The sequence below is a fragment of the Myxococcus xanthus genome, assembly GCF_013116825.1.
Taxonomy (GTDB): domain Bacteria; phylum Myxococcota; class Myxococcia; order Myxococcales; family Myxococcaceae; genus Myxococcus; species Myxococcus xanthus_B.
On record NZ_JABFNS010000064.1, the window covers coordinates 1 to 49,000 of the forward strand.

Here is a 49,000-nt window from a genome sequence, read left to right on the forward strand (position 1 = left end):
GTACCGCCCCGTCCTACCCGCCACCCGTACTGCCCCGTCACGCTGCTGCATCACTCCATAGCAGGGCGTGTGCCGCCGCCGGTCCAAGCCCCGAGGCCAGCATTTCCAAGCACTTGGGGACATCTCCCCGGGCCAACGGGGCCAGAACCCTTTCCATCCCGGTAAGAAATCCGGTCCACCGCGGATGAAATACCGTCCCTCCGGTTCAGGGGAAGTCCGGCGCCAGCCGAGTCCCTTCAGCATCCGGGAACGGCGGAAGCCGCGGCCGGAGCGGCGGTGAACCTGCACCGTCACGCTCCAGACCGCGGCCGTCCCGTGCGGCGTGGACTACTTGTTCACCTTCTCGATGGAAGACGCCATGTTCTCGGTCGTCTTCTCCACGTTGAACTTGGTCCGGACCTGGTCCCCCTCCTTGATTTCACGCCGGAGGTGGCTGTGGATGTCCCGGTGCTTCTCGATGGGCTTCCCATCGATTTGCGTGGAGTGGTTCACGCCCATCGCCACCACCGCGCCGTTCTCATCCTTGATGAAGACCTTGTCCTTCCGCAGAGCCACCACGGAGCCGCTCAGCTCCTGCTGGCCCTGCATCTGGCTGCCTTGCATGCCGCCGGACGTCTGCGAGCCGCTGCTGGGTGGATGCTGCATCGATGGGTCCTGCGGCATCGACGGCTCTTGCGAGCCCTGCGCCAGAGCCGCGCCACCCCACGCCAGACCCGCGACCATCCCCATCACCTTGAGCTTCATGACCGACCCCTTTCGTCCTGGAGGGCGCACCTCGCCTCCGAAGCCAACCGTGACCATGCCCGGCGGCATTGCCATCCGGTGCCACGGTGCGACCCGCCCCCTGGAACGCGCCTCCAAGCTCGTCCGCCCCTCCTCGCGGAACGATGACCGCCGCGCCCGTCGAAACGCAGCGGCCCCGGACACATGCTCAGTCCGCCCCGAGCACCACCGCGGGGGGTGACACATGCGGCCCGGCTCGCGGGTGCGCTGCAACACCGCGCAGGCCACGACGTCATCGAGGCCCACCGCCGACAGCACCATCGTTCCGCGTTGACCAGCGCCGCGCGCCCACCCGCGCCCGGGTCCGCCGCCGAGCTTCCCCGGCCCTGAAGCCCCTTCACGCCGCCAGCGTCCCCGCCACGACCAGCGTGAAGATGGGATTGTCACGGAGCCGGCGCAGCGTGAAGCGGAGGCCCTGGCCAAGGGTCATCGTCAAGTCCAGGACGCCCGAGCACGCCGCGTGCCCCCGGCATACAGGCCATCTGGACGAAGCGAGAAGCCCAGTTGCACGGGAACGGGAATCGGCGCCTCGCTTCCGGGCATCCCGCGCGCTTCCGCGTGTCATTTCCTCCACCCCGTCCAGTGTCCGCGGTTATCCCTTCGCCATTCCCGACCGAAGGAGCCGCGATGAGCCCGCACCGAACAAACGAAGCCCTCCAGAAGCTGGGCATTCAACACCCCATCATCCAGGGCCCCTTCGGAGGCGGGCTCTCCACCGAACGACTCGCGGCGGCGGTATCAAATCTCGGAGGGCTGGGCTCGTATGGGGCGTATCAGCTCCCGCCCGAGGAGCTTGGCCGCGTGGCGGACCGGATTCGGGCGCTGACGGACAAGCCCTTCGCGCTGAACCTCTGGGTCTCCGACCATGACGCGGGAGGAGACGCGCTCAGCCCTGAGGAGTTCGACCGCGCCTACCGCCTCTTCGAGCCGTACTACCGCGAGCTCGGCGTGGAGAAGCCCGCCATGCCCGAGCGCTTCCACCACCGCTTCGAGGAGCAGGTAGAGGCGCTGCTCGAAGCCCGTCCCCCCATCTTCAGCTTCGTGTTCGGCGTGCCCTCCGCGTCCATCCTGGCGGAGTGCCGGCGCAAGGGCATCCTCACCTCCGGCGCGGCCACCACGCTGGCCGAAGCCGAGGCCCTGGACGCGGCGGGCGTCGACCTCATCGTGGCCACGGGCTTCGAGGCGGGCGGACACCGTCCTTCCTTCCTCGCGCGCGCCGAGGACTCGCTGATGGGGACGCTGGCCCTCACGCCGCTCGTCGCCGACCGCGTGAAGGTGCCCGTCATCGCGGCGGGCGGCATCGCGGATGGCCGAGGCATTCGCGCCGCGCTCACCCTGGGCGCCCAGGCCGCGCAACTGGGAACGGCGTTCCTTGCCTGCGAGGAATCGGGAACAACAGACGCCCACCGCGAGCTGCTCTTCAGCGACCGCGCGAGGCACACGACCTTGACGAGGTCCTTCACGGGCCGGCTGGCGCGCGGCATGCGCAATCGTTGGACAGAGGAGGTGGCCCATCAGTTGTCAGCGCTCGCGCCCTTCCCCATCCAGGGTTGGTTCCTGTCGAAGCTCAAGCCCGCGGCCGTCAAGGCGGGCCGCACGGACCTCGTGTCGCTCTGGGCAGGACAGGCCACGCCCAACCTGCGGCACCGGACCGTGCCCGCCCTGATGGAATCCCTCATCAAGGAACTCTCGGCTTCGTGAAGCGGCGCGCCCTCCATCCATACAAGCGCGCGGCAACGGCCCGCCCGCCCGGCTGGAGTCCAGGAGGACCGGCGCCACTGCATCCCGTGCCCGCACGGGCATGGCCAACGTGAGGAGTTGTCCCCCGCGGGGGACTTCAAGGAGCCTCGCCCATGGCCCAATCGGACACGCCAGTCCGCCTCGACGTCTGGAGCGATTACGTCTGCCCCTTCTGCTACCTCGAGCTCCCCGTCCTCGAGCAGTTACATGCCCGGCTGGGCTCGGCGCTCGACATCCACTGGCGCGCGTTCGAGCTGCGTCCGGTGCCCGCGCGGCCGCTCGCCCCGGTGACGGAGCCCCCGCGGTCGGCCTGGGCCCGCACCGTCTACCCGTTGGCCGAGCAGCGGGGCCTGACGATGAAGCCCCCGCCGGTCCAACCGAAGAGCCGGCTGGCGCTCGAAGCCGCCGAGTTCGCCAAGGACGCCGGCGCCTTCTCCCCGTTCCATGAGGCCCTCTTCCGCGCCTTCTTCGCGGACGGCCGGGACATCGGGGACCTGTGCGTGCTGGGGGCGCTGGCGGAGGAAGCAGGCATGGACCGCGAGTCCCTGACACGCGCACTGGAGGCGGGCCGGTACACCGCGCGCGTGCTCGCCGACGAGGAGGAGGCCCAACGGCTGGGCATCCGCGGCGTCCCGGCCATGCGGCTCGCGGGCAATGGGCCCGTGCTCCTGCTGAGCGGCGCCCAGCCGGAAGAAGCCGTTCGCGCCGCCTTCGCGCGCGTCCGGCCGGGCCCCTCCCTGAGTGCCGTGCACTGAGCGCGCGGCCACCGCCGTCCTGGCGGGAGCACTTCGCGCCGAATAGTGTGCCGGCATGGAGCACCGCCCGACCCTTGTCTTCGCTGATGGCGCCTGTTCAGGAAACCCTGGCCCAGGTGGCTGGGGCAGCATCATCGTCACACCCGACGGGCTGGTGACGGAGCTGGGCGGCCACGAGCCGGAGACCACCAACAACCGGATGGAGCTGACGGCCGTGGGCAAGGCCCTGCGCCACCTGGAGCGCGCGCCGGGCCCCATCCACATCCACACGGACTCCACGTATGTGATTCAGGGCGCCACCAAATGGGCGTTCGGCTGGAGCCGGCGCGGGTGGAAGACGGCCGAGGGCGGCGAGGTCGCCAACGCCATCTATTGGAAACGGCTGATGGCGCTCCTGGCGCAGCGCAAGGAGAACCATGCCGCAGAGGCCGCCGCCGTGGCGTGGTTCTACATCCGGGGCCACGTGGGCGTTCCCGGCAACGAGCGCGTGGACGCCATCGCCGTGGCCTATTCCAAGGGGCGTGACGCGAAGCTCTACACCGGCCCGCTCCACGGCTACGGCGTGGCCGTGCACGACCTGCCGGAGGACATGTCACTGCCCCCAGAGAAGCCCAAGGAACAGCGGGAGGCCGCGGCCAAGGCGTACTCCTACCTGAGCCAGGTGGGCAGCTCCGTGAAGCGCCACGCCTCCTGGGCCGCGTGTGAGCGCCGGGTAAGAGGTGTGTCCGGCGCCCGTTTCAAGAAGACAAAGAACGCGTTGGATGAAGCCAAAGTGCTGGAGGACTGGGGCTTCAAGGGGCAGGACGTCCCGTCGGAAGACTGAGGCAGCCCCTCCAAGCCCATTGCCCCGCCGGTCCATTGCGCCTATGGGTCGGTGCCACTCCCCTCCCGCGAGGACGCAGCATGGCTCAAGAGCCTCTCCATATCGCCTCGGAGTTCCCGGCCCCGTCGGTGGAAGACTGGCGCCGGCTCGTGGACAAGGACCTGAAGGGCAAGCCCTTCACCGCGCTCCAGTCACAGTTGGAGGGCGGCCTGTCGCTCCAGCCGCTCTACACACAGCAGGACGCCGCCGTCGCGCCGCCCGAGCCGCCCGGCGTGGCCCCCTACGTGCGCGGCACCCAGGCCCTGGGCCTCACCGAAGGTGGATGGGTGGTGTGCCAGGAGTACAGCGAGCCGGACGTGACGCAGGCCGCCGAGGCCATCCGCACGGACCTGGACCGGGGCGGTTGGGGCGTGTGGCTCCACCTGGGCGACACGCACGGCGTTCGCGTACCGGATGCCGAGGCCCTGCGACGCCTGCTCGCCCACGCGCCACTGGACGCGACGCCCGTCCACCTGGAGCCCGAGTCCGACCCGCTGACCGCCGCCCAGCACCTGCTCCACGTCGCGGAGCAGACGGGCGTGGCCCGCGCGGCGCTGAAGGGCAGCCTCGGCGTGGATCCGCTCGGCATCCTGGCCCGCACGGGCTCGCTGCCCGCGGGGCTGGACGCGACGCTGTCCCAGGCCGCGCCCCTGGTCACCTCGCTGCGTGAAGCCGCGCCCGGCCTCCGGGTGCTGCTCGTGTCCACGCGCGCCTACGCGGACGCGGGCGCCACATCGGTGCACGAGCTGGCCTGGGCCATCGCCACGGGCGTGGCGTACCTGCGCGGACTGGAGCGCGCGGGCGTCTCCCCCGACGTCGCGGCGCGCTCCGTCCAGTTCGCCATGTCCGTGGGGGGACAGTTCTTCCCGGAGATTGCCCGGCTGCGCGCGGCGAGGCTCTTGTGGTCCAAGGCCGTGGCGGCCTGCGGCGGCTCGCCGGAGGCCCAGGCCATGGTGCTGCACGCGCGCACCACGAGCACCACGAAGACGCAGCGGGACCCGTGGGTGAACATCCTCCGCGCCACCGCGGAGTCCTTCGCCGCCGTCGTCGGTGGCGCGGACAGCGTCAGCACCTCGCCGTTCGACGAAGCCCTGGGCACGCCCGACGCGTCCTCCCGCCGGCTGGCGCGCAATACGCAGCTCATCCTGCGCGACGAGTCGAGCCTCAACCGCGTCGCCGACCCCGCGGGCGGCAGCTACTACCTGGAGCAGCTCACGCAGGACATCGCCCGCGCGGCGTGGACCGAGCTGCGGCGCATCGAGGCGCTGGGCGGCATGGAGCAAGCGCTCACGAGCGGCGACGTGGCCCGCGTGCTCGAGGAGACGCGCGCGGCGCGCGACAAGGCCGTGCGCACCCGCCGCCTGCCCATTGTCGGCGTGAGTGAGTTCCCCCACCTGGGCGAAACGCCCGTTCAGCGGGAATCCCGCGCCGACGCGGCCACGGCGCCCGCGACGTCGGGCCCCCTGCCGCTGCGCCCGGCGCGAGCGGCCGAGCCCTTCGAGGCGCTGCGCGACGCGAGCGACCGCTACCTCGCCGCGCACGGCGCGCGCCCCAAGGCCTTCCTCGCCAGCCTGGGCACGGTGGCCGAACACACCACCCGCTCCACGTGGACGGCCAACGTCCTGGCCGCGGGCGGTATCGAGCCGGCGGACCAGCATGGCTTCGCGGACATCGCGGACGCGGCGGCCCGGTTCCAGGCATCTGGCGCGCAGCTCGCCGTCATCTCCGGGCCGGACGCGCTGTATCCAGAATGGGTGCCCGCGTTGACGGCGGCGCTGAAGTCGAAGGGCGCGCGTGCGGTGGCCGTGGCGGGCCGGCCCGGTGACCATGAGGCCGCCTTCCGCGCCGCCGGCGTGGACGTCTTCTTCTACGCGGGAGCGGACCTGTTCTCGCTCCTGTCCTCACTGCACCAGCAGCTCGGAGTGGCCTGATGCGCCCCCACGTACCGGACTTCTCGGGCATCGAATTCGACGCCCCCGAAACGCACTCCGCCGCGCCCACGCGCGACCAGCAACTGCGTCAGGCCGGCGAGGCCACGCGCAACGCCGAGCGCTGGGACACGCCCGAGGGCATCCCCGTCAAGCCGGTGTACACGCGCGAGGACATGGAGGGCGTGGAGCACCTGGGCTCGCTGCCGGGCCTGCCGCCCTTCGTGCGCGGCCCCTACTCCACCATGTACGTGCAGCAGCCGTGGACGGTGCGGCAGTACGCCGGCTTCTCCACGGCCGAGGCATCCAACGCCTTCTACCGCCGCAACCTCGCGGCGGGGCAGAAGGGCCTGTCCATCGCCTTCGACCTCGCGACGCACCGGGGCTACGACAGCGACCATCCCCGCGTGGCGGGTGACGTGGGCATGGCGGGCGTGGCCATCGACTCCATCAAGGACATGCGCATCCTGTTCGACCGGATTCCGCTCGACCAGATGAGCGTGTCCATGACGATGAACGGGGCCGTGCTCCCGGTGCTGGCGCTCTACGTGGTCGCCGCCGAGGAGCAGGGCGTGCGCCCCGAGCAGCTCAGCGGGACCATCCAGAACGACATCCTCAAGGAGTTCATGGTCCGCAACACGTACATCTACCCGCCCGCTCCGTCGATGCGCATCATCGGCGACATCTTTCGCTTCACGGCGGAGAAGATGCCGCGCTTCAACAGCATCAGCATCAGCGGCTACCACATGCAGGAAGCCGGGGCGACGCAGGACCTGGAGCTGGGCTACACGCTGGCGGATGGCGTGGAGTACGTGCGCGCCGGGCTCGCGGCGGGACTGAGCGTGGACGCCTTCGCGCCGCGCCTGTCCTTCTTCTGGGCCATTGGCATGAACTTCTTCATGGAAGTGGCCAAGATGCGCGCCGCCCGCCTGCTCTGGGCGAAGCTCATCAAGGGCTTCTCCCCGAAGACGGACAAGAGCCTGGCGCTGCGCACCCACAGCCAGACGTCTGGATGGAGCCTCACCGCGCAGGACGTCTTCAACAACGTCGTGCGCACCTGCGTGGAGGCCATGGCCGCCACCCAGGGCCACACGCAGAGCCTGCACACCAACTCGCTGGACGAGGCCATCGCGCTGCCCACCGACTTCAGCGCGCGCATCGCCCGCAACACCCAGCTCTATCTCCAGTTGGAGAGCGGCACCACGCGCGTCATCGACCCGTGGGGTGGCAGCTACTACGTGGAGCGCCTCACGCACGAACTGGCGCGCAAGGCGTGGGCCCACATCCAGGAGGTCGAGGCGCTGGGCGGCATGACGAAGGCCATCGAGGCAGGTCTGCCCAAGCTGCGCATCGAGGAGGCGGCGGCGCGCACCCAGGCGCGCATCGACTCCGGCCGCCAGGCCATCATCGGCGTGAACAAGTACCCGCCCGAGCGTGAGGACTCCATCGAGATTCTCAAGGTGGACAACTCGGCGGTGCGCGAGGCGCAGATTGCCCGGCTGCGCGAGCTGCGCGCCGAGCGCAACGCGGAGGACGTCCGCCGCAAGCTGGACGCGCTCACCGAGGCCGGACGGCGCGGCGAGGGCAACCTGCTGGCGCTGGCCATCGACGCGGCCCGCGCCAAGGCGACGGTGGGCGAAATCAGCGACGCGCTCGAGAAGGTGTTCGGGCGCTACGAGGCCACGGTGCGCAGCGTGACGGGTGTGTATTCCAGCGAAGCAGGCAAGGACGCCCAGGGAATCATCGACGCGCGCGAGAAGGCGGACGCGTTCCTCGCGCGCTTCGGCCGCCGGCCGCGCATCCTCATCGCGAAGATGGGGCAGGACGGGCATGACCGCGGCCAGAAGGTCATCGCCACCGCGTTCGCGGACCTGGGCTTCGACGTGGACATCGGTCCCCTGTTCCAGACGCCCGAGGAGTCCGCGCGGCAGGCGGTGGAGAACGACGTGCACGTCGTGGGCGCCAGCTCGCTCGCCGCCGGCCACCTGACGCTGGTGCCGCAGCTCAAGCAGGCCCTCAAGGCGCTGGGCCGTGAGGACATCATGGTCGTCGTGGGCGGCGTCATCCCCGCGCAGGACTACGACGCGCTTCGCGCCGCGGGCGCCGCGGCCATCTTCGGCCCCGGCACGGTCATCTCCAAGGCGGCCATCGAGCTGCTCGACAAGCTGGCCGCGTCGCTGGAGGAAGAGGCGTGAAGCTGCTGTCCGCGGACGCGTATGTGGACGGCGTGCGCGCGGGCGACCGCGCCATGCTCGCGCGCACCATCACCCTGGTGGAGAGCGAGCTGCCGCGCCACGCCGCGCTCGCCCAGGAAGTCCTCACGCGGCTGCTCCCCGCCACGGGTGGCAGCCGGCGCGTGGGCATCAGCGGCGTGCCGGGCGTGGGCAAGAGCACCTTCATCGACGCGCTGGGCATGCACCTGGTGAAGGCCGGCAAGCGCGTGGCGGTGCTGGCCATCGACCCGTCCAGCACCGTGTCCGGCGGCAGCATCCTGGGTGACAAGACGCGCATGGCGCGGCTGTCGCGCGAGGAGGCCGCGTACATCCGCCCCAGTCCCTCCAGCGGCACGTTGGGCGGCGTGGCGCGCAAGACGCGCGAGACGCTGCTCTTGTGCGAAGCGGCGGGCTTCGACGTGGTGCTGGTGGAGACGGTGGGCGTGGGCCAGTCGGAGACGGTGGTGGCCGACCTGGTGGACTTCTACCTGGTGCTCATGCTGGCGGGCGCCGGGGACGAACTGCAGGGCATCAAGCGCGGCATCCTCGAGGTGGCGGACATGCTCGCCATCAACAAGGCGGACGGCGACAACAAGCCGCGCGCCGAAAGGGCCCGCTCCGAGCTACGCGCCGCGTTGCACCTGATGCGGCCGGGCGCCGAGCCGGAAATCACCACCTGCAGCGCCCTGGAGGGCACCGGCATCGAGAAGCTGTGGACATCCGTCGAGACGCAGCTCGGGCGGAGCGCGGCCTCGGGCGCGATGGAGCGCCGCCGCAAGGCGCAGCAGGTGCAGTGGATGTGGTCCATGGTGCAGGACGGCCTCCGAGCGGCCCTCCGTGCGCACCCCGAGGTGTCCACACTGGTGCCCACGCTGGAGGCGGACGTGCGCGAAGGGCGTGCGACACCGACGTCGGCCGCACTGCGGGTGCTGGGCGCGTTCCTCCCTGAAACGAGGGCCTGACAGCCCGCGTTGAGGAGCGGTCAGTCACGCTCCAATCCCTTGCCTCGACACAAACGGCGCTCTTACTGTACGCGCCGTGCGAAACGTCCAGCAGACACCCGTTCCCCAGCCCTACAAGCCTCGTTTCCACGTCCGCATCGTGACGGCCGCCTCCCTGTTCGACGGGCATGACGCCGCCATCAACGTGATGCGCCGCCTCATGCAGTCCTCGGGCGCGGAAATCATCCACCTGGGGCACAACCGCTCGGTGGCTGAGATTGTCGACTGCGCCATCCAGGAGGACGTGCAGGGCATCGCCATCACGTCCTACCAGGGCGGTCACGTCGAGTTCTTCAAGTACATGATTGACCTGCTGCGCGAGCGGAAGGCCAACATCAAGGTCTTCGGCGGCGGTGGCGGCACCATCCTCCCGTCGGAGATTGAAGAGCTCCACCGCTACGGCGTCACGCGCATCTACTCGCCGGACGACGGGCGGGCCATGGGCCTTCAGGGGATGATTGACGACCTCATCTCCCAGTGTGACTTCGAGAAGCGGCCGGCGGACTTCGCGCCCCTGCTCGACGCGCCCTCGATGCGCGAGCCGTCCCGGATTGCCCCGCTCATCACCATCGCGGAGAACTTCGCGTCCCAGGGCGCGGCCCTGCGCGAGGCCATGTCGCATATCCAGGCCAAGGGCCCGCGCGTGCCCATCCTGGGCATCACCGGCACCGGCGGAGCGGGCAAGTCCAGCCTCGTGGATGAGCTGGTGCGCCGCTTCCTCGCCGACTTCCCGGACAAGACGCTCGCCGTGCTGTCCGTGGACCCGTCCAAGCGCAAGTCCGGCGGCGCGCTCCTGGGCGACCGCATCCGGATGAACGCCATCGACAATCCGCGCGTGTACATGCGCTCGATGGCCACCCGCCAGAGCAACCTCGCCCTGTCCAAGCACGTGGGCGACTCCATCGAAATCTGCAAGGCCGCCGGCTTCGACCTCATCGTGGTGGAGACCTCCGGCATCGGCCAGTCCGACACCGAAATCACCGAGCACTCCGACGTGGCGCTCTACGTGATGACGGCGGAGTACGGCGCGGCGACGCAGCTCGAGAAGATCGACATGCTCGACTTCGCGGACGTCATCGCCATCAACAAGTTCGACAAGCGCGGTTCGCTGGACGCGCTGCGCGACGTGCGCAAGCAGTGGAAGCGCAACCACAACGCCTTCACCACCGCGGATGACGCGGTGCCCGTGTACGGCACCATCGCCTCGCAGTTCAACGACCCGGGGATGAACCAGCTCTACCGGGCGCTCATGGACACCATCTCCACGAAGACGGGCGCGCCGCTCAAGTCCGGCTTCGAGCTCACGCCGGGGATGAGCGAGAAGAAGTGGATCATCCCGCCCGAGCGCACGCGCTACCTGGCGGAAATCGTCGAGGCCTGTGAGTCCTATGACGGCTTCGTGAAGGCCCAGGCCGCCATCGCCCGGCGCATGTACCAGCTCCACGGCACCATCGAGGCGCTGCGCACCAACGTGGGCAGGAAGCGCCTGGAAATCGTCGAGCCCAAGGACCCCTCGGACACGGTGCAGGTCACCGAGCGCGTCGAGGGCGAGCCCGCCTACCTGAGCGAGCTGGTGGAGCTGTACAAGGACTTGGAGTCACGGCTCCACGCCGACTGCCGCCGGCTGCTGGCCGAGTGGCCCGCGACGAAGCGCCGCTACGCCGCGTCCAAGTACCAGTTCCAGGTCCGCGACAAGGTCATCGAACTGGACCTGTACGCGGAGACGCTCTCCCACCTGCGCATCCCCAAGATTGCCCTCCCCCGTTACGAAGACTGGGGTGACATCCTCACCTGGCTGCTGCGGGAGAACGCGCCGGGCGCCTTCCCCTTCACCGCGGGCGTCTTCCCGCTCAAGCGCGAGGGCGAGGACCCCGCGCGCATGTTCGCCGGCGAGGGCGGCCCGGAGCGCACCAACAAGCGCTTCCACTACGTGTCGCGGGGCCTGCCCGCCAAGCGCCTGTCCACGGCCTTCGACTCGGTGACGCTGTACGGCGAGGACCCGGACCACCGGCCGGACATCTACGGCAAGGTGGGCAACTCGGGCGTGTCCATCGCCAACGTGGACGACGCGAAGAAGCTCTACTCCGGCTTCGACCTGGCGGACCCGTCCACGTCCGTGTCCATGACCATCAACGGCCCCGCGCCGATGCTGCTCGGGTTCTTCCTCAACGCCGCGGTGGACCAGCAGTGCGAGAAGTGGATTCGCGAGAACGGCAAGGTCGACGAGGTCGAGAAGAAGATGGATGCCCTCTACCGCGAGCGCGGCCTGCCGCGGCCCCGCTACCAGGGCGACCTGCCGCAGGGCAACGACGGGCTGGGCCTGCTGCTGCTCGGCGTCTCCGGCGACGAGGTGCTCCCGCGCGACGTCTACGAGCGCATCCGCGCGAAGACGCTCCAGTCGGTGCGCGGCACCGTGCAGGCGGACATCCTGAAGGAGGACCAGGCGCAGAACACCTGCATCTTCTCCACGGAGTTCGCCCTGCGGGTGATGGGCGACATCCAGCAGTACTTCATCGACCAGAAGGTTCGGAACTTCTACTCGGTGTCGATTTCCGGCTACCACATCGCGGAAGCCGGGGCGAACCCCATCTCCCAGCTGGCCTTCACGCTGGCCAACGGCTTCACCTTCGTCGAGTACTACCTGTCGCGGGGCATGGACATCGACGACTTCGCGCCCAACCTCTCGTTCTTCTTCTCGAACGGAATGGACCCGGAGTACGCCGTGCTGGGCCGCGTGGCGCGCCGCATCTGGGCCAAGGCCATCCGGGACAAGTACGGCGGCAATGACCGCTCGCAGAAGCTGAAGTACCACATCCAGACGTCTGGCCGGAGCCTGCACGCGCAGGAGATTGCCTTCAACGACATCCGGACCACGCTGCAGGCGTTGCTCGCGCTCAACGACAACTGCAACTCGTTGCACACCAACGCCTACGACGAGGCCATCACCACGCCCACCGAGGAGAGCGTGCGCCGCGCGCTCGCCATCCAGCTGGTCATCAACAAGGAGTTCGGCCTCTCCAAGAACGAAAACCCCAGCCAGGGCGCGTTCATCATCGAGGAGCTGACCGACCTGGTGGAGGCGGCGGTGTTGGCGGAGTTCCGCGCCATCTCCGAGCGCGGCGGCGTACTGGGCGCCATGGAGCGCATGTACCAGCGCTCCAAGATTCAGGAAGAGTCCCTCTACTACGAGACGCTGAAGCACGACGGGACGCTGCCCATCGTCGGGGTGAACACGTTCCTGGACCCCAAGGGCTCTCCGACGGTGACGCCGCCCGAGGTCATCCGCGCGACGACGGAGGAGAAGAACTACGCCATCACCTCGCGCGACGCCTTCTGGAAGCGGAACGAGGCGACGGCGCCCAAGGCCCTGGAGGCCGTGCGCCGCGCGGCGCTGGACAACGGCAACATCTTCGCCGCGCTGATGGACGCCTGTAAGGTCTGCACGCTCGGCCAGCTCTCCCGCGCGCTGTACGAGGTGGGCGGGCAGTACCGGCGCAACATGTAAGGCTGACGCCGCGTCCCCATCCGGGCGGACGCGGCGATGAGTCTCACGGGCCGAGGCGCTTGCCGCGCCTCGGCTCCCGCGGGCCTCAGGGCACCACGGCGTCCGCGGGCGCCGGCAACAGAGGCCGGGCCTTCAGTGCGGACAGCCGCTCCAGCACGTAGTCCAACATGCTCCGTGCCAGCGCGTGCTCGCCCATCACCACCCGGTCCACGCCCAGCGACTCCAGGTAGTCCCGCTCCTCGTCGCCATGCGTGCGCACCACCGCGGGGAGGGACGGATTCACGCCTTTCGCCTGCTCCACGATGGCGCGGGCCTGCAGCGCGTCCGGCGTGGCGACGATGAGGATGGACGCCGTATCCAGGTGCGCATGCTCCAGGATGCCGGGCACCGCGGCGTCCCCGTAGATGGCGGGCACGCCCTCCTCACGAAGGCGCGCCACGTACTCGCGGTTCTGCTCCACGACCACGAAGGGAATCTTCTGCTCCGTCAGGCTCTGGCCAATCACGCCGCCCACGCGCCCGTAGCCAATCAACACCGCGTGCTCGCGCAGCTGCACGTCCCCCATGCCAATGGGCAGGTCGGCCAGCTCGTCTTCCTCGGGGTCCATGCGCGCGGCGAACCGTGGGTGACGGCGCAGCCACGCCAGCAGCGGATCAATGGTCTTGAAGACGAGCGGGTTGAGGGTGATGGACAGCAGGGCCCCCGACAACACCAGGCTCTGCCCCTCCTTTGGCAGCAGCCCGAGCGTGACGCCCAGCCCCACCAGGATGAATGAGAACTCCCCAATCTGCGCCAGGCTCGCGGACACCGTGAGGGCGGTGTTCACCGGGTAGCGGAACGCCAACACGATGAAGAAGGCGGCCAGCGACTTGCCCAGGACGATGATGCCCAGCACGGCGAGGACCTCGAGCGGCTGCTTCACCAGCACCATCGGGTCGAAGAGCATGCCCACCGACACGAAGAACAGCACCGAGAACGCGTCCTGGAGCGGCAGCGAATCCTCCGCCACCCGGTGGCTGAGCTCCGACTCACTGACCACCACGCCCGCGAAGAAGGCGCCCAGCGCGAAGGAGACGCCGAAGAGCGCGGCGGCCCCGAACGCAATCCCCAGCGACACCGCCAGCACCGACAACGTGAACAGCTCGCGGGAGCCCGTCTTGGCCACCTGGGTCAACAGCCAGGGCACCAGCCGCGTGCCGGCGACCACCATCAGCGCCACGAAGAGGCAGACCTTCCCCAGCGTCAGGGCCAGGGTCCAGATGAGGCTGCCTCCAGCGGCCTCCGTCGCGGACGTCTGCGCGCCCGCGGAGCCCAGAACGTTGCCCAGCGCGGGGAGGAGGACCAGGGCGAGCACCATCGCCAGGTCCTCCACAATCAGCCACCCCACCGCGATGCGGCCATTCACCGAATCGAGGATGCCCCGCTCCTCCAGGGCGCGCAGCAGCACCACGGTGCTGGCGGTGGACAACGCGAGTCCGAACACCAGCCCCGCGCCCAGGTTCCAACCCCACAAGTGCGAGACCGCGGTCCCCATCACGGTGGCCGCCGCGATCTGCACGACGGCGCCCGGCACCGCGATGTTGCGCACGGCGAGCAGGTCCTTGATGGAGAAGTGAATCCCCACGCCGAACATCAGCAGGATGACGCCAATCTCCGCCAACTGACCGGCAAGGCCCCCGTCCGCGACGAAGCCCGGCGTGAACGGCCCCACGGCCACGCCGGCCAGGAGATAGCCCACCAAAGGTGGCAGCTTCAGCCAGCGAGCGACGAACCCACCTACGAAGGCCAGGCCGAGTCCAACTGCGATGGTGGCGATGAGCGTGGTATCGTGAGGCACGGAGGAGTCTCCCTGGGCGCTACGCGGAAGGGGGTATGAAAAAGCGGCGCCGCGAGGACTCCAGCCCTGGGGGCGGAACCCTCGAACACCTTTCGATCATGGGTGGTCTTGAGCGGACGCTCGTGCTGATGCAGTGAGATTCCGCCGGGCGGGAATCTACTACGGCGCGGGCTTGTTCCCAACCCTGATCCGCACGCGATGAGTGATGTGCCCGCCAGGTATCACTTCGAGTAGGCAACGCGCCATGTCACCCCCTGGGCGGTGCGTGGGCGCGTCCCCAGCTTGAGGAAAGAGCACATCCCCGCGGAGGTCCCCCATGCGTGCTCCCTTGCCCTGCGCCTTGATGTTGGCCCTGGCCCTCGCAGGAACATCCGCCGCCGCCGCGGAGCACTCGGCCCCGGCCCTGGATTCCCTGGCAGACGGCGCGTTGCGGCTCGACGGGCTGGGGACGCACGAACGCAAGGTCACCACGGCCTCACCCCAGGCCCAGGCCTTCTTCAACCAGGGCCTCCGGCTGGCGTATGGCTTCAACCACGACGAGGCCGCGCGCTCGTTCGCCCGAGCCACGCAATTGGACCCCACCTGCGCCATGTGTTTCTGGGGCGTCGCGCTGGTGCTGGGCCCCAACTACAACATGCCCATGCTGGCGGAGAATGCGCCCGCCGCCTGGGACGCCCTCCAGCGCGCCCGGCAGCTCGCCCCCCGTTCGACGCCGGTGGAGCAGGCCCTCATCACCGCGCTGGTCCAGCGCTACCCCGGCCCGGAGGCCCTGCCACCAGAGAAGATGGCTCCCTTCAACGAGGCCTATGCCAGCGCCATGGCGGACGTCGCCGCGCGCTACCCGGAGGACCTGGACGTGCAGACGCTCCATGCCGAGGCCCTCATGGACCGGAATCCCTGGAAGCTGTGGTCACTGGACGGGGCGCCGGCTCCGGGCACGGAGCAGATTGTCGCCACGCTGGAGTCCGTGCTCACCCGGGCCCCCCACCACCTGGGCGCGAACCACTATTACATCCACGCGGTGGAGGCCTCGCCGCACCCGGAGAAGGCCGAGCCTTCCGCGGACCGGCTGGGCGCGCTGGCGCCGAAGGCGGGGCACATCGTCCACATGCCGGCCCACATCTACCAGCGCGTGGGCCGCTACGCGGATGCCTCGGAAAGCAATCGGAAGGCGGCGGCGGCGGACCTCGCCTACCAGAAGCAGGCGAAGCCGCGCGGCCACGTCTACCCCATGTACACGTCCCACAACTTCGGCTTCCTGGCGTACTCCGCGTCGATGGAGGGACGGAAGCAGGAGACGTTGGAGGCGGCCCGGGCCTCGGCGAAGCACTTCCCGCCGGAGCTGCTCACGATGATGCCGGGCATGGACTTCTTCGTGGCCCAGCCGCTGTTCGCCATGGTGCGCTTCGGGGACTGGGAGGGCCTCCTCGCCGAGCCCCGCCCGAACCCGAAGTACCCTGTCCAGACGGGCCTCTGGCTCCACGCGCACGGCATGGCGCTGGCGGCAACGGGGCAGATGCCACAAGCCCGCGCGGAGCTGGCCGAGCTGCGACAACTGGCCCGCACCGTGCCACCGACGATGGCCGCGAACCTCAACACCGCGAAGGACGTGCTGGGCGTCGCGGTGCGCGTGTTGGAGGCCCGCGTGGCCCAGGCCGAGGGCCGGCCCCAGGCCCTGACGCTGTGGCGGGAAGCCGTCGACGCCGCGGACCGGCTCTCCTATGCCGAGCCTGCGGACTGGTTCTACCCGGTGCGCCACTACCAGGGCGCCGCGCTGCTGGAGGCCGGGCGCAGCCAGGAAGCGGAGGCCGTCTACCGCGAGGACCTGCGGCGCAACCCGAAGAATGGATGGGGCCTGTTCGGCTTGACGCAGTCGCTCGAAGCGCAGGGACGCCATGAGGAGGCGGCTCGCACCCGCGCCGCTTTCGAGAAGGCCTGGGCGCGCGCGGACTTTCCGCTCACGACGACCGCGCCCTGATGCCAAGCAACCCCCCCTGACACCCCGCCGCCCCCGGAACGAGGCCCGGGTTGCACGAGGCTCCGCATGGGGATAGGGAAGCAGGCCTCGTATGTCTGCGACCGCGGAGCTGCTCGATGCCGTCCGGGAGGAAGCGCGCTCGGACACCTGGTCTGCCGGCACGACTCTCGCTCGCGCGGGCGCCGTCTCGGTGCAGTCCGTGGATGAGGAAGAGGCCGTGCTGCGAGTGCGCGTGCCCAGCCGGGCCGCCCCCGTGAAGACGGTGCTCTACCTGGATGAAGCCATCTGGGAGTGCGACTGCCGCGGCCGGGTGGACCCCTGTGAGCACGTGGTCGCGGCGGCGCTGATTCTCCACCAGCATGCCACCGCGCGGCGAGCCCCCGCGCAGCGTCCGGCGGCCCCCGCCGCGCGCCCAGGTGCGAACACCGTCACCCGGCCCGGCGCCCCCGCGGCGGGCGCGCCGAAGCCGGAGCGCATGGTGTACCGGTTCAAGCGCGTGGACGGCGGGCTCCAGTTGGAGCGGCTGGTGGTGCGTCCGGACAACACCGCGCGACTGCTGGCGCGCAGCCTGGCCTCGCTGCTCACCAATCCCGTGGAGGCCGCCCGCATCCAGACACAGCCGTGCGACCTGCTCGCGGACAAGCTGCTGCTGAAGCCCACCCGGGGCGCGCTGCCCCCCGAGCGGCTCCACGCGCTGCTGCGCGTCCTGGAGCCCGCGCGCACAGTGCTCTTCGACGGCGCCTTGGTGTCGGTGACGAGCGAGCCCCTCATGCCCCGCGTCACCGTGGAGGACCGCGGTGAGAACACGGTGCTCAAGGTGGAGAAGGACCCGCGCGTCACCGAGGTGGTGAGTCCCGGCCTCGCGCTGTGCAGCGGGACGCTCTGTCCCCTGGGGGAACAGGGCCTCACGGGGCCCTGGCTGGAGAAGCTGCCGCAGGAGCGCGCCTTCGCGCCCCACCAGATGGGAGACCTGACGGGAAAGGTGCTGCCGGACATCGCGCGGCGCATGCCGGTGGATGTGCGTAGCCAACGGCTGCCGCCCATCGACCGCACGCTGAAGCCTCGCATCTCCCTGGAGCTGAACCAGCTCGACACCGGCCTCTCCGTGCTGCCGACGCTGGTGTATGGCTCGCCGCCGACCGTGCGCATCGACAGCGGACGCATGGTGTACCTGAAGGGCGCCGCGCCCGTGCGCGACGAGGCCGCCGAGCAGATGCTCATCCACCAGCTCCGCGACGAGCTGAACATGGCCCCCGGGCGGCGCGTCACGGTGCAGGGGAAGGAAGCCGTCCAGCTCGCCGACAAGCTGCGGCGCTGGCGCGGGGGCCTCACGGGGGATGGCGCGGCGGTGGTGACGAACCCGAACGTGCAACTGCGCCCGGTGCTCAAGGTGGAGACGGGCGCCGTCTCCGAGGGCGTGCCGCACGTGGGCTTCTCCTTCGACTTCCAGGTGGAGGGCGAGGACCGGGAGTCGCCCCGCTCCGTGGATGCCGCGGCGGTCATGCGGGCCTGGGAAGAAGGGCTCGGGCTGGTGCCGCTGGAAGGTGGCGGCTGGGCGCCCCTGCCCGCGGAGTGGCTGAAGTCCCACGGCCAGCGCGTGGCCGACCTGCTGTCCGCGCGAGGCCGGGATGGCCGGCTCGCCAACCACGCCATTCCGCAGCTCACCGGCCTGTGTGAAGCGCTGGAGCACCCCTCCCCTCCGGGCCTGGAGCGGCTGGCGCCCCTGGTGAAGGGCTTCGAGAAGCTCCCCGAGCCTCAGCTGCCGGAAGACCTCACGGCGACGCTGCGCGCGTATCAGCTCCAGGGTGTGAGCTGGCTCACCTTCCTCCGGCAGGCGGGGCTGGGCGGCGTGCTCGCGGACGACATGGGCCTGGGCAAGACGCTGCAGACCATCTGCGCGCTGGGCCCGGGCACCCTGGTGGTGGCGCCCACGAGCGTGCTGCCCAACTGGGAGGCGGAGGTGAAGCGCTTCCGTCCCTCGCTGAAGGTCTCCGTGTACCACGGCCCCGGACGCGCGCTGGATGAGTCGGCCGACGTGACGCTGACGACGTATGCCCTGATGCGCCTGGACGCGGAGGTTCTGGGCGCGAAGCAGTGGAGCACCGTCGTGCTGGACGAGGCCCAGGCCATCAAGAATCCAGACAGCCAGGTGGCGCGAGCCGCATATGGATTGCAGGCGGACTTCAAGCTGGCGCTGAGTGGCACGCCCATCGAGAACCGGCTGGAGGAGCTCTGGAGCCTGATGCACTTCACCAACCAGGGCCTGCTCGGCGGACGGAAGGACTTCGAGGAGCGCTGGGCACGGCCGGTCGCGGACAACCACAAGGGCGCGGCGGAGCGGCTGCGGGCGCGCATCCGGCCCTTCATCCTGCGCAGGCTCAAGCGGGACGTGGCGCCGGAGCTGCCTCCCCGGACGGACGCCGTGCGCCACGTGACGCTCACGGAGCGGGAGCGCGCCGTCTACGACGCCGTCTACGCGGCGACGCGCGAGGAAGTGGTGTCGCAGCTCGAAGCGGGCGGCAGCGTGTTGAAGGCCTTGGAGGCCCTGCTTCGGCTGCGGCAGGCGGCGTGCCACCCTGCCCTCGTGCCGGGCCAGCAGGCGAAGACCTCGTCGAAGGTGCAGGCCCTGGTGGAGGCACTGGGCACGGCGGTAGAGGACGGGCACAAGGCGCTCGTCTTCTCACAGTGGACGTCGATGCTGGACCTCATCGAGCCCGCGCTCCAGGAAGCGGGCATCGGCTTCATCCGGCTGGATGGCAGCACGGCCAACCGGGGCGCGGTGGCGGCGTCCTTCCAGGACCCGAAGGGCCCCCCGGTGATGTTGATTTCCCTCAAGGCGGGAGCGACGGGGCTCAACCTCACGGCGGCGGACCACGTCTTCCTCGTGGACCCATGGTGGAACCCGTCCGTGGAAGCACAGGCCGCGGACCGCGCGCACCGCATCGGTCAGCAGCGGCCCGTCATGGTGTACCGGCTGGTGTCCCAGGGGACGGTCGAGGAGAAGATCCTCACGCTCCAGGCGAAGAAGCGGGAGCTGTTCGAGGCGGCGCTCGGCGGCGGCTCCGGGGCCACCGCGCTGACGCGTGCGGACCTGATGCAACTCCTCGAGTAGCCGCCGTAAGTCCCCCGGATGCCGGCATCCACCGGGGGCGCGACCTTCTCCAACGGTGTCGGCAAACCCGACACCGTTATCCCCGCCTCTCGTTCAACCGCCCGCGGGACGCATCGTGAAGGACACGGCCTCCGTGCCGAGCATGTACTCGTCACCGTCCGAGACCTGCTGCCGTGTGATTCGCTCGTTGTTGAACCAGGTTCCGTTCGAGGAGTTGAGGTCCTCGATGAAGACCTCGTCCCCCACCCGCGTCACGACAGCGTGCTCGCGCGAGACACGCTCCGACTTCACGACGAGGCTGCACCGGGGGCCCCGGCCAATCGTGAAACGCTCCGTGGAGACGGCCACCGGCGCGCCTTGCGCCCACTGGACGAAGACCTCCAGCGGCGCGGGAGCCTTCACGATGTTGGTCGTCTCCGCCGACTGGTCCTCCAGAATCGTCGCGGCCTCGTCAGGTGGCCGGATCTTCGGCACAGGACGCGCCACCAGTGGACGTGCGGCAATCGGCGTCGCGGCGGGTGCCTCCGCGGGCTCATCCTCGAGGCCCAGTGCCGCAAGCTCCGCGGCAATGTCGTCACTGGACACATCCCCCTTCACGCCGCTGCCCGCCGGCACCTCGGCCTCATCGTCCGAAGCGGCTTCTTCGGACTCCGAATCGCCTGCGTCGTCGGCGGACTCCTCGTCCGAGTCGTCCTCCGCGGCATCCTCATCGGACGCATCGTCTTCCGAGTCCTCATCCGACGACTCGTCGGAATCCTCATCGTCGGCGTCGTCAGACTCCTCGTCATCGGAGTCATCGGAGTCGTCGGAATCCGCATCATCGTCGGCGTCGTCAGACTCCTCGTCATCGGAGTCGTCGGAATCCGCATCATCGTCGGCGGCGTCTGATTGCGCGGACAGCCCCTCCGACGGCTGCACGGATGCCTCGACCTCCGCGAGAATCTCCTGCATTCGCGCGAGCACCAGCTCCGTGGAGTTCACCTCCGCCACGGACAGAGGCACGGAGGTGACGCCAGGAGGTTCCGTCGCGGGCTCCTCCGTCGCGTCGTCCGCCGAGAAGGCGCCCACGGGCGGAGCAGCCGTATCCGCCACGCCTGCCGCGACAGACACCGACTCCTGCGCGCCGCCCCCAGGATTGACGGGCGGCACCGCCGCTGCCACCGGTTCGGGAACCGGAGGCACGACCACGCTCGACGCCACCACGACAGGTGCAGCGGCCTGGACCACAGGCTCCGCGGCCGTCACGCCCCCACTGGCCGCCTGCGCCTCCCCGCCCAGCGACACCACGGTGGGGGATACGTAGCCATTCTGGCGCGCGAGCTGGAACAGGGCCTGCGCCACCAGCGCATCCCGGTCCACGCCCATGTCGCGGCTCATCAATTCCAGCGCCCGCCACAGGGGCTCGGAGACTTCAATCGTCTGACGAATCCGCTTCATGACTACCCCCTCAGATTGGCCTGCCACGGAGACACGTGGTTCGCGTCGGTCAGCCAGAAGAACATCGCCTGCGTCTCCGCGTACTGCTCTTCGGCAATCCCCGCCAGATTGGGATGCAGCTCCTGGAGGGCAACGCCCTCGAAATCGAACGTTGGCAGGTCCGGGTCGATGCGACCACGGGCCCGCCGGTTGCGGCACTGCCACAGCCGCTGCGTGGCCTGTCCTGCCGCCTGACCGAAGTCGGCCGGAGGCGTCAGCGCAGCCGGCATCCGAATCGACTCCTCCCCGCACGCCCACAAGAGCCAGGTCAGCGCGCTCCAGTCTCCACGGGCCGCGCGGGACAAGGCGGGAATCCCCATCCCCTTCGTGGACAGCGTCTCGTCGACATCCACCGAGTCACCATCCGCATCCTCGACCTCCGTCTGCTCCAACTCGACGGGCCCGTCAGGCAGCAGGGACGACACATCGGGCGGCAGCCAGGGCACGTTCGTGCCGGGCTTGAAGCGGGAGAGAATCTCCGCGCGCAGCAACTGGAGTCGCGTGGCGTACTTGCGGACCACGGCCTGCACCGCGTCCAGCTCCTTCGTGGGCCCGTCGGGGACCTCATCGAACGTGCAGTGCGCGGGCTCACGTCCCGGCCAGAACTCGAAGCGCGGGAACAGCACCCGCCCGTAGGCGGAGAGGAACTTCCACGAATCCGGCTCCGACGGCGCCAGCGCCTCCGCGTCCTTCCGCATCTGCTCGCCCAGCCCCAGGTTCGCCAGGATGAGGCTCCGGGTGAACAGGTACGCCGAGCGCTCCGGCGCGAGCAGCATCGCGGCCAGGATGAAGTCCAACGCCGCCCGGGGCCGGTCCTGCTGGTCGTGGAGCACCGCGAAGCCCCGAAGCAACATCGCGGCCTCCGCGCCACGCATCATCGCATCCGCCAGCGCCGCCCGCTCATCCCCCGCGCTGTTCATCACGCCTTCGGCATTCTCGCGAGCACTCGCCTCCGTTCGAGGCAGGGTGAGCGACTCCAGCCATGCCTTCAGCGGGCCCACATCCAGCGACACGGCGCTCGCCCGCGCCATGGCCAGCAGCGCCTCCCGGTATCGTCGGCCCGCCCGAGCCTGCTCGGCGAACTCACGCCATTCCGCGGCGCTCCTCGGAAGGTTCGAGAACACCTCCGAGGCCTCCAACGTCTCGTGGTCCTGGACAACGCCCAGGTCTCGGGTGACGACGGCGTTGCCCTCCGCATCCAGCAGCTTCCACGTGCCGCACGCGAAGTCGTCCTCCATCTCCCCTTCGTCGAACCGCACCCGAGTGTCCGTGTACTCGTCCACGGCGCGGGAGTAATAGCGGCCATGCCGGCTGCCTTCGCGGAACTCGCTCTCCCAGAGGAGCTGTCCCTCCCGGTCCCAGAATCGGCACAGCCCGTGCCGCTCGGCCTTCGCGTTCAGCGACACGGACGCCCACTGGTCCTGGTCCTCGCGGTACTCAGCCTTCTCGGGGAGGTTCGCGGGCCGCGTGGGGTACGGCTCTCCGGTGGAGGGCACCACGCGTTCGCCGGCGCCGTTGTAATGCAGCACCTGCGTCACGCGGCCGTGCGCGTAGACCATCACCGTGCGGCGGACCTTCTCGCTGACGCCGTTCTCATGCATCCGCTCGGTGGTGAATTGGTCGGACGCGTACCAGGTGCGAGGGCCGTGCAGGTTGCCCTGCTCGAACGCGCCGTCCTGGGACACCTCCCCGCTCTCGTGGAAGCGCTTGAAGGGGCCGTGGGGCTTGCCGTGGACGAAGATGCACTCGTTGCAGAGGGTTCCATCGGCGCGCCAGTACCTCCAGGGGCCGTGCTTCTCCCCGTCCTCGTCGGTGTCGCCGAAGCACCACTCCTCGTCTCCGGCGTCCCATTCCGCGTGGGGCGGAATGCCAGGCGGCGGCGTCCCCTCTTCCGTCAGCTTGCGGTTCGCCGCCCGCTGCTGCTCGACGGCCAGGTCCACGGAGTCCAGCTTGCTCAGCCAGGTCGCGAACGCCGAGGCCGACATCGCGCCCGAGGCGCGCCGGACCTCGACGCCATCCTTGAAGGCCACCAGCGTGGGAATGGAGCGAATCTCCATCCGGCCGGAGACCTCTTCCTGCGCCTCCGTATCGAGCTTGCCGAAGGTGATGTTCGGGAACGCCTTCGCGGCGGCCTCGAAGGTCGGCGCGAAGCCGCGGCAGGGACCACACCACTCCGCCCAGAAGTCCACCACGCACACCCCGGCCTCCTGGGTGATGCGCTCGAAGTTCTCCTGGGTCAACTCAACGGTCTGTCCTGCCACGGCGACTCCCTTGCGAGATGCGTGGGACGATAGAAATGAGCGTGGGCCCTCACGTCAACGGTGCAGTTCACGAACGGCACACACGACGCTCGAACACCGCCAAGCGCGGGAATCCACACGCGAAATCCGTCTCAGAAAGCGAAAAAGCCCAAACCTTGAGAAGAACGTACCCGCGAAGTCCGGCGTGAGCCGCTCGGAGCGCGGGACACCTCCAGTAGACTCCGTGACTGCAGGCCGCCGACGACGAGCCCTGCGCCCACTTTCCACGTACGCCCCAGGGGCTCACGACGGAGGTCTTCGGGAAGATGCGGCGCCGCTGGCGCGAGGGGGGCTGCCCCACATGGGAGAGGTCACCACGACCCCGGGTGAAACGGCCCCGCGAAACTCCTGAAACAATTACAATACCGGTAGGTCGCTGAGCGAAGGGCCTTCCGCGAATTCAACGGCGGCTGCATCCGTCATCGGGCGGATCGCCGCCAACGTTCTTCATCAGGCTCGGGTATACACGTTGCGTCATGAGTCGCTCATCCTTGGTTGGAACAGTGCTGGGGCAGAAGTATCGGCTGCGCCAGCGGATTGGCGTGGGGGGGATGGGCACCGTCTACGAAGCGGAGCAACTGGACGGAGGGCGAACCGTGGCCGTCAAGGTGCTCCGGCAGCACCTCCTCGGCGAGCCGGCCGTGCACGCACGCTTCCGCCGCGAGGCCCAGGCCACCGCGGGCATGAAGCATCCGAACATCGTCGAGGTGATGGACTTTCACGACGCACCAGATGAACCGCCGTTCCTGGTGATGGAGTTGCTGAAGGGCCAGACGCTGAAGTCGCTGCTGAAGCAGGAAGGCCTCCTGCCCGTGGGACGCGCGGCGGCCATTGCCCACCAGTTGGCGACCGCGCTGGTGGCGGCGCATCACGCCGGCGTCGTCCACCGCGACATCAAGCCCGACAACATCTTCCTGGTCGACACGGGGACCGAAGCCCTCCACGTGAAGCTGCTGGACTTCGGCGTCGCGCGGCTCATGCATGAAGACGACGCCACCGCGCTGGGCACGGAGGCTGGCGCCTGGGTCGGCACGCCGTCGTACATGGCCCCGGAGCAGATCCGCTGCCGCCCTGTCGACGGACGCGCGGACATCTACTCGCTGGGCGCCTGCCTGTATCAGATGGTGACGGGACAACGGCCCATCGACGTGGCGGACAACGTGGCCCTGCTCTCCGCCGTCATGCACCAGGTGCCCGCTCCGCTCAGCGGCGTGCGCACGGACGTGCCGGACGGCTTCTCCCAGGTGGTGGCGCGCACGCTGGAGAAGGACCCGGCCACGCGCTACGCGGACTCCCGCGAGCTGGCCCAGGCGCTCGAGCCATGGATTCACGCCGCCCCCGTGGCAGCCCCTCAGCCTGAAGTCGCAAGCGCCGCCCCCCCAGAGCCCGCGACCACGGCACCGGTGCCCGCAACGCCTGTCGCGGCGGAACACGCCGCCACACCGCACACGCGCTCCCGCCTGCAGACCCTCCTCATGGTCGCCAGCGCGCTGGCGGTGGGCCTCGCCGCAACGGGAGGGCTCGTCTTGACGGCCTCCGGGATGACGCCCCCGGAGGAGCTCGCCCGTCTCCGGGTCGTCGAGCTGCCCCGCCTGACGGAGAACGGCACCGCCGCGCCCGCGCCCCGCGGGTACGCGGATGGCTGGGTCGCCGAGTCCATTGAAGGGCGCCTGCCCGCGCTCGACAGCTGCTACGCGCGGAACGGCGAGGACGCCGCATGCCGGCAGGACACCTACGCCGTGGTCTACTCCCCCGCGGGCATCGTCCTCGGAGCACGCATGCACCCGCCCCAGCACACCCCGCTCGCCCAGTGCATCAACAAGGCGCTCCGGGGGCTCTCCCTGGGCAAGCCACGCGAAGCCATCGCTGGCGCCGCCACGGTCACGCTCACGCGGGAGTAATCCCTCTCAAGGGAATCAGAACCACAACTCCTCGACCTCTCCCGGCGTGAAGCCCGGCTCCTGGAAATAGACGCGCCCCTGCGAATTGAGCGCCTGGTGAAGGAACTCCGTCAGCGAGGCGGCGACGCACACGCCGGTCCGCGACTGAGCGCTTTCCACCCAGTAGATTGGGAGCTTCCCAGGCTGCTGGTGGTTGAAACGGTAGGCCAGGAAGCCGTGTTCACCCACGTCACAGAAACGCGTCCAGCCGTGCGGGTAGCCGCTGGATTGCGAATCAGCCTGATGGGTCTTGTTCCAGCGCGTTCCGTCGTGGAACTCCAGCGCCCCCGACGCCCGGATGCGGTACACGGCCGCGTCCCCCTGGCCGAAGAGCGACGCGCCGTCGCATGCGGCGTAGAACTGGCTGATGTCCGCCGGGATTCCACCGTCGCCCCACAGTCCACGCCACTCGCTGTGACGCTCCTCCGGGAGGGGCTTGGCCATGTGGTGCTCGTCCTCGACGCGCCGGAGCATCGCATCCAGCCCCAGGTCCTCGTGGACCACCCAGCCCGGCACCGGCCGCAGCGCCAGCGTCTCCGCGGACTGGAGCGTCCCCATGAAGCCCGCCGTCAGAGCCATCCGTGCCTTCACCATCCCAGAATCGGTGGCCACCGCGAGCAGGAGCGACACCCGGGACAGCCCGGTGGGCAATCTGTCACTAGACAGGGTTTCGCCCTTCTCCGTGGCGTCGGGCTTGCCCAGCGCCTGAGCCTCCAGCATCGGATTGGGAAAGTCATACGCTCCCGTCAATTGATTGCGAAGGAAGGGGAACAGCTTGCCAATCCAGCCATTGAAGGTATCGCTGCCATAGGCGTGGTGCAGCTTGTAGATGGCTTGCCAGAACTTGCGATCCTCCCGCCCCTCGGAAGCCCGGATGAACTGCTCGCACAGCGGCAGCAGGTGCCGGGCCCAGGTCTCCATGCCGTACCGAGGAAGCTGACCGACCTTGTCCCGCAGCTTGCGCCAGTCCTCCGGTGAGCCCTCGAGCGTGATGGTGGGGATGCCGCAGATGCACATCACCACGTAGTCGAAGTACTCCCGCATCGCATCCATCAGCACGATTTGACTGACCACGCGCTCCACCGGCCCCGTCGTGGAGAAATCGCACACCATCAGGTCGTGGAGCGCCGGCGAGTGCCCTTGAATCATCCCGGAGAAGTCGTCCACGACGCCGGGCCAGAAATCATCCGATGCGAGGTCCGTCCGGGACGCGTCGCGTGTCACCACCAACTGCTTTCGCCCCTGGTGACGCACCAGGTCGAATCGCAGCGCCTCCGCATTGCGGGTGATGTGCAGAGCCAGCCCTTGGGCGATGGTGATCCAGAGGATGTCCGGAGACAACACCAATGGGCGGTGCCCGCTGAAAGCCAGATGCACCGCCGAGAGCAGAGGATGGGTCGCCTCGGGACGCACGAACCGCGCCTCGCGATGGGAGGCCCCGAGCACCTTGGCGTCCAACCGCCCACGCAGGGCCTCGGTGAGTCCGACCTCTTCCAAGGGCAGGACGGCAGGCTTCACGGCATCGACGGCGAACGTCACGCGATGGGGCATGCGCGCATTACATCGCGCGCACTCGGATGGCGGCAAGCGCCCCGTCGAGCGTGAAGACAGACAGCGCTCCGGCTGGAAACCTCCAGCGGCGCGCGGGGACTGGCACCCGCACCACGACGGGGCACGGCGACGACAGACCGATGCGCTACTGTCTCGCAGCCGTGGCATCTGAGACACCGCGCCCATCAACTGAGGGGTTCATGCTCCGTCCAAGAAGGTTGTCCCACTCCATCCTGCTGACAGGCGTCAGCAAGGGCGGAGAGACCATGGTGTTCTATCGCCGGTTCCACCCAGAGGACGTGGACGCGACGGTGGCCTATGTGGCGCCGCTCGTGCGCGGCGAAGATGCGCGTTTCCCCGCCTTCCAAGCCACCGTGGGAGGCTCGGAGTTGGCGTGGTGCCGCGAGCAAATCCACACCTTCCAGCGCGCCGTGCTGAACCGCCGCCAGGAGATGGTGGCGCTGCTGCGCGCCCATGCCGTAAACCAGGGCCTCACCTACAACCAGCTTGGCTTCGAGCGGGCCCTGGAGCACGCCGTCATCGAGACGTACTTCGCCTTCTGGCAGTACTCCCGCCCCCAGTACTGCGACGCGTTCCCCGATGACACGGCGTCGAGTGAATACATGCTGGAGATCATTGACTGGGCGGTGGGCCTTGCCGCGTTCTCCGATAACAGCAGCTCCGGCGTTGCCGCGTACCACCCCTACTACTACCAGGCGAGTCTGGAGCTGGGTTGGCCCAAGCCCTACGAGGCGCACCTGGGAAACCTCATCCAGTACCCCGGAACGAACATCGCGCCGGTGTACTCGGCGCCCGGCGTGCCGGTCGTGTTCCGGCCCCAGGCCATGCAGGACATCGAGGACTGGCTCGTGACGCATGGCGAGCGGGTGATGTTCATCTATGGCGACCTGGCCCCATGGACTGCGGCGGCGTTCCCGCTCGGCAACGCCCAGGACTCCTTCGTGTTCACGGCTCCGGGCGGCAACCAAGGAAGCACCTTCAACTGGCTCCCCACCACCCTTCGGGACCAGGCCCAGGACATCGTGCGGCGCTGGGCAGGCGTCCCCTCACTGAAGCACGCCCCGGTGCCGCTCCCGGAGGCCGACACCGTCGAGTTCGGCCCGCACCTGCCGCCCCGGCGGCTGCAACCGCCCCCGGTCCCGTAGCCCGCGGCGAACGCCCCTCACCGGAGAAGCCGTTCCGGTGAGCGGCTGAATCCATCCAAGCCACCCACGGCCGAGCCCCAGTACCGAGCCGTATCGTAGGCACGCTTCGACGCGGCGCAGTCCAGCTTCACGGCCTGGCCGTCACGCTCGGCGCCCTCGTGCCCTGAGCGTGGCGCCGGCCCGGCGCTGACGTGTCATCCCACCAACTGACGCGTCAGCGCCGCGTGATACACGGCGGCTCGCTCGCCAAATATCGAAAATCACATACATTTAAGCAGCAACAACCGTGGCACGTGTCGTGCTCAAGCCACGAAGCGATGCTGCTCCACAAGCACCTCACCCCTGAGCTGAAATCCCGGCTCGAACGGCTCACGACAAGCAACGGATGGACGCTCCGGAAGGCCATCCAGAGTGGCCTGGACCACGGGGACTCCCAGATGGGTGTCTACGCGGGTGACAGTGAGTCCTACGCGCTCTTCTCCCCGCTGCTGCATCCCATCATCCGGGACCATTCGGGCCACGACCTGAGCGGACACACGAGTGACTTCTCACTCGACGGGCTCCCCCAGGATGACCTGGACCCCACGGGCGAGTTCATCCTCTCCACGCGGGTCCGCGTCGGACGGAACCTGGCCCGGTATGCCTTTCCTCCAGCCATTGGCGCCAGGGACAGGGCCGCGCTGGAAGCCGAGGTCGTCCAGGTCCTCTCCCGTCTGAGGGGGCACCTCGCGGGCGAATACCATCCCCTGGCCAGCCTCTCCGAGGCAGAGCGGCGGGAGCTGGTGCACCACCACGTCTTGTTCCAGCAGTCGGACCGCTTCCTCGACAGCGCGGGCGTCAACCGCGACTGGCCGCGCAACCGCGGCATCTTCCACTCCGCGGACATGCGCTTCATCGTCTGGGTCGGGGAGGAAGACGCCCTGCGCATCATCAGCATGCAGCCCGGCTCGGGGCTGGCGCAGACCTACCTGCGGCTCCAGGCGGCGCTCGAGCAGTTCGACAGACAGCTCGACTTCGCCCGGGACTCACGGCTGGGCTTCCTCACGGCGTGCCCCACCAACCTGGGCACCGCCATGCGAGCCTCCGTGCTCATCCGCCTGCCCCACCTCTCACGGCGGCCGGACTTCCGCGCGCGGTGTGCCCGCCTGGGGCTCGCGGTGAGGGGCCTGCACGGCGAACACTCCGAAGCCCGGGACGGCGTCCATGACGTCTCCAATGCCACCCGTCTGGGCGTCACCGAGCGGGACATCTACGAACAGCTTCGGACGGGCATCCACGCGCTCATGGAGATGGAATCCGCGGCACGAAAGCGTGGACACCCGAAGGCGGCGCCCGGGAACTGAAAGCCCCCGGAGCGCCTCGCATCGCGCTCAGGACTTGGGAATCCAGCCATCCACGAGCGCCTGGTTCTTCTTCACCCACTCCCGGGTGGCCTTCTCCGGCGAGTCCCCGGCCTCGGCGATGGCCCCCATCAGGCCGCCGAGCTGCTGGTCATCCAGCTTGAAGTTGCGCAGCAGCGTCACGACGTCGGGCAGGTCTTTCTCCAGGCCCACGCGGGTGAGCGTGTGGATGGATTCCTTGGCGCCATAGACGCCCTTCGGGTCATCCAGGAACTTCAGGTCCCAGCGCGCGAACTTCCAGTGCGGCTTCCAACCGGTGACCACCACGGGGCGCTTCTTGGCGATGGCGTCCTTGAGCTCCGCGGTCATCGCCGGGCCGCTGGAGGGCACCAGCTTCAGGTCCAGCTTGTACTCCGCGATGGCCTTCTCCGTCGTCGTCATGATGCCCGCGCCGGAATCGATGCCCACGATGGACTGGTTCAGGTCCTTCGCCTTGCCGTTGAGCTGCTCGATGCTGGTGATGTCCAGATCCGCCGGGACGACCAGGCCAATCCGGGCGTCCTCGTAGTTGGTGCCCAGGTCCACCACCTTGCCCTGGAAGCGCTCCATGTAGCTCTGGTGGGTGACGGGCAGCCAGCCATCCAGGAAGGCATCCGCGTCGCCGTTGGCGAGCGAGGCGAACACCGGGGCGACGTCCGCCATGGTGGTCTTCACCTCGTAGCCCATGCGGTCCTCCAGGATGGCCTGGACCAGATGCGTCATGGCCACGCCTTCGGCCCAGTTCACGTACACCAGCCGGACCACGGGCTTCTTCGCGGGGGCGGGCGCCTCGGTGTCACCCGCGGCGGGCGCCTTGTTCTCCTGCTTGCATCCGGGGGCGACGAGCAACCCCGCCACGGCCGTGAGCAGCAGGGGCAGACGATTGAGAGAGGACATGTTCACGAGGCGGGTCTCCTTCATGATGAGCGCGCCCGGGGCTTGCCCAGCGCGTGAGTCAGGCGGTCCAACACGATGGCCAGGATGACCACCGCGATGCCGCTCTCGAAGCCCAGCCCGATGCGGAGCTGGGTGATGCCCTTCAGGACCTGCTCGCCCAGTCCCCCCGCGCCAATCATGGCGGAGATCACCACCATGGACAGCGACAGCATGATGGTCTGGTTCACTCCGGCCAGCAGCGTGGGGACGGCGATGGGGAGCTGGACGTTGAGCAGCGTCTGACGCGGCGTCGCGCCGAACGCGATGGCGGCCTCCACGACTTCGGTGGGCACCTGCCGGATGCCCAGGTTGGTGAGGCGCACCGCGGGCGGCATGGCGAAGATGACGGTGGCCACCACGCCGGGCACCTTCCCCAGCCGGAAGAAGAGCACCGCGGGGATGAGGTAGACGAAGGCGGGCATCGTCTGCATCAGGTCCAGGGCGGGCCGCAGCACCCGCTCCACGACGCGGCTGTATGCGGCCCAGATGCCCAGGGGGATGCCCAGCACCAGCGCCACCATCGCCGAGCAGAGGACCAGCGCCAGCGTCTCCATGGTGGCCTTCCACAGGCCCATGTCCTGGATGAGCAGCATGCCCAGCGCCGTGAAGACGGCCGTGCCCAGGCCGGACAGGCGCCAGGCGAGCACCATCAACACCGTGATGATGGCGTAGCTCGGCGGCAGGAGCAGCGCGCTCTCCAGGCCGTTGATGCAGGCCGTGAGCACCGAACGGATGGCGTCGAACACCGGCGCGCCGCGCGTGCCCAGCCAGTCAATCAGCTCCTCGAAGCCTTCGCCGATTTTCAGTGTGCTCATGTCAGTGCTGCTCCCCCGCGATGCTGGCCAGCAGCGTGGCGCGGCTCACGATGCCCAGGAACGACTGGTCCTCGGCGACGACGGCGATGGGAATCTGAGTCGTGGCCGCCACCGCCACCAGCTTCGCCAGCGGCGTGTCCGGTGACGTGGTGGGCAAGTCGGTGACGAGGGCCCCCTCCAGGCTGTGCTTGTTCTCCGCCATGAGCCGCAGCGTGTCCTCGATGCGCACCAGGCCCACCAGCTTGCGGGCCTGGTTGGTCACAAAGAGCGTGGAGGTGCCCGACTCGCGCATGCGCTTGACGGCCAGGGCGGGCCCGTCCTTCGGGTGCACCACCGACTCCGGCCTCCGCATGATGGCCCGCGCGGTGAGGACCTTGGTGCGGTCCACGTGCTCCACGAAGGCGCGCACGTAGTCGTCCGCGGGGCTCCTGAGGATTTCCTCCGGCGTGCCGAGCTGCGCGATGCACCCGTCCTTCATGATGACGATGCGCCCCCCCAGCTTCAGCGCCTCATCCAGGTCATGGGTGATGAACACGATGGTCTTGTTCATCCGGGACTGGAGCTCCAGCAGCTCGTCCTGCATCTGCCGGCGGATGAGCGGGTCCAGCGCGCTGAAGGCCTCGTCCATGAGCAGGATTTCCGCGTCGGTGGCAATGGCCCGCGCCAGCCCCACGCGCTGCTGCATCCCGCCGCTGAGCTCGCGAGGCAGCTTCTCCTCGTAGCCCTTCAGGCCCACCAGTTCGAGCGCCTGCATCGCCTTGGGCCGCGACTCCCGCCGCTCCAGGCCCTGCATCTCCAGCCCGTACTCCACGTTCCGGATGATGCTGCGGTGGGGCAGCAGGCCGAAGTTCTGGAACACCATGGCCATCTTCCGGCGCCGGACGTCCAGCAGGCCCGCCCTGTCCGCCCGGGTGACGTCCACGCCGTCCACGTGCACGCTGCCGGCGGAGGGCTCGATGAGGCGGTTGAGGCAGCGGAGCACCGTGGACTTGCCGCTGCCGGACAGGCCCATGATGACGAAGATTTCGCCGGCCTTCACATCGAACGAAGCCTCCTGGATGGCGACGGTGCACCCCGTCTCCTCCAGGATCTGCTGCTTGCTCTGCCCCTTCTCCAGCAGGGCAATGGCCCGCTCCGGGTTGCCGCCGTAGATCTTCCGCAAGCCACGGACTTCAATCTTCTCCATGGGGCCTCTCAGAAGTAGTAGCCGACGTTGATGTTGAAGCGCGTCTCCCACGGGGCATTCGGATCGCCCTCCGCGAGCGCGTGGCCATAAGCAGGCCCCAGCCAGGGCTGGTTCTTCCCGCTGGCCACGTCCACGTAGGTGTAGACGGGCCCCGCGGTGACGAGCATGCCGAGCACGTTCTGCATCGACGTCTCGAACGCGGCGTTGGCTTTGTCGAAGAGGCTGAAGTCGTCGTAGAAGGTCAGCTTCGTGATGGGGCCCCACGACACGGGCACGTCGTACGAAAGGCCCGCCGCGTAGACGGTGCCCCGGGCGGCCATCTTGTAGGGCGCGTCATAGGCCCCCATCGTCACGATGGAGTCGTCGTGCCCCTCGGGGTTCTTCAAGTCATAGCCGTAGCTGAGGACCTCCATGCGCAGGTTGAACGGGCCGTAGTAGCCGTCCAGGTGCACCGCGCCAGCCCAGTTCAGGCCATTGCGCCGGGTGACGCTGTTGTAGATCTGCCCGGTCTGCGCGGAGACGCCGACTTCCGTGCGGCCCAGGTCCCCGTGCTGGAAGGTGTACGCCGCGCGTGCATTGAGCTTGTTGCTCTCGTGGTTCGCGCTCTCCACGCCCAGGTACGCCTCACCCGGGTTGGAGCTGTTCACCTGCACCACGTCATACGAGTAGCGCGCGCTGTCCGTGCTCCGGCCGGTGAAGCTGCCCTCGTCGTTCTTGTAGAAGGCGACCTGCAGGTCCCATGGCCCCTGCGTGTGGACCAGCTTCAGACCCAGGTCGTAGTCGTCCTCCATGCCCATGTAGTAGGGCAGGGAGAAGAACCAGTTATGTGAGGCATAGGGCAGCACGCCGAAGGGCACGCGGTGCACGCCGAACTGGAGCTGGGTCGCCTTCGTGAACTCATAGCCCACCCAGCCGTGGTGGAGCATGGAGTACCCCGAATAGAGGCGGTACTCGGCGGACAGCAACACCTTGGAGAGTCTGGCGTCGACGTTGAGCCGGAATGTATCGAACGCCACGTCGCCACCGCGGTTGCGGTTGTCTTCTTCTCCAGGCCACGTCTTGAAGAAGGCGTTGAGGCGCAGCGCACCACCGACCTTGAGCATGTCCGGGTCTTCCACCACCTCCTCTTCGGCGCGTGCTTCGGGCGCGAGCAGGCAGGTCAATCCAGACAGGAAAAGCGCATGCGAGAAACGGGTAAGACGGGTGGACAACCGCAACTCCTGGCAATGGACGACAGGCGCGAGCGGACCAGAACAGGCCACACTCGTCCTGAGCGCCAGACGTGGCACAAGGGGCGGCCCTCTCCCGATCCACACTCAGCGAGGACGCTGGCGCGCGAAACAGTCCACCCAGGGAACAGTGCAGTCAGTCGTTAACAGGTCAGACGGAGCACGTCCATACTTTTGAGCTCAAACGATGTGGATACTGGGCGCTGCCCGCTTGCTCGCGGGGCACGAGCGGCGCGCCCGCCAACCCACACGGGCGGCTCAAGGCGCCCGTGTCACCGTCACGGGATAGCCCATACCGGCAGCATGGCACGGCGACTTGCCCATGGATTGACAATCTCCATCCCGCGCCGCCGTGCTGGACATAGCCATCACCAGACAACCATCCGGGAGCCGGGGCCCCCAGACCTCGAACTCAATCTCTGTGGCGACGAAGGAAGACGACGCTCCTAGTCTTGCCCCCTCTCCCTATCGGGCCTGCCAAGCGCCACGTCCTCGTCCCTCCACCAACGCGTGCCTGGGCGCCCCCTCCCGCCCACCTGCCGTGAACGCGCCTTCGCGCTCGCCGACCGTCCCTAGCTTGGCTGTAGGGGCCTTTCCCATCACGGCCCCACGGAGGAGAAAGCCATGCCCCTGGACCCTCGAAGTGAGCCTGCGCGAACAGGCGAAGGACGACCGCCCGGACTGCCCTCAGACCGGGTCGAGCAGCTACGGGCTCGCTTGCGCGGCCGGCTCGTACGCCCCGGGGACGCGGACTACGAGGAGCACTGCCGCGTCTACAACGCCATGATTCACAAGCGGCCGGCGTTGATTGCCCGATGCGCCGACGTGGCGGACGTCCTCGCGGCGGTGGAGTTCGCGCGCGAGCAGGGCCTCATGCTCGCGGTCCGTGGGGGTGGACACAACGGTGCCGGCCTGGGCACATGCGACGGGGGGCTCGTCGTCGACCTGTCGCCCATGCACGGCGTCCGGGTCGCCCCCGAATCGGGCACCGTGCGTGTCGCGGGAGGAAGTGTCTGGGGCGAAGTGGACCATGCCACGCATGCGTTCGGGCTCGCCGTTCCCTCGGGAATCATCTCCACCACGGGCGTGGGGGGCCTCACCCTGGGCGGTGGCCTGGGCCATCTCTCGCGTCGCTATGGACTCACCATCGACAGCCTGCTCGCCGTGGACATGGTGCTGGCGGACGGGCGCTTCGTCACCGCGAACGCCCAGCAGCACCCGGACCTGTTCTGGGCCGTGCGCGGCGGTGGCGGCAACTTCGGCGTCGTCACGTCCTTCCTCTTCCAGGCCCACCCGGTGGACACCATCCTGGGAGGGCCGACGCTCTGGCCCCTGGAACGCGCCGAGGAGGTGATGCGGTGGTACCGCGAGTTCATCGCCACCGCGCCCGAGACACTCACCGGCTTCTTCGCCTTCCTGGCCGTCCCGCCCGCGGCGCCCTTCCCGCCCCACCTGCACTTGCAGAAGATGTGTGCGGTGGTGTGGTGCTACACCGGAGACCCGGCTCAAGCCGAGGCGCTCTTCGCGCCCGTGCGCGCCATGGCCCCCGCGCTCGACGGCGTGCAGACCATGCCCTACCCCGCGCTGCAAACGATGTTCGATGCGCTCTATCCGCCGGGCCTCCAATGGTACTGGCGCGCGGACTTCGTACGGGAGCTGGGGGACGAAGCCATCTCCCGACACGTGGCGTTCGCCCACCGCCTGCCCACGATGCACTCCACCATGCACCTCTACCCCATCGACGGAGCGGCGCACCGGACGGCACCAGGCGACACCGCCTTCAGCTTCCGGGATGCGCGGTGGGCAGAGGTCATCGTCGGAGTGGACCCCTCTCCTGACAAGGCCAGGGACATCACCACCTGGACGAAAGACTATTGGGATGCCCTGCATCCCTATTCCGCGGGCGGCGCCTACGTGAACTTCCTCATGGACGAGGGCCAGGAGCGCGTCCAGGCGACGTACCAGGACAACTACGCAAGGCTGGTGGAAGTAAAGGACCGCTACGACCCGACCAATCTTTTCCGAGTGAACCAGAACATCCGCCCCAGCACCGGCACGCCGCTTCGCCATTAAGCAACCATTCGCACGCGCCATTGCTCGCCCGGAGCGGCCTCCGTTGGTACCTTCCTTGCCCGCAGTTCGCTCCACCACCAACGGCGAGGAGACAGAGGCATGGCGACGGGCTTCGAGGCTTACAGGATGGAGGACCCCGCGCTCCTGGCGAATGTGCGCGAGGCCCTGCTGCAATCCTACTTCGCGGACTTCGATGCGGGCTTCCTGAAGTCGCCGGCCGGCCAGTCGGACATCGTGGACCATGTGAATGGCCGCTACAACCGGTGCGTCGACCACGTACTGCCCTGGCTCGCGCGATACACGAAGCTGGGCAAGGCGAACGTCGTCGAGCTGGGCTGTGGCACGGGCTCCAGCACGGCGGCCTTTGCCCAGGTTGTCAGCCACGTCACGGGGTACGACATCCACGCGCCCTCCGTGCGCGCGGCGGAAAGCCGCGTGAAGGCCCTGGGATTGCGCAACGTCGCCATGAGCGTCGTGGAGCCCGCGCAGTTGCTGGAGACCCTGAAGAAGGAGACCCCCGACGGCGCGGACATCTTCGTGCTGTACGCGGTGCTCGAACATCAGACGCCCGCGGAGCGACTGGAGACGCTCCGCACTGGCTGGGACCTGCTGCGTCCCGGAGGACTGCTCGTCGTCGTGGATACGCCCAACCGGCTCGTGTACTTCGACGCGCACACGTCCCTGATGCCGTTCTTCCACTTCCTGCCGCCCGAACTCGGGTGGCCGTATGCCTCACGCTCCCCCCGCGAGAACTTCCGAGATTCGATGGCCCATGCGTCCGCTGAAGACGCCCCCATGCTACTGACCCGATGGGGCATCGGCGTCAGCCACCATGAGCTGGAGCTGGCGCTGGGCGACATCGACCCCTTGTTGGTGGGGACGGGCTTCGAGCCTGAAGTGCTCGACGTGTTCCCCGTCACACTCGACGAAGAGGTGCTGCGTCTGTACGTGGAGAAGAGCGGCGCTCGCGTCCCCGAGGCTCTCACCCGGAACACGCTGAACTTCGTTCTTCGCAAGGGTGACAACGCCGACCTCATCGCCCGCCGGCCTTCGCCGCCTCCGGTTCGACACCTCGTCAACGAGACGTCGAACCCGCTCCAGGCGCAACGCATCCACGAACTGGAACAGCGCCTCCTGGAGCAGGCCCAGCGCATCCGAGAGCTGGAAGAGCACATCGCCACCCCGCCCCTGCGGCACCAGCTCGTTGATCAACTCAACGGCGCCCTCAAACAGACGGCCCTTCACCGTCAGGCCCGGAAGCTCGTCGAATGGTCGGTGGGCCGCGTCAAGCGCGGCTCGCGCTGAGTCTTCGCCGCCCCAGGACTCCCAGCCGGGTGGCGCAGTGAGACTCGCGCCGCGCCGTCCGGCATCCCCACTGGAACCTCGTCCTGCCGACGAAGCCCGTGAAACATAGAAACCGAGCAATACCGATCCCAAGTTTCACCGCTTGCCGATGAAACACATACGGGCAGAGGTCGAGCGGCCGGGCGGGGTGAAGCAGACCCATTTTACAGGGGCGTCTCCCGCACCCGAGGATGGATGCATCCATGCGTCACATCCGCATTCCGAATCACGCGCCGGCGGCTCACGCAGTCCCCGGTGTTTCACCTGTCTCACCTGCCGGCGCATGCATGTCTTCACGACGCACGTCGTGGTGCTGGGTGCTGCCGTTCCTCCTGGTACTTTCCACTTCCGCGTGGGCGGACACAGGCCAGCCCAGCGTCGACTTGAATCAGGGCTGGCGATACCGCTGGGGAGACTCACCGCCGGGCCCCGCCGATGTACCAGCCTGGGCACTGGAGTCAGGGGATGAACAGGCGTGGCAGCCCGTGGCGGCCCTCCGCGAGCCACCTGGCCGGGGAGCGCACACCTTCCTCTGGCTGAGCATTCCCATCCCCCAGGGGCAGTGGCTGGAGCCCGCGCTCTACCTGGGCACGGTGGCCCATGCCTTCGAGGTCTACGCCAACGGCCACCGCATCCATGCGAGCGGGCGGCTGAATCCCTCCGGCCAGGAGGAGACGGACAACCTCGCATGGCGGCTCGTCCCCCTGCACCCCACGGTGGAAGGCACGCGCCTGCTGCTGCGAATCCAGAGCAGCGGTCCAATCATCGGCGTGGGGGGCGCGGCTCGGGTGGGGACACACCATCAGCTGCTCGCGACGGTGACGCGCACGGGGCTGGCGCCCTTCGTCATGGGCATGCTGTTGCTCACCATCGCAGGTGCCGCCACCTTGGGGGCCCTGGTACGGCGTCAGACACAGATGCTCTTGCCGCTCGTCATCTTCACGAGCGGCTCGGCGGCCCTGCTTCTGGGCACGAGCGGCCTGATTCCCGCGCTCTGGGGCGGCTATCTGCTGGGGAGCCAGCTCACGTTGGTGGGCTCGCACTGCATCCTGCCCGCGCTCGCCTGGTTCATCTCCGACAGCGTCCTGGAGAACCGGCTGCGCTGGTTCCGCTGGAGTGCCTGGGCCGCGTGCGTGCCGGCCTCCCTTCAGGTCATCATCGTGATGGCCGACCTGGGCATGGCTCAGCGGAACCTCGGCCTCTTCGTCCTCTACTCGGTGCCTTGCCTGCTCGGGTGCGTCATCGTCGCGGGCATCGCGGCGTGGCGGGGCAACCCCGACGCGCGAATCTTCTCCGTGGGCCTGGGCGTGTTCTTCGGTGTCGTCATCCACACCACGCTGCCGGTGTTCGGGCTGACGGAGGCCACGGACTCGCTCATGCACTGGGGCTTCCTGGCGCTCACGCTCTCATTGGTGGGCATCGTCGTGCGCCGCTCGGTGCTGGTGGTGCGCGCGCTCGCGTCGCACACCCACCAACTCGAGGAGCGTCGCCATGAGGTGAAGCGGCTCGCCCAGGACATGGGGAGCGGCGCTGGCGAGCTGGCCGCGGTGGCGCAACAACTTCGCACGTCCAGTGAGGTACAGACGGCGGGTGTCAGCCGGCAGGCCGCGGCACTCCGCGAGGCGGAGCAGACGGTCCAGGAAATCCGGCAGGGCTCCCTGGTGACGGCGGACAAGGCGCGGCGGCTCGCGGGCGCCATCGCAACCGCCGAGGAGGCGGGGCGCGATGGCGGCGCGGCCATCACCCGCACGCAGACCAACCTGGAAGCCATCCGCCAGGAGGTCTCCGAGATGTCGAGCCGCATCCTCGCGCTGGACGCACGCACCCGCGAAATCTCCAGCATCGTGGACACCGTGAAGGGACTTGCGGACCAGTCCAACATGCTGGCCATCAACGCGGCCATCGAGGCCGCGCGCAGCGGGGAGCACGGCCGGGGCTTTGGCGTCGTGTCGCGAGAGGTCCGCAGCCTCGCCGACCAGTCCATCCTGGCGACCCATCGCATCCGCGAGGTGCTCGACGGCGTGAGTCTGAGCATGCGTGAGGCCGCGAAGAGGAGTGAACAGGGAGAGCACCGCGTGAAGGCGAGCCTGGACGCGGTGCGCGACTCCGGCACCCAGCTCCAGCGGCTCACGGGCATCATCGACGACACCGGCACCAGTGTGCGGCAGATTTCCGCGGCGGTGGCGCAGCAGGACGCGGGCACCTCCCAGATTGCCCAGGCCATTCAAGAGCTGTCCGCCCAGATGCGGCATACGCTGCGTACCGCCGAGGAGACTCAGAAGGTGTCGGGTTCGGTGCAAGCGCTGGCGGAGAACATGGCGGGCACGGCCCGCCTCGCGCTCCAGGCGGGAACGCTCGATGACTGAGCCTCATCCCGTAACGTCCGCGCAGTAACGGATGGGAGCGCATCCGTTGCAGGCCCGCGCAAAGGGTGCTCAGAAGCCAGCATGGCGCAGAACATCTACGACGACCCCGGCTTCTTCGAAGGCTACAGCCAGCTGCGGCGCTCGCTGGTGGGGCTCGCGGGTGCACCGGAATGGCCCGCGCTGCGGGCGATGCTGCCCGAGCTGCGGGGCCTCCGGGTGATGGACCTCGGCTGCGGCTACGGCTGGTTCTGCCGGTGGGCTCGGGAACAAGGGGCAGTGCAGGTTCACGGGCTCGACGTCTCGGCGCGTATGCTGGAACGGGCCCGGCAGCTGACGTCCACCTGTGACATCGTCTACAGCCAGGCAGACCTGGAGACGGTGGAACTTCCTCGAGCCCGCTTCGACCTCGTCTACAGCTCCCTGGCCTTTCACTACATCGAAGACCTGCCGCGCCTGCTCGCGAAGGTGCACGCCACCCTGGTTCCGGGTGGCGCGCTGGTCTTCTCCACCGAGCATCCCATCTACATGGCTCCCACCCACCCGGGCTGGCGAGTGGATGAACAAGGCCAGAAGACATGGCCCCTCAATGGCTACCAGGCCGAGGGGCCCCGCACCACGGACTGGCTCGCCAAGGGCGTCATCAAGTACCATCGCACGCTGGGCAACTTGTTGAACACCCTGATTCACACCGGCTTCAGTCTGCGTCAGGTCAACGAATGGGGTCCGACCGAGGCGCAGCTCTCCGCCCAGCCGGAGCTGGCCGAGGAGCGGGAGCGCCCCATGATGTTGCTCGTATCCGCGCGGCGTTAGACAAACGTGGCGGCGTCCGCCTCGGCCCCTCTCCGAACCTCACCCCGGCAGTGCTGGAGTTGAAGCGCAGCAGTTGAACCCTTTCACGCCACGTCTACCTCGACGCTCACCGCTTGCGCCCCCCCATGGCGAGCATCCTCTCGCACCGTCTTCCGCATCATCACCCGAGCGGGCGGGCGCGCATGGGCCGAAGCCCGCGTTGAATGGTCCCCGGGCGCCAGCAACGACCGCGGCTGCGAGCAAGCGCCATCTCCCCTGACGGCAAGGCGCACCCGCTCGACGCGTGCTCTAACTCTTCGCGGACTGCGTCGGCGGGCCCTGCCCCAGTGGCCCCGGCGGCAAGCCGCTGTCGCGTGCAGCGGACGCAGCGGGCAGGCCCGACGCCCGAGCCCCTTCCTGGCCCTCCCCGCGCATGAAGCGGCGCATCCCGGAGCTCCGCCCCGGGATTGCCGGGCGCCCTCATGATTCCGAGGGTCCGTCTCGAAACGCCGTGGCATTCCGGACCGCCCCCTCCCGAGGCCGACGTCCCGCCCGCTCCGAGGCCCCGCTCCGAGACGAACCTGGGTGAGCGCCGCTCGTGCCGGACACTTGCGCGGCGCCGCCTCGCCGGCGACGGCGCCGCCTCGCCGGAGGATTTCCAGTTGCGCCACCCAGCTCGCGCAGCACCCGAGCCCGGATAGCCCCCTCCAGGCGGAGGTCCTGCATGAGCGCCTGCACCTGCCGGCCCCCGTGCGGGTGGCGAAGGGCCTCGCACAGCCGCTCGACGATGTCGATGCGCAGAGCCACGCTCCCGAGCACCTCGTACCCATAGGCACGTGCGTCCCGGCGATCCAACTCGGAGAGCTGAAGCACGGGTTCTCGTGGCACCCCTGTGGGACATGTCCGCTGGAGGAACAGCGACGTCAGCATGCAGCGGCGCTCCAGCGCATGCGGGCTGAGGGCCTCGGCGACGTAGAAGAAGCGGTGTCCCTCGCAGACGCCTTGCTCCGTCAAGCGCGCGCGAGCCTCCTCATCCAACAGCCGCCACTGCTCATGGGCCTCGCCCTGCGTAATCACGCCCAGTCCTTCGGACAGACGATACGCGAGCCCACGCGCCGCCGCGTTGCGCCCCGCGCCGGAGAAGGACTCGGCGGGAAAGCCACCCATGGCATCGGTGACGAGGTCCCGCGCCAGCGCGAGCAGACGCCGCTCCAGCCGCTGCCGCGCGCCGCCCGTCCAGACCTCCGGCTCCGCCAGTGCCAGCAAAGGAAAGCGGCGGTCCGTCCCGCGAACGAGGCGTGCCAGGGGCTCGCCTTCAAAGGAGATGGCGCCAGTCGCATCCACCTGGAAGGCGTCATGGCTCGCGTCCACCACTCGCTGGACGAACTGCTCCTCCGTCATCGCGAAGCCCTCGGCGCCCGGCATCTCCTCCAGCATCTGCCCCAGCTTGGCGAAGGGACTGGCCGAACCGGACGGAGGACGCGCGGCGGCCTTCACGAAGCGGCGCGTGCTGCGCCTCGCGGCGCGCTGCACGAAGCGCTCGACGAGCCGCTCATGAAGCGCGTCCCCCAGCGCATCCTCGATGCCGCGCGTCCGCTCCTGCCAGTGCTCCGCCTCGTGCAGCCACCCCGGCCGATGACTGATGGACGTCCAGATGCGGATGGCCGCCAGCCGGTCCATCAGCGTGTGGATGTCTCCGGACACGTCGTCGAGCGGAGCCACCTGCTTGTTCAGCCAGACGGCGTCCAGCTTCCCGTCCCCCGCGGTGAGTTGCAGGAACGTCTCACGCAACAACGCGACATGCTGGCCGAAGAGCCCCTTGCGAAAGTCGGGTATCTGGCAGACCTGCCACAGCAGCTCCACCATGGCCGGCCCGGTGGCCAGGTCCTGGATGGATGGAACACGCGAGAGGTCCTTGAGCGCATCGAAGTCATCCGCGCGCTCCACCCGGATGAAGGCACTGTGGCCCGGCGCGCGCGCCAGTGAATCCAGCAGGGCCTCTGGACTCGAGAAGTCCAGCGCGGCATTGCGCCAGATGAGATTCCGGACCGCCGGGAAGCGGTGCGTCTCGATGGCGGAGACCACCCGCGGCGGCAGCTCCGGCAACGTGTTCAGCGTGCCGAAACTCCCGTCGTTCAAGTGGCGGCCGGCGCGGCCGGCGATCTGCGCCAGTTCGTCCGGGTAGAGCTCGCGCTGGTCGGCGCCGTCGAACTTGGACAGCGCGGCGAAGGCCACGTGGTTGAGGTCCAGGTTCAGCCCCATGCCAATGGCATCCGTGGCCACCAGGTACTGCACCTCTCCGGATTGGTACATCGCCACCTGGGCGTTTCGCGTCCGGGGAGACAGCGCGCCCAGCACCACGGCCACGCCGCCCCGGAGGCGCCGCAGCGACTCGGCCAACTCGTAGACGCGGTCCGCGGAGAACGCGACCACCGCCGACCTCGGCGGGAGGCTCTTCAAGGAGCGATGCCCGGAATAACGAAGCTGAGAGAGACGGGTGGCGCGCCTCACCGAGGCATGGGGGATGAGCGTCTGGACCATGGGCCGCATCGTGTCCGCGCCCAGGAACCAGGTCTCCTTGCGTCCCCGCGCATGCAGCAGCCGATCCGTGAAGACGTGCCCGCGTTCGCGGTGAGCAGCGAGCTGGATTTCATCCACCGCGAGGAAGTCGACGGACTTGTCGGTCGGCATCGCCTCGACGGTGCAAATCCAGTAGTCGGGGCGCGGGGGCACGCGCTTCTCCTCCCCCGTCATCAGCGCCACGCGGCCCTCCCCCACCCGGGCGGTCACCCGGTCATAGACTTCGCGGGCGAGCAGGCGGAGCGGCAACCCCATGATGCCCGAACCGTGCTCGAGCATGCGCTCGATGGCCCGGTGGGTCTTCCCCGTGTTCGTGGGCCCCAGCTCCGCCACGACGACGGACGACCGGCTGGATGGGCTGGAGTTCATCCGCGGATTCTAACCTCAGGCGGGCCCCTCCGCCCGGCTCCAGCGGCGGTGGCTCAGTGGATTCGCAAGGCCAGCTTGCCCAGATGGTGCTTGCTCGCGGCTTCGAGCGCGCGGCCCGCGTCGTCCAGCCGGTACACCTGGAAGACCTCGACATGGAAGGGCCCTGCTTCAATGAGCCGGTTGAGACGCGCGAGGACCTCAGCATTCGACTCGCCATTGTAGGCCGTGAGCTTCACACCCTCAGGCGCCCGTGGCTCCGGCTCGACGCCATTCGGGTAGGCGATGTGGCCTCCCTTCTTCACGGCTTGCAGCGCCGAGGCCCTGCCCTCGCCGCCCGCGAGCACCAGCGCCGCGTCGAGCCCGTCCGGCGCGAAGTCCCGAATCGCCTTCGCCACGTCATCTCCACCCCGCCCGTCCACCGCCTTCTCCGCCCCCAGGCGCTTCACCAACGCCACGCCGTCCGGGCCCGAAGCCACCGCCAGGACCCGCGCTCCCAGCCGCCTGGCGAGCTGCACCGCCAGATGGCCCACGCCGCCGCTCGCGCCGTACACCAGGAGCGTCATGCCCTGACGAACGTTCAACGCGTCCTGCACGCCTTGAAGCGCCGTGATGCCATCCGCGCCCAGGACGCCCGCCTGTTCCGCGCTCAAGCCTTTCGGAACGAGCGCCGTGTCATCGGCCTTCACCGCCGCGTACTCGGCGAAGAAGCCGCCCTTGTCATTGAGGAAGCCGGAGCCGTACACCCGGTCGCCCACCTTGCGGGACGTGACGCCCTCGCCCACCGCCACGACGGTGCCGGCCCCGTCCGTTCCCAGCACATAGGGAAAGGATGACTTTCCAGGCTTCAGCAGCTCCATTTCCCCCTCGCGCTCCGCCGCGTCCCAGCTGCCGACGCCCGCGGTCTCCACCTGGATGAGCACCTCTCCCGCGCCCACGGCCGGAACGGCCACCGTCTTCACGCCCAGCACCTCCGGCCCACCGAAGTGGTCGATGGCGGCGGCCTTCATCTGCGACGGAATGGATGTCTTCATGGGAAGTCCTCGCGGGCGGGGAGCTCACGCCCCGACAGGGTTCATCCGGAGCGTGGGCACGCCTCCCTCGGAATGCAGAGGACACCCACGGCGCCGCGAGCCAGGGGCCGCCCGCATGCCCGCCACCGTGGCAGCCCTTCCACCTCGCAAGGCCACGTCACAGGCCCGTAAGCAACCGTGCGGGCACGAAACGACCGGCAAGAGCCCCCTTCGCAGCCGTTCACCGGTGGGTGCCTGATTGAAGGGAACTCCGGGCAGAGGACGGAGAGCGGGGCGGAGCGACCGACGCGGCGAAGAAGCCCCTCATGCATCGCGGCGGAAGCATCGCCGCCACGGTGGCGGCGCTTCAACTCGCGCGGCTCGGCCGCGACGATGTCGCGGCGTACGACGGCTCGATGACGGAGTGGTCGCAGGACCGGCAGCGGACGCTCGAATTGACAATTCGAGGGCACGTCCCGTGGCGGATGCGATGTCCGCCACGGCACTACTGTCCCACCTGCCGACGACAGGCGAGCGTGTCCCTTCGACGCGCTATTCGACGAACGACTTCGTGCTGTAGAGCGAAGCATCCACCTTGCGCAGGACAGGCAGGTTCGTGCCGGGCTCGCGCTCGGGCTGACGGTCGATGTACGTCTGGAGGACGTCGGCATCGAGCACGCCGATGTCGGAGCGTCGCTCGGCCGGCACGTTGGCCAGCGTCACGTAGCCATCCCCCCCCGTGGCATTGAAGCTCAGCACGAACAGGCGATAGATGGCGGTCGGCTGGAGCGCGTTCCACTGGCCCGTCGTCTGGTCCAGCACCTCCAGGTTGCTGGCGCGCTGGCCGCGAGCCTGGGCGGCGTTGACGTCGAAGCGCAGGCCGCCGGTGTACGGATAGGGCCCCGTGGTGCCGCCCTCCCGGAACGTGGCGTGCAGCCCGTCCTCAATCATCGACTTCACCTCGGCGCCAGTGACGTCCAGCCGGAACAGCATGTTGCCGAAGGGCAGCACCTCGATGACGTCCGCCGCCGTCACCGGTCCCTGCAGCGGCCGGCGCACGCCGCCCGCGCTCTGCAACGTGATGTCCGCGCCGCCGTAATCCGCGTTCGCCACCTCCAGGTAGGCCTGGGCCACCAGTTGCTGGATGTCGCCTCCCCGGCTGTGGACCTCGCCCAGGGCATTGCAGCTCACGCTGGAGCGGCCCGGCTCCGTGTTTCCCGGCACGCGGCGATTGCAAAGCTCGTCGTTCGCCGTGGCCACCACCGTCCGGCTGTACGCGTCAACCCGGCCCTGGAACGGCGCCAGCACCTGCGCGGCGGCCGCATCCGGCTGCGTCACCCGGAGGAAGCCGCTGGCGGCCACGCTGGCCAGCATCGCGGCGTTGTCGGAGTCGGAGACGGGCGTCCCATCCATGGAGAACTGATTGCCGATGAGCACGTGGGGCGTGCCGCCGCAGGAGGTGACCACGCCCTCGGCGTCGAAGCGGAGGGTCATCTCTCCGACGACCTGCGAGTACTGCCAGGCCTGCCCCAGGCACACGGTTTCGCCGTCGCGGTTGCGCAGCGACTCCGCGTAGGGTCCCGCGGGCGTTCCGACGTTGAAGGTCTCCATGGCCGCGGGCCCCAGCAGCGTGTGCGAGTCACCGCCGATGACCGCGTCCACGCCACTCAACTGAGGGATGATGGTCCGGTCGAGCTGGTACCCGATGTGGCTCATCACGATGATCTTGTTGATGCCCTGGGCCCGCAGCGCGTCGATGGCGCGCTGGGCGGCGGGCACCTCGGCCTCGAACGTGGTGTCCGCATCCGGCATGGAGGACTCCTTCGTCTTGCCGGCAATCGTCAGGCCGACGAGGCCAATCTTCTGGCCGCCCCGTTCGACGACGGTGAACGGCTCCACGTAGCCTGCGGCCCTGGAGGGGTGCAGGGCAGAGCCCGCGCCGAACTGGACGTTGGCGCTGATGACGGGCGTCTGGCACTGGCCGGCATGCAAGCGGTCGATGAAGTTCTTCAGCTCGGCATCGCCCTTGTCGAACTCGTGGTTGCCCAGGGTGAAGGCGTCGAAGCACACCGTGTTCATCATCGCGGCGTCGGCCTCGCCAATCTGGCCCGCGCGGTTGAAGTACAGCGTGCCGGTGAGGGCGTCACCCGCGTGGAGCTTGAGCACGTTCTCCTTTCCGGTCGCCAACTCCTTCATCGCGGACGTGACACGCGCGAAACCCGAGGATTCAACCTCCGCGGCCACGGTGTCACCCGCGGCGTTCGTCACGTTCAGCTCCAGGCTGGAACCCGCCAGGTGCGAGTGGTGGTCGTTGATGTGGAGGATGGTCAGGTCCAGCGGCGCGGGCTGCGCGCCAGGGTCGACGTCATCGTCATCACCACACGCGGACAGCACGCTGGCCGCCATCCACGTCACCGTCAACCAGCGCGTCCGGCTCGACAAACGCGCCCCCTTGCGCACTGCCTTCTCCGTCTTCAATTGCATGAACCGCTCCCAGGTGCCTTTCGGAAGGCGACATGGTGTCGGGCGTGAATGACAGCCCCGTTACGCCTTCCTACCCGCGCGGTGACACTTTCATGGCGATTGGCCGCGGCCCAGGACCCACCACCTTCACCCTGCCAGCACTTCGCCGGCAACCATGTGCATCCCGAGGAGCATCAAGCTGACCAGGAAACACGCCCGGAACAGCGCGGGTGAGAGCTTCTGGCGCAGCCACTGCCCCTACCTGCATCCCGACGAGCGCCGGCAGCAACATCAAGAGGGACTGGCCCAGCTGCGTCCCCGCACCAGCGGCGTTGACGGAGAGCCGCGCCGCCAAGGCGCCCCGCCGGAAGACCGCGACGCGGCCCTCGCCGCGCTAGCGCGGCGCCCCCCCAGGGAAGCAGCTCGGTCCGGCGGAATATCGAGATATGTACGCTCGTACATATCGCCAACGGCACCTCGAGGCCTCATGCCTCCCGCCGCATCCCCGGAGACCCACGTGGCCACGCGCAGACATGACCCCGAGCGAAGGGACCGCATCATCGACGCCGCGCTCGCGGTCATCGCCGAAGGGGGCGTGGTGGGCACGTCGCACCGCCGGGTCGCCGAGCGCGCGGGCGTGCCCCTGGGCTCGATGACCTACCACTTCACGAGCATGGACGAACTGCTGCACGAGGCGTTCAGCCGCTTCGCCCAGCGCATCAGCGAGCGGTTCGCCGAGCGGATCGCCGCGGCCACCGACCTTGACTCGCTGGTCTCCGCCATCGTCCACATCGTCCACGACGACCTCGCGGCGGGGCAGGACGAGCTCGTGCTCACGCTCGAGCTCTACACACTCGCGGCGCGCCAACGCGCCTTCCGGCAAATCACCCACGACTGGATGCGCCGCAGCCGCGCCGTGCTGGAAAGGCTCATAGACGCCAGGATGGCGCACGAGCTCGACGCCTTGATTGAGGGGCTGTTCATCCACGTCAGCCTCGACCCCGCCCCACGCAGCCGCGACCTGACCCGGGACGCCGTGCGCCGCATTCTCTCGCTCGCCCCCTGACCTGCCATGCCCTCCACCTCTCCTCGCCAGGTCCCCCGCGAGTACCGGGCAGCCCGCGCGGCCGTCGCGGCATTGTTCCTCACCAACGGCGCAATCCTCGCCAACCTCCTGCCGCGCTATCCGCAGATCAAAGCCGACCTGGGCCTCAGCAACGCTCAGTACGGGCTGGCGGTCGCCGCGTTCCCCAGTGGCGCGATGGTGGCAGGGCTCGCCGCCGGAGCGCTCATCCGCCGCTTCCGCTCACCACGGGTCGCCGTCGCCGGCACGCTGCTGACGAGCCTGGGCGTGCTGGTCGCGGGCCTCGCATCGTCATGGTGGGTGCTCGCCGCTTCGCTCTTCTTCGCGGGCGGCATGGACGCCATCACCGACGTGGCGCAGAACTCCCACGGGCTGCGGGTGCAGCGGCTCTACGGCCGGTCCATCCTCAACTCCTTCCACGCGGTCTGGAGCATCGGCGCGGTGGTCGGTGGACTCATGGGCGGGCTCGCCGCGGGACTGAACGTGCACCGGGGCGTGCATCTGGGATTCTCCGCCCTGCTCTTCGCCGGGGTGTCCCTGATGGCGCTGCGCTACTCGATTCCCGGCCCCGAGCCCGTCGTCACCGTCGAGCCAGAGGCAGCCGCGGCGCACCAGGGCAGCGCTCCCGCGCGGCGTCAACCGACGGGGCGCGCGCGCATCTGGCTGATGTTTGCCGCGCTGACCTTGATTGCCGTCAGCGGCATCCTCGTCGAGGACGCGGGCATGACGTGGGCGGCCGTCTACCTTTCCGGAACGCTCGGCGCCACGGCCGCCGTCGCTTCGTTCGGGTTCGTCGCCCTCGTGGGCGCGCAGTTCGTGGGCCGGATGCTGGGCGATGGAATGGTGGACCGGTTCGGCCAGCGCGCGGTCGCTCGGGCGGGCGGCGCCACCACGGCGCTGGGAATGAGCGCTGCGTTGTTGTTTCCCTCCATACCCGCAACCATCGCGGGCTTCGCGCTCGCGGGATTCGGCGTCGCCACGCTGGTTCCCGCCACCATGCACGCCGCTGATGAACTGCCCGGCCTGAGCGCGGGAACGGGGCTCACCGTCGTCAGTTGGCTGATGCGCCTGGGGTTTCTCGCGTCGCCCCCGCTCGTCGGGCTCGTCGCCGATAACGTGGGATTGCGCGTGGGTTTGCTCGGGGTTCCGCTCGCGGGGACCCTCGTCGTGCTGCTCTCCGGCGTCCTGGCCACCGTCCGCGCCCCCGCCACCGCGCCGGGTGGCCAAGGC

General features: G+C 68.9%; 30 protein-coding genes. 18 read left to right on the forward strand and 12 right to left on the reverse strand.

The window, feature by feature from the left end; genetic code table 11:
* Positions 1 to 327: 327 nt before the first annotated feature.
* A complete protein-coding gene (locus tag HNV26_RS19635) occupies positions 328 to 744 on the reverse strand; it encodes a hypothetical protein (RefSeq protein WP_171441172.1) in 417 nt (138 codons plus the stop codon).
* A 666-nt stretch (positions 745 to 1,410) separates the two neighbouring features.
* Here HNV26_RS19635 and HNV26_RS19640 point away from each other — a divergent pair.
* The 7 genes from HNV26_RS19640 to HNV26_RS19670 all read left to right on the forward strand — a co-directional run bounded on the left by HNV26_RS19640 (position 1,411) and on the right by HNV26_RS19670 (position 12,787).
* Positions 1,411 to 2,484: an NAD(P)H-dependent flavin oxidoreductase gene (locus tag HNV26_RS19640; RefSeq protein ID WP_171441171.1), complete on the forward strand. Its 1,074-nt coding sequence runs from the start codon at positions 1,411 to 1,413 to the stop codon at positions 2,482 to 2,484.
* Positions 2,485 to 2,636: 152 nt separating this feature from the next.
* On the forward strand, positions 2,637 to 3,278 hold the full coding sequence (locus HNV26_RS19645) for a DsbA family oxidoreductase (RefSeq protein WP_171441170.1): 642 nt from the start codon (positions 2,637 to 2,639) through the stop codon (positions 3,276 to 3,278).
* Between the two features lie 55 nt (positions 3,279 to 3,333).
* Positions 3,334 to 4,101 carry an RNase H family protein gene (locus HNV26_RS19650; RefSeq protein ID WP_171441169.1) on the forward strand — a complete coding sequence of 256 codons (768 nt, stop codon included), beginning with the start codon at positions 3,334 to 3,336 and terminating at the stop codon, positions 4,099 to 4,101.
* An 80-nt stretch (positions 4,102 to 4,181) separates the two neighbouring features.
* A complete protein-coding gene (locus HNV26_RS19655) occupies positions 4,182 to 6,071 on the forward strand; it encodes a methylmalonyl-CoA mutase family protein (RefSeq protein WP_171441168.1) in 1,890 nt (629 codons plus the stop codon).
* A complete protein-coding gene (scpA, locus tag HNV26_RS19660; RefSeq protein WP_171441167.1) occupies positions 6,071 to 8,263 on the forward strand; it encodes a methylmalonyl-CoA mutase in 2,193 nt (730 codons plus the stop codon). The genes HNV26_RS19655 and scpA overlap by 1 nt, the downstream gene beginning before the upstream one ends.
* The gene (gene meaB, locus HNV26_RS19665) at positions 8,260 to 9,243 is read left to right on the forward strand and encodes a methylmalonyl Co-A mutase-associated GTPase MeaB (protein WP_171441166.1); all 984 of its coding nucleotides are present in this window, start codon (positions 8,260 to 8,262) and stop codon (positions 9,241 to 9,243) included. Before scpA ends, meaB begins: the two co-directional genes overlap by 4 nt.
* Before the next feature lie 76 nt (positions 9,244 to 9,319).
* The gene (locus tag HNV26_RS19670) at positions 9,320 to 12,787 is read left to right on the forward strand and encodes a methylmalonyl-CoA mutase family protein (protein WP_171441165.1); all 3,468 of its coding nucleotides are present in this window, start codon (positions 9,320 to 9,322) and stop codon (positions 12,785 to 12,787) included.
* Positions 12,788 to 12,872: 85 nt separating this feature from the next.
* Here HNV26_RS19670 and ybaL read toward each other — a convergent pair whose 3' ends face one another.
* On the reverse strand, positions 12,873 to 14,624 hold the full coding sequence (gene ybaL, locus HNV26_RS19675; RefSeq protein ID WP_171441164.1) for a YbaL family putative K(+) efflux transporter: 1,752 nt from the start codon (positions 14,622 to 14,624) through the stop codon (positions 12,873 to 12,875).
* 316 nt (positions 14,625 to 14,940) lie between these two features.
* Between ybaL and HNV26_RS19680 the strand changes: the two genes are divergently transcribed.
* Together HNV26_RS19680 and HNV26_RS19685 are read left to right on the forward strand one after the other, a co-directional pair.
* Entirely contained in the window at positions 14,941 to 16,602 is a 1,662-nt protein-coding gene (locus HNV26_RS19680; RefSeq protein ID WP_253816804.1) for a tetratricopeptide repeat protein, read from the forward strand.
* Positions 16,603 to 16,693: 91 nt separating this feature from the next.
* A complete protein-coding gene (locus HNV26_RS19685; RefSeq protein WP_171441163.1) occupies positions 16,694 to 19,714 on the forward strand; it encodes a DEAD/DEAH box helicase in 3,021 nt (1,006 codons plus the stop codon).
* A gap of 93 nt (positions 19,715 to 19,807) precedes the next feature.
* Here the strand turns inward: HNV26_RS19685 and HNV26_RS19690 are convergent, their stop codons facing one another.
* On the reverse strand, positions 19,808 to 21,151 hold the full coding sequence (locus HNV26_RS19690) for an FHA domain-containing protein (RefSeq protein WP_171441162.1): 1,344 nt from the start codon (positions 21,149 to 21,151) through the stop codon (positions 19,808 to 19,810).
* Between the two features lie 2 nt (positions 21,152 to 21,153).
* Entirely contained in the window at positions 21,154 to 23,451 is a 2,298-nt protein-coding gene (locus tag HNV26_RS19695) for a thioredoxin domain-containing protein (RefSeq protein WP_171441161.1), read from the reverse strand.
* Between the two features lie 515 nt (positions 23,452 to 23,966).
* Between HNV26_RS19695 and HNV26_RS19700 the strand changes: the two genes are divergently transcribed.
* A complete protein-coding gene (locus HNV26_RS19700) occupies positions 23,967 to 25,391 on the forward strand; it encodes a serine/threonine-protein kinase (RefSeq protein ID WP_171441160.1) in 1,425 nt (474 codons plus the stop codon).
* Positions 25,392 to 25,406: 15 nt separating this feature from the next.
* Here HNV26_RS19700 and HNV26_RS19705 read toward each other — a convergent pair whose 3' ends face one another.
* The gene (locus HNV26_RS19705) at positions 25,407 to 26,981 is read right to left on the reverse strand and encodes a DUF4419 domain-containing protein (protein WP_171441159.1); all 1,575 of its coding nucleotides are present in this window, start codon (positions 26,979 to 26,981) and stop codon (positions 25,407 to 25,409) included.
* A 200-nt stretch (positions 26,982 to 27,181) separates the two neighbouring features.
* Here HNV26_RS19705 and HNV26_RS19710 point away from each other — a divergent pair, with 200 nt between their 5' ends.
* Complete coding sequence (locus tag HNV26_RS19710; RefSeq protein WP_253816806.1) at positions 27,182 to 28,147, forward strand: alpha/beta hydrolase family protein; 966 nt, start codon at positions 27,182 to 27,184, stop codon at positions 28,145 to 28,147.
* A 293-nt stretch (positions 28,148 to 28,440) separates the two neighbouring features.
* Positions 28,441 to 29,490, forward strand: coding sequence for a phosphagen kinase (locus tag HNV26_RS19715; protein WP_366816903.1), 1,050 nt, complete (start codon positions 28,441 to 28,443; stop codon positions 29,488 to 29,490).
* 27 nt (positions 29,491 to 29,517) lie between these two features.
* Here the strand turns inward: HNV26_RS19715 and HNV26_RS19720 are convergent, their stop codons facing one another.
* The 4 genes from HNV26_RS19720 to HNV26_RS19735 are packed head-to-tail and all read right to left on the reverse strand — an operon-like array spanning position 29,518 to position 33,566.
* Positions 29,518 to 30,423, reverse strand: a complete 906-nt coding sequence (locus HNV26_RS19720; protein WP_253816818.1) for a glycine betaine ABC transporter substrate-binding protein — start codon at positions 30,421 to 30,423, stop codon at positions 29,518 to 29,520.
* A 20-nt stretch (positions 30,424 to 30,443) separates the two neighbouring features.
* Entirely contained in the window at positions 30,444 to 31,277 is an 834-nt protein-coding gene (locus tag HNV26_RS19725) for an ABC transporter permease (RefSeq protein WP_171441157.1), read from the reverse strand.
* Between the two features lies 1 nt (position 31,278).
* Positions 31,279 to 32,463 carry a quaternary amine ABC transporter ATP-binding protein gene (locus HNV26_RS19730; RefSeq protein WP_171441156.1) on the reverse strand — a complete coding sequence of 395 codons (1,185 nt, stop codon included), beginning with the start codon at positions 32,461 to 32,463 and terminating at the stop codon, positions 31,279 to 31,281.
* A gap of 8 nt (positions 32,464 to 32,471) precedes the next feature.
* On the reverse strand, positions 32,472 to 33,566 hold the full coding sequence (locus HNV26_RS19735; protein WP_171441183.1) for a putative porin: 1,095 nt from the start codon (positions 33,564 to 33,566) through the stop codon (positions 32,472 to 32,474).
* Positions 33,567 to 34,409: 843 nt separating this feature from the next.
* Here HNV26_RS19735 and HNV26_RS19740 point away from each other — a divergent pair.
* From HNV26_RS19740 to HNV26_RS19755, 4 genes are all read left to right on the forward strand, one after another.
* Positions 34,410 to 35,765: an FAD-binding oxidoreductase gene (locus HNV26_RS19740; RefSeq protein WP_253816810.1), complete on the forward strand. Its 1,356-nt coding sequence runs from the start codon at positions 34,410 to 34,412 to the stop codon at positions 35,763 to 35,765.
* A gap of 99 nt (positions 35,766 to 35,864) precedes the next feature.
* Complete coding sequence (locus HNV26_RS19745) at positions 35,865 to 37,070, forward strand: class I SAM-dependent methyltransferase (protein WP_171441154.1); 1,206 nt, start codon at positions 35,865 to 35,867, stop codon at positions 37,068 to 37,070.
* Positions 37,071 to 37,300: 230 nt separating this feature from the next.
* On the forward strand, positions 37,301 to 39,475 hold the full coding sequence (locus tag HNV26_RS19750) for a methyl-accepting chemotaxis protein (RefSeq protein WP_171441153.1): 2,175 nt from the start codon (positions 37,301 to 37,303) through the stop codon (positions 39,473 to 39,475).
* A gap of 81 nt (positions 39,476 to 39,556) precedes the next feature.
* The gene (locus tag HNV26_RS19755) at positions 39,557 to 40,285 is read left to right on the forward strand and encodes a class I SAM-dependent methyltransferase (RefSeq protein ID WP_171441152.1); all 729 of its coding nucleotides are present in this window, start codon (positions 39,557 to 39,559) and stop codon (positions 40,283 to 40,285) included.
* A gap of 459 nt (positions 40,286 to 40,744) precedes the next feature.
* Here HNV26_RS19755 and HNV26_RS19760 read toward each other — a convergent pair whose 3' ends face one another.
* The 3 genes from HNV26_RS19760 to HNV26_RS19770 all read right to left on the reverse strand — a co-directional run bounded on the left by HNV26_RS19760 (position 40,745) and on the right by HNV26_RS19770 (position 46,707).
* Positions 40,745 to 43,213 carry a helicase-related protein gene (locus HNV26_RS19760; RefSeq protein WP_171441151.1) on the reverse strand — a complete coding sequence of 823 codons (2,469 nt, stop codon included), beginning with the start codon at positions 43,211 to 43,213 and terminating at the stop codon, positions 40,745 to 40,747.
* Positions 43,214 to 43,266: 53 nt separating this feature from the next.
* Positions 43,267 to 44,244, reverse strand: coding sequence for an NADP-dependent oxidoreductase (locus HNV26_RS19765; protein WP_171441150.1), 978 nt, complete (start codon positions 44,242 to 44,244; stop codon positions 43,267 to 43,269).
* A gap of 531 nt (positions 44,245 to 44,775) precedes the next feature.
* The gene (locus HNV26_RS19770) at positions 44,776 to 46,707 is read right to left on the reverse strand and encodes a bifunctional metallophosphatase/5'-nucleotidase (RefSeq protein ID WP_253816814.1); all 1,932 of its coding nucleotides are present in this window, start codon (positions 46,705 to 46,707) and stop codon (positions 44,776 to 44,778) included.
* A gap of 496 nt (positions 46,708 to 47,203) precedes the next feature.
* On the opposite strand from HNV26_RS19770, the gene HNV26_RS19775 reads away from it, so the two are divergent.
* Together HNV26_RS19775 and HNV26_RS19780 are read left to right on the forward strand one after the other, a co-directional pair.
* Positions 47,204 to 47,752, forward strand: coding sequence for a TetR/AcrR family transcriptional regulator (locus HNV26_RS19775; RefSeq protein ID WP_171441149.1), 549 nt, complete (start codon positions 47,204 to 47,206; stop codon positions 47,750 to 47,752).
* Between the two features lie 72 nt (positions 47,753 to 47,824).
* Positions 47,825 to 49,000, forward strand: a 1,176-nt coding sequence (locus HNV26_RS19780; RefSeq protein ID WP_253816815.1) for an MFS transporter, incomplete at its 3' end; no start/stop codon positions are given.

What these genes read in the sequence shown, in the direction of transcription:
- HNV26_RS19635 (WP_171441172.1), bottom strand. Translation starts at nt 744, where the DNA reads ATGAAGCTCAAGGTGATGGGGATGGTCGCGGGTCTGGCGTGGGGTGGC.
- HNV26_RS19640 (WP_171441171.1), top strand. Translation starts at nt 1,411, where the DNA reads ATGAGCCCGCACCGAACAAACGAAGCCCTCCAGAAGCTGGGCATTCAA.
- HNV26_RS19645 (WP_171441170.1), top strand. Translation starts at nt 2,637, where the DNA reads ATGGCCCAATCGGACACGCCAGTCCGCCTCGACGTCTGGAGCGATTAC.
- HNV26_RS19650 (WP_171441169.1), top strand. Translation starts at nt 3,334, where the DNA reads ATGGAGCACCGCCCGACCCTTGTCTTCGCTGATGGCGCCTGTTCAGGA.
- HNV26_RS19655 (WP_171441168.1), top strand. Translation starts at nt 4,182, where the DNA reads ATGGCTCAAGAGCCTCTCCATATCGCCTCGGAGTTCCCGGCCCCGTCG.
- scpA (WP_171441167.1), top strand. Translation starts at nt 6,071, where the DNA reads ATGCGCCCCCACGTACCGGACTTCTCGGGCATCGAATTCGACGCCCCC.
- HNV26_RS19680 (WP_253816804.1), top strand. Translation starts at nt 14,941, where the DNA reads ATGCGTGCTCCCTTGCCCTGCGCCTTGATGTTGGCCCTGGCCCTCGCA.
- HNV26_RS19685 (WP_171441163.1), top strand. Translation starts at nt 16,694, where the DNA reads ATGTCTGCGACCGCGGAGCTGCTCGATGCCGTCCGGGAGGAAGCGCGC.
- HNV26_RS19690 (WP_171441162.1), bottom strand. Translation starts at nt 21,151, where the DNA reads ATGAAGCGGATTCGTCAGACGATTGAAGTCTCCGAGCCCCTGTGGCGG.
- HNV26_RS19700 (WP_171441160.1), top strand. Translation starts at nt 23,967, where the DNA reads ATGAGTCGCTCATCCTTGGTTGGAACAGTGCTGGGGCAGAAGTATCGG.
- HNV26_RS19705 (WP_171441159.1), bottom strand. Translation starts at nt 26,981, where the DNA reads ATGCCCCATCGCGTGACGTTCGCCGTCGATGCCGTGAAGCCTGCCGTC.
- HNV26_RS19710 (WP_253816806.1), top strand. Translation starts at nt 27,182, where the DNA reads ATGCTCCGTCCAAGAAGGTTGTCCCACTCCATCCTGCTGACAGGCGTC.
- HNV26_RS19720 (WP_253816818.1), bottom strand. Translation starts at nt 30,423, where the DNA reads ATGTCCTCTCTCAATCGTCTGCCCCTGCTGCTCACGGCCGTGGCGGGG.
- HNV26_RS19725 (WP_171441157.1), bottom strand. Translation starts at nt 31,277, where the DNA reads ATGAGCACACTGAAAATCGGCGAAGGCTTCGAGGAGCTGATTGACTGG.
- HNV26_RS19730 (WP_171441156.1), bottom strand. Translation starts at nt 32,463, where the DNA reads ATGGAGAAGATTGAAGTCCGTGGCTTGCGGAAGATCTACGGCGGCAAC.
- HNV26_RS19735 (WP_171441183.1), bottom strand. Translation starts at nt 33,566, where the DNA reads ATGCTCAAGGTCGGTGGTGCGCTGCGCCTCAACGCCTTCTTCAAGACG.
- HNV26_RS19745 (WP_171441154.1), top strand. Translation starts at nt 35,865, where the DNA reads ATGGCGACGGGCTTCGAGGCTTACAGGATGGAGGACCCCGCGCTCCTG.
- HNV26_RS19750 (WP_171441153.1), top strand. Translation starts at nt 37,301, where the DNA reads ATGGATGCATCCATGCGTCACATCCGCATTCCGAATCACGCGCCGGCG.
- HNV26_RS19755 (WP_171441152.1), top strand. Translation starts at nt 39,557, where the DNA reads ATGGCGCAGAACATCTACGACGACCCCGGCTTCTTCGAAGGCTACAGC.
- HNV26_RS19760 (WP_171441151.1), bottom strand. Translation starts at nt 43,213, where the DNA reads ATGAACTCCAGCCCATCCAGCCGGTCGTCCGTCGTCGTGGCGGAGCTG.
- HNV26_RS19765 (WP_171441150.1), bottom strand. Translation starts at nt 44,244, where the DNA reads ATGAAGACATCCATTCCGTCGCAGATGAAGGCCGCCGCCATCGACCAC.
- HNV26_RS19770 (WP_253816814.1), bottom strand. Translation starts at nt 46,707, where the DNA reads ATGCAATTGAAGACGGAGAAGGCAGTGCGCAAGGGGGCGCGTTTGTCG.